General features: G+C 71.3%; 47 protein-coding genes, 1 tRNA gene and 1 pseudogene (2 of these 49 cut by a window edge). 24 read left to right on the top strand and 25 right to left on the bottom strand.

The features are described 5' to 3' along the window. Together GA0070609_RS16885 and GA0070609_RS16890 are read right to left on the bottom strand one after the other, a co-directional pair. Window positions 1-565, bottom strand: partial view of a TRM11 family SAM-dependent methyltransferase gene (locus tag GA0070609_RS16885; RefSeq protein WP_088994667.1) — the 5' portion only. Its footprint begins 278 nt before the window's first position; the window shows 565 of its 843 coding nt (coding positions 1-565); it begins with the start codon at window positions 563-565; the stop codon falls past the left edge of the window. Next, complete coding sequence (locus tag GA0070609_RS16890; protein ID WP_088997787.1) at window positions 558-1,085, bottom strand: hypothetical protein; 528 nt, start codon at window positions 1,083-1,085, stop codon at window positions 558-560. The genes GA0070609_RS16885 and GA0070609_RS16890 overlap by 8 nt, the downstream gene beginning before the upstream one ends. Window positions 1,086-1,415: 330 nt before the next feature. On the opposite strand from GA0070609_RS16890, the gene GA0070609_RS16895 reads away from it, so the two are divergent. Then, a complete protein-coding gene (locus GA0070609_RS16895; protein ID WP_088994668.1) occupies window positions 1,416-2,186 on the top strand; it encodes a hypothetical protein in 771 nt (256 codons plus the stop codon). Window positions 2,187-2,381: 195 nt separating this feature from the next. On the opposite strand, the gene GA0070609_RS16900 is transcribed toward GA0070609_RS16895, so the two are convergent. Further along, window positions 2,382-2,795 carry a hypothetical protein gene (locus GA0070609_RS16900; RefSeq protein ID WP_088997788.1) on the bottom strand — a complete coding sequence of 138 codons (414 nt, stop codon included), beginning with the start codon at window positions 2,793-2,795 and terminating at the stop codon, window positions 2,382-2,384. 575 nt (window positions 2,796-3,370) lie between these two features. On the opposite strand from GA0070609_RS16900, the gene GA0070609_RS16905 reads away from it, so the two are divergent. From GA0070609_RS16905 to GA0070609_RS16970, 14 genes are all read left to right on the top strand, one after another. Then, entirely contained in the window at window positions 3,371-3,643 is a 273-nt protein-coding gene (locus GA0070609_RS16905; RefSeq protein WP_231928313.1) for a pilin, read from the top strand. Window positions 3,644-3,669: 26 nt separating this feature from the next. Further along, on the top strand, window positions 3,670-4,572 hold the full coding sequence (locus GA0070609_RS16910) for a conjugal transfer protein TrbL family protein (RefSeq protein ID WP_231928314.1): 903 nt from the start codon (window positions 3,670-3,672) through the stop codon (window positions 4,570-4,572). Beyond that, window positions 4,569-5,459, top strand: a complete 891-nt coding sequence (locus tag GA0070609_RS16915; protein WP_088994671.1) for a PrgI family protein — start codon at window positions 4,569-4,571, stop codon at window positions 5,457-5,459. The genes GA0070609_RS16910 and GA0070609_RS16915 overlap by 4 nt, the downstream gene beginning before the upstream one ends. A gap of 44 nt (window positions 5,460-5,503) precedes the next feature. Further along, window positions 5,504-7,207 (top strand): VirB4 family type IV secretion system protein, encoded by a 1,704-nt coding sequence (locus GA0070609_RS16920; protein WP_088994672.1) that lies wholly within the window; start codon window positions 5,504-5,506, stop codon window positions 7,205-7,207. Continuing rightward, window positions 7,204-9,675 carry a type IV secretory system conjugative DNA transfer family protein gene (locus GA0070609_RS16925; protein WP_088994673.1) on the top strand — a complete coding sequence of 824 codons (2,472 nt, stop codon included), beginning with the start codon at window positions 7,204-7,206 and terminating at the stop codon, window positions 9,673-9,675. Before GA0070609_RS16920 ends, GA0070609_RS16925 begins: the two co-directional genes overlap by 4 nt. A 205-nt stretch (window positions 9,676-9,880) precedes the next feature. Then, on the top strand, window positions 9,881-10,798 hold the full coding sequence (locus GA0070609_RS16930; RefSeq protein WP_088994674.1) for a replication-relaxation family protein: 918 nt from the start codon (window positions 9,881-9,883) through the stop codon (window positions 10,796-10,798). Window positions 10,799-11,040: 242 nt separating this feature from the next. Continuing rightward, on the top strand, window positions 11,041-11,730 hold the full coding sequence (locus GA0070609_RS16935) for a hypothetical protein (RefSeq protein ID WP_088994675.1): 690 nt from the start codon (window positions 11,041-11,043) through the stop codon (window positions 11,728-11,730). 98 nt (window positions 11,731-11,828) lie between these two features. After that, window positions 11,829-12,560 carry a hypothetical protein gene (locus GA0070609_RS16940; protein WP_088994676.1) on the top strand — a complete coding sequence of 244 codons (732 nt, stop codon included), beginning with the start codon at window positions 11,829-11,831 and terminating at the stop codon, window positions 12,558-12,560. Window positions 12,561-12,993: 433 nt separating this feature from the next. Then, on the top strand, window positions 12,994-14,238 hold the full coding sequence (locus GA0070609_RS16945; protein ID WP_088994677.1) for a helix-turn-helix domain-containing protein: 1,245 nt from the start codon (window positions 12,994-12,996) through the stop codon (window positions 14,236-14,238). A 74-nt stretch (window positions 14,239-14,312) separates the two neighbouring features. Further along, the gene (locus GA0070609_RS16950; protein WP_088994678.1) at window positions 14,313-15,302 is read left to right on the top strand and encodes a DUF932 domain-containing protein; all 990 of its coding nucleotides are present in this window, start codon (window positions 14,313-14,315) and stop codon (window positions 15,300-15,302) included. A 122-nt stretch (window positions 15,303-15,424) separates the two neighbouring features. Further along, on the top strand, window positions 15,425-15,826 hold the full coding sequence (locus tag GA0070609_RS16955; protein ID WP_088994679.1) for a hypothetical protein: 402 nt from the start codon (window positions 15,425-15,427) through the stop codon (window positions 15,824-15,826). A gap of 105 nt (window positions 15,827-15,931) precedes the next feature. Beyond that, window positions 15,932-16,252, top strand: coding sequence for a hypothetical protein (locus GA0070609_RS16960; protein ID WP_088994680.1), 321 nt, complete (start codon window positions 15,932-15,934; stop codon window positions 16,250-16,252). 100 nt (window positions 16,253-16,352) lie between these two features. Further along, window positions 16,353-16,682 (top strand): hypothetical protein, encoded by a 330-nt coding sequence (locus GA0070609_RS16965; RefSeq protein WP_088994681.1) that lies wholly within the window; start codon window positions 16,353-16,355, stop codon window positions 16,680-16,682. A gap of 484 nt (window positions 16,683-17,166) precedes the next feature. Next, on the top strand, window positions 17,167-18,189 hold the full coding sequence (locus GA0070609_RS16970; protein ID WP_088994682.1) for a C40 family peptidase: 1,023 nt from the start codon (window positions 17,167-17,169) through the stop codon (window positions 18,187-18,189). Window positions 18,190-18,621: 432 nt separating this feature from the next. Here the strand turns inward: GA0070609_RS16970 and GA0070609_RS33340 are convergent, their stop codons facing one another. Next, window positions 18,622-18,789, bottom strand: a complete 168-nt coding sequence (locus tag GA0070609_RS33340) for a hypothetical protein (RefSeq protein WP_157748227.1) — start codon at window positions 18,787-18,789, stop codon at window positions 18,622-18,624. Between the two features lie 320 nt (window positions 18,790-19,109). On the opposite strand from GA0070609_RS33340, the gene GA0070609_RS16975 reads away from it, so the two are divergent. From GA0070609_RS16975 to GA0070609_RS16985, 3 genes are all read left to right on the top strand, one after another. Beyond that, on the top strand, window positions 19,110-20,705 hold the full coding sequence (locus GA0070609_RS16975) for a carbamoyltransferase C-terminal domain-containing protein (protein WP_231928315.1): 1,596 nt from the start codon (window positions 19,110-19,112) through the stop codon (window positions 20,703-20,705). A gap of 233 nt (window positions 20,706-20,938) precedes the next feature. Further along, the gene (locus GA0070609_RS16980) at window positions 20,939-21,625 is read left to right on the top strand and encodes a glycosyltransferase family 32 protein (protein WP_231928316.1); all 687 of its coding nucleotides are present in this window, start codon (window positions 20,939-20,941) and stop codon (window positions 21,623-21,625) included. 11 nt (window positions 21,626-21,636) lie between these two features. Further along, the gene (locus GA0070609_RS16985; protein ID WP_088994685.1) at window positions 21,637-23,751 is read left to right on the top strand and encodes a family 16 glycosylhydrolase; all 2,115 of its coding nucleotides are present in this window, start codon (window positions 21,637-21,639) and stop codon (window positions 23,749-23,751) included. A gap of 403 nt (window positions 23,752-24,154) precedes the next feature. On the opposite strand, the gene GA0070609_RS16990 is transcribed toward GA0070609_RS16985, so the two are convergent. Continuing rightward, window positions 24,155-24,742: a hypothetical protein gene (locus GA0070609_RS16990; RefSeq protein ID WP_197700163.1), complete on the bottom strand. Its 588-nt coding sequence runs from the start codon at window positions 24,740-24,742 to the stop codon at window positions 24,155-24,157. Window positions 24,743-24,842: 100 nt separating this feature from the next. Next, the gene (locus GA0070609_RS16995; protein WP_172899353.1) at window positions 24,843-26,042 is read right to left on the bottom strand and encodes an IS110 family RNA-guided transposase; all 1,200 of its coding nucleotides are present in this window, start codon (window positions 26,040-26,042) and stop codon (window positions 24,843-24,845) included. 593 nt (window positions 26,043-26,635) lie between these two features. Here GA0070609_RS16995 and GA0070609_RS33925 point away from each other — a divergent pair. Both GA0070609_RS33925 and GA0070609_RS33930 read left to right on the top strand, forming a co-directional pair. Further along, window positions 26,636-27,163: an IS110 family transposase gene (locus tag GA0070609_RS33925; protein ID WP_231928317.1), complete on the top strand. Its 528-nt coding sequence runs from the start codon at window positions 26,636-26,638 to the stop codon at window positions 27,161-27,163. Window positions 27,164-27,249: 86 nt separating this feature from the next. Further along, window positions 27,250-27,429: pseudogene (locus GA0070609_RS33930) on the top strand (transposase); the annotation flags it as partial. A 501-nt stretch (window positions 27,430-27,930) separates the two neighbouring features. Here the strand turns inward: GA0070609_RS33930 and GA0070609_RS17005 are convergent. Further along, window positions 27,931-30,675 (bottom strand): LysM peptidoglycan-binding domain-containing protein, encoded by a 2,745-nt coding sequence (locus GA0070609_RS17005; protein ID WP_231928318.1) that lies wholly within the window; start codon window positions 30,673-30,675, stop codon window positions 27,931-27,933. A 169-nt stretch (window positions 30,676-30,844) separates the two neighbouring features. Here GA0070609_RS17005 and GA0070609_RS17010 point away from each other — a divergent pair, with 169 nt between their 5' ends. The 3 genes from GA0070609_RS17010 to GA0070609_RS17020 all read left to right on the top strand — a co-directional run bounded on the left by GA0070609_RS17010 (window position 30,845) and on the right by GA0070609_RS17020 (window position 35,145). After that, window positions 30,845-32,761 (top strand): Hsp70 family protein, encoded by a 1,917-nt coding sequence (locus GA0070609_RS17010; RefSeq protein WP_157748228.1) that lies wholly within the window; start codon window positions 30,845-30,847, stop codon window positions 32,759-32,761. A gap of 959 nt (window positions 32,762-33,720) precedes the next feature. Continuing rightward, complete coding sequence (locus tag GA0070609_RS17015) at window positions 33,721-33,930, top strand: helix-turn-helix transcriptional regulator (RefSeq protein ID WP_088994688.1); 210 nt, start codon at window positions 33,721-33,723, stop codon at window positions 33,928-33,930. Between the two features lie 3 nt (window positions 33,931-33,933). Continuing rightward, window positions 33,934-35,145: a tyrosine-type recombinase/integrase gene (locus GA0070609_RS17020; RefSeq protein WP_088994689.1), complete on the top strand. Its 1,212-nt coding sequence runs from the start codon at window positions 33,934-33,936 to the stop codon at window positions 35,143-35,145. A 113-nt stretch (window positions 35,146-35,258) separates the two neighbouring features. On the opposite strand, the gene GA0070609_RS17025 is transcribed toward GA0070609_RS17020, so the two are convergent. From GA0070609_RS17025 to ald, 9 genes are all read right to left on the bottom strand, one after another. Further along, window positions 35,259-35,332 (bottom strand) — tRNA-Pro (locus tag GA0070609_RS17025). Window positions 35,333-35,857: 525 nt separating this feature from the next. Further along, window positions 35,858-37,261, bottom strand: coding sequence for a ribosome biogenesis GTPase Der (der, locus tag GA0070609_RS17030; RefSeq protein WP_088994690.1), 1,404 nt, complete (start codon window positions 37,259-37,261; stop codon window positions 35,858-35,860). Then, complete coding sequence (gene cmk, locus GA0070609_RS17035; protein ID WP_088994691.1) at window positions 37,258-37,938, bottom strand: (d)CMP kinase; 681 nt, start codon at window positions 37,936-37,938, stop codon at window positions 37,258-37,260. Before cmk ends, der begins: the two co-directional genes overlap by 4 nt. Before the next feature lie 191 nt (window positions 37,939-38,129). Further along, window positions 38,130-38,900 (bottom strand): pseudouridine synthase, encoded by a 771-nt coding sequence (locus tag GA0070609_RS17040; protein WP_088994692.1) that lies wholly within the window; start codon window positions 38,898-38,900, stop codon window positions 38,130-38,132. Beyond that, the gene (gene scpB, locus GA0070609_RS17045; protein WP_408630671.1) at window positions 38,887-39,687 is read right to left on the bottom strand and encodes an SMC-Scp complex subunit ScpB; all 801 of its coding nucleotides are present in this window, start codon (window positions 39,685-39,687) and stop codon (window positions 38,887-38,889) included. The genes GA0070609_RS17040 and scpB overlap by 14 nt, the downstream gene beginning before the upstream one ends. 254 nt (window positions 39,688-39,941) lie before the next feature. Next, window positions 39,942-41,171, bottom strand: coding sequence for a segregation and condensation protein A (locus tag GA0070609_RS17050; RefSeq protein ID WP_231928319.1), 1,230 nt, complete (start codon window positions 41,169-41,171; stop codon window positions 39,942-39,944). 56 nt (window positions 41,172-41,227) lie between these two features. Further along, complete coding sequence (locus tag GA0070609_RS17055; RefSeq protein ID WP_088994694.1) at window positions 41,228-42,151, bottom strand: ParA family protein; 924 nt, start codon at window positions 42,149-42,151, stop codon at window positions 41,228-41,230. A 308-nt stretch (window positions 42,152-42,459) separates the two neighbouring features. Further along, a complete protein-coding gene (locus GA0070609_RS17060; protein WP_088997790.1) occupies window positions 42,460-43,452 on the bottom strand; it encodes a site-specific tyrosine recombinase XerD in 993 nt (330 codons plus the stop codon). A gap of 11 nt (window positions 43,453-43,463) precedes the next feature. Next, complete coding sequence (gene ald / locus GA0070609_RS17065) at window positions 43,464-44,579, bottom strand: alanine dehydrogenase (protein ID WP_088994695.1); 1,116 nt, start codon at window positions 44,577-44,579, stop codon at window positions 43,464-43,466. 291 nt (window positions 44,580-44,870) lie between these two features. On the opposite strand from ald, the gene GA0070609_RS17070 reads away from it, so the two are divergent. Beyond that, window positions 44,871-45,128 (top strand): TM2 domain-containing protein, encoded by a 258-nt coding sequence (locus GA0070609_RS17070; protein ID WP_088994696.1) that lies wholly within the window; start codon window positions 44,871-44,873, stop codon window positions 45,126-45,128. A gap of 91 nt (window positions 45,129-45,219) precedes the next feature. Here the strand turns inward: GA0070609_RS17070 and GA0070609_RS17075 are convergent, their stop codons facing one another. The 9 genes from GA0070609_RS17075 to recN form a co-directional block, all read right to left on the bottom strand. Beyond that, window positions 45,220-45,825: an NUDIX domain-containing protein gene (locus GA0070609_RS17075; protein ID WP_088994697.1), complete on the bottom strand. Its 606-nt coding sequence runs from the start codon at window positions 45,823-45,825 to the stop codon at window positions 45,220-45,222. A 114-nt stretch (window positions 45,826-45,939) separates the two neighbouring features. After that, a complete protein-coding gene (locus GA0070609_RS17080) occupies window positions 45,940-47,682 on the bottom strand; it encodes a CTP synthase (RefSeq protein WP_088994698.1) in 1,743 nt (580 codons plus the stop codon). A gap of 158 nt (window positions 47,683-47,840) precedes the next feature. Beyond that, window positions 47,841-50,168, bottom strand: coding sequence for a hypothetical protein (locus GA0070609_RS17085; RefSeq protein WP_088997791.1), 2,328 nt, complete (start codon window positions 50,166-50,168; stop codon window positions 47,841-47,843). Next, window positions 50,168-51,334 (bottom strand): glycosyltransferase family 4 protein, encoded by a 1,167-nt coding sequence (locus tag GA0070609_RS17090; RefSeq protein ID WP_088997792.1) that lies wholly within the window; start codon window positions 51,332-51,334, stop codon window positions 50,168-50,170. The genes GA0070609_RS17085 and GA0070609_RS17090 overlap by 1 nt, the downstream gene beginning before the upstream one ends. 117 nt (window positions 51,335-51,451) lie before the next feature. Further along, a complete protein-coding gene (murJ, locus tag GA0070609_RS17095) occupies window positions 51,452-53,137 on the bottom strand; it encodes a murein biosynthesis integral membrane protein MurJ (protein WP_088994699.1) in 1,686 nt (561 codons plus the stop codon). A 1-nt stretch (window position 53,138) separates the two neighbouring features. After that, window positions 53,139-54,005 (bottom strand): hypothetical protein, encoded by an 867-nt coding sequence (locus tag GA0070609_RS17100; protein ID WP_088994700.1) that lies wholly within the window; start codon window positions 54,003-54,005, stop codon window positions 53,139-53,141. A 94-nt stretch (window positions 54,006-54,099) separates the two neighbouring features. Continuing rightward, window positions 54,100-55,041, bottom strand: coding sequence for a copper transporter (locus GA0070609_RS17105; RefSeq protein ID WP_088994701.1), 942 nt, complete (start codon window positions 55,039-55,041; stop codon window positions 54,100-54,102). A gap of 27 nt (window positions 55,042-55,068) precedes the next feature. Beyond that, window positions 55,069-56,247 carry a putative cytokinetic ring protein SteA gene (gene steA / locus GA0070609_RS17110; RefSeq protein ID WP_088994702.1) on the bottom strand — a complete coding sequence of 393 codons (1,179 nt, stop codon included), beginning with the start codon at window positions 56,245-56,247 and terminating at the stop codon, window positions 55,069-55,071. A 119-nt stretch (window positions 56,248-56,366) separates the two neighbouring features. Then, on the bottom strand, window positions 56,367-57,671 hold the 3' portion of the coding sequence (gene recN, locus GA0070609_RS17115; protein WP_088994703.1) for a DNA repair protein RecN. It continues 453 nt past the right edge of the window; only the last 1,305 of its 1,758 coding nucleotides appear in the window; its start codon lies beyond the right edge, outside the window — the gene reads right to left on this strand; the stop codon is at window positions 56,367-56,369.

The raw sequence follows: 57,671 nt of genomic DNA on the forward strand, positions 1-57,671 counted from the left end.
GTTGGTAGCTGGCGGCCAGGATGACGGCGAACCCCTCGAGCAAGCGAGACCATCCCGCATAGGCGAGGTTGCCGCTCTCCCGATCCCCATAGTGATGGGCACGTTTGCGGACCCCGGTACTCGTCGTGTGCACGAGGCCGTGAGTCCCGCGTCCATACGGCGGGGAGGTGAGCACGAGGCTCACCCGACCGACCGCGGACGCGGGCACCATGTCGAGCAGCCCCCGAGAATCGCCGGTGTGCACCTGCGCCGTGCCGGCAGCACCCTGCGACGCCGCGAGGGCAACGTTGGCGGCAGCCAGCTGCGTGAACCGGGGCTCGACGTCAATCCCGATCGCCTGCCGGCCAAGGTGCATCGCCTCGACCAGCGTGGTGCCGGACCCGCACATCGGGTCGAACACCAGATCCCCCGGCGCGGTGTACGAGCTGATCGCGTGCACGGCCAGGTGCGGCAGCATCTTCCCGGGATGACTGGAGGTCTGCGGGACGTAGCGGCCTCGCCGCTGGTCCCGGGCGGGCTGCTGGCAGGTCAGCCACACCGAGGTGACCGGCAGGGAGTCAACCATCGGCTGCGCCGGTCTTCGTCACGCTGCGGGTCAGGATCAGGACGTCGGTGTGGATGTCCAGCTGCGCCCGCCGGCCACGCCGAGGCAGTCGGTCGGCGGCCACGATGTGCTGCAGGTACGCCAGCCTGGCCCGTTTCGCGGCGATGACGACGTCGACCGGTGCGATGACGTCGCCGTGCGGCAGCAGCACTGCGATGCAGCCGCCCGGCGTGAGGTTGGTGCGGCATCGGGCGAAGAAGTCGACGGGTGAAGCAGCGTCGTCGACCGGCCATCCGGTGACGATCAGGGCGGCTGCCTCCCGACCCCAGCCGACCTGCCGGGGCGCGTGCAGGTGGGTGCGGCGGTGCGCGGCGATGACCGCGCGGGCCAGTTGCGGCCCCACGGCCAGGTCGATGATCAGATCGGACGGGTGGGTGAGGTTGTGGACCAGCCGCACGCCCATCGCGTTGGACATGGTCTCGCCCTGCTGCGGGGCGGGGACCGGCCAGACGGTGATCGGCACGGGCGGGTCGCCGGGCACCACGTCTCCCACGGGGATCGGCGCGCGGCGTGGATGTCTATCGGTCATGGGCACGGTGGCCCCCGGACCGGCAGGGCGTACTGACGATCCCTAGTGCGCCGCTGACAGGCCGATCGAACCCGCCCCGACCTGACAGAACCCGTCACCCTGACCGCCCAACAGCCCGACCAGCGGGCGCGCGGGCCGCCCTGACGGCGGTGAACCCGACAGAGTCGGACACGGCCTGTCCTCGTCTGGCAACGGCCTCCAGTGTCAGGTTGGGCTGTCCCAATCGAGGGCCTCGAGGCCGTCGCATCAAGCGACGCGCTCCACGCCGAGGGGGACATCACCATGGCAACGACAACCCATGTCAGGACGGCCGAGACGGCGCTGACCACCGCCGAGACGGCGTTCATGTTGCTGACCTGCGAACCCGCGCCGCTGGTGTTCGACGCCCGCCCGATACCGGGCCTGCCGGATGCGACGATGCCGCTGGACGAGCTGCGCACGCTGCTTCTGTTGCAGCGATACGACAGCGACACCGCCGACGAGCTGTGGCGGCAACTGGCCCACCACGCCCGCGAGTGGGGACCGGCCTGGGTCGTCGGCGCGATCGGCGTAGCGCTGCCCGCCCTGACCCACCTTGCGGCGAAGATCACCCGCGGGCGGGCCAGGCACGCCGACGACGTCGACTCCGAAGTCCTCGCCGGGTTCCTCCACGCGCTGCGCACCGCGGACCTGGCTCCGCCCCGGCTGTGGCTGCGGCTGTGCTGGGCCGCCTGGCGCTCAGGCATGGCAGTCGTCAAGGCCGACGACGGCGAGGAACTCCCCCTGGACCTGCCCAGCGGGTCACGGTCACCGCGGATGCCCTACGGACATCCGGACCTGCTGCTCGGCCGGGCAGCCGCCGCCGGCCTGATCACCGCCGACGCCGCCGAGCTGATCAGCGCGACCCGCTTCGGCGACGCGCTGATCGAACACCTGGCCGCCGAGCAGGGCGTCACCGCATCGGCCCTACGGATGCGTCGCCGCCGCGCCGAGCGTGTCGTGGCTGCCGCCGTGGTGCGCGGCGACCTGTCCGGCCCGATCCCCGGTCACCGCGCGACCACCACCGCGGCCTGACAGTCTGTCGGCATACCCATGGCAGCACGCGGATCGCGGCAGATCGGGATGCTGGTAGCCCATGGCTGTGACGGCGGCGACGACGTCTGCCAACCTCAGGAGCTCGCCGCCATCCGCGCAGGCTGACGGCGGACTACAGTGGCCGGGCTCGCCGGGTCGTGCAGGGCTTCCCCGACGGGCATCGGGTTTCACAGGTCAGGCGCTGCGGCGGTCAGGCGCATAGAAGGCGTATAGGGCGTTGAGCTGCCGGATCCAGAATTCCTGCTTCGCTGAGGCTGATGGGCGACGCGGCAGCATGCCAAGCTCGACCGCCAACGCATAGAACCCCGGACCGGCGTCATTGGCGTTCAAGTACTGCACTAACGCGGAGATCATGAGCTTGGTCGTCGGACGGTTACGATCCACGATCAACCCCAGGAGGTGCCCCATGGCGGCACGCTCGCTGTCCTGCTCGAAGTCGAATCCGCGCAAGCCGGTCCGTCGGCAGAGCGTGGCATTGAGCTCGGTGTACGTCGTCGTCTTCTCCAGTCGTGCCCGCTCGATGAGAAATGCCAGGCCGGCTTCGATCAGCTGGTCCCACTCGTCGTCGTCGCGCCCGTATCCCGTCATCGCGGCCACCTCGACTGGAGCGCCGAGCAACCCGCGGCGGCGGGCTGCCTGCACGCACCCCGCGCCGTGTCGCCGTCAGCTTGATCACGCTTCACGCTCCATGCCTACCGTCGGCGGGCGTCGTCGCGCCACCATCCGACTGGCCACAATGGCCATCCGCAACGAGCACGCCGTGTCTACACGCCAGTTTTCGGGGCCCTGGCATTCGGCCCCCGGCTTGGCGCCGTCTCGGACGAACGCCCAGACGGCCTCCTCGCGGTCCACTCCGTGCCTTGCCGGCGGCAATGCCAGGCGCTGACCGGTCTCGTCAGGACGTGACAGGTAGATGGAGGGTTCGATCGGCCTGACAGTCGAGATCTGAGCGGTGCATGTCATCCACGGCATGCCCGCCCGGTGGGGACCACCCGGCGGGGCCATTGGTCCGGCATGGCTGGCGCGGCGTCCTGACACCGCGATCCCTTCGCCCCACGCAAGGGAGGAGCGCCCCCGACCGGACCACACCGGTCAATCGCCCTGGTCCCCACCGCGGCGGCCCCAGATCCTTGTGGAGCGCCGCCATGCACACGACTCTTTCCGTGCTGTCCGACCTCGCCGCCGCGCCGCAGCCGATAGCGGCCAACAGCATCAACCAGGTCATCGCCAACATCACCGGCTGGATCATGGGCATCATCGCGCTCGTCGCGACGATGTTCCTGGTCATCGGCGGCCTGCGCTACATGGCAGCCGGGGGTGACCCGGCCCAGGTGGAGCAGGCGAAGGGCAACTTGAAGTCCGCGCTGATCGGCTATGCCCTCACGGTGCTGTCCCCGGTCATCCTGCAGGTGTTGCAGGGCATCCTCGGCGGCTGAGGCGGCCGGTCATGGTTATCTGGCTGATGAACGGCCTGGTCAGCTGGCTCGCCGAGAGGGTCGTCGACCTTCTCGGCGGGCTGCTGGCCTTCCTGACGTCCTCCATCTTTCTGTCACCGGACGTCACGGTCCTGCCGCAGGTCCAGTCGATCGCCAGCAAGAGCGCGCTGGTCGTCAACGCCTGCTTCATCCTCGCGATCATCACCGCAGGCATCGCCACGATGGTCGGCGACTCGGTGGAGACCCGCTACACCGTCAAACACCTCATCCCCCGGCTTGTCGTCGGGTTCGTCCTGTCGGCGTTCGCGGTGCCGCTGACGGCCGCCGTCATCGACATCGCCAACGCGCTGACCGTGGCGCTCGCCGGCGAATCCGCGCCGACCACCGAGGCCGTCACCTTCGCCCGGGTGCGCATCCGATCGGCGATGGCCGATGAGAGCGCCGCCCTACTGACGGTGGTCATCGGGCTGCTCATCGTCGTGTTGATATTCATGCTCGTCGGCAGCTGGCTCGTGCGGATCGGGGTGCTGGTCGTCCTGGCCGGGATCGCGCCGGTGGCGCTGGCGTGCTATGCGACCCCGTGGACGCAGGGTGCCGCGGAGGTGTGGTGGCGCACCCTGCTGGGCTGTCTGGCCACACCCACGCTGCAGGCGGTCACCTTCTCGGCGGGCATCAACCTGGTGATCGACCCGGAGTCGAACCTGCCGATCCTGCTCGGCCTGCCCGGCTCGGACACCCTCAACCTGCTGCTGGTGATCGTTGTCCTCTGGGTCACGGTCAAGATCCCCGCGATGATGCGCCGGTACACGACCGGCAAGGGGTCGCCGAACACCGGCGGGATTCTGCTACGCACGGTGGTCATCCAGGGAGTCACCCGCCGCCTGCCGCTTGGCCGATTCGCGCGTAACGCGATGCGAGGTGGGCGATGACCCACGACGACACCACCCCGCGCGCCGTGGTACCGGCTGACGTCAACGAGCCGGACCGCATCGCGTTCGGGCTGACGTTCCGGCAGCTCGGCATCATCGGCGGTGTCGGCCTGGCCGGCACCGGCATCTACCGCACCGTCGGGCACCTGCTCCCACCGATCGCGTGGATCGTCGCCGGGGTCATCGTGTTCGCCGTCGCGATCGTGGTGGCGCTCGGCCGCCGTGACGGCCTGCCGCTGGATGTGTGGTTGCGGCACGGATTCGCCCTGTCCCGCAGCCCTCGCCAGCTCGCGCCGGGCACGCCCCGAGCGAGCACGGTCGCGGCGGTGGCCGGCACGCCGAGCGTCCCGGCGCCGCTGCGCTCCCCGGTCACGGCGATCAGCCCGACCGGCGTCCTCACCTGCGAGGGCCACAACCGCGTCCTGATCGCCTGCGGCACCACGAACATCCACCTGCGCACCGGCAGCGAGCAAGAGGCGCTGCTGGACGGGTTCGGCCGGTTCCTCAACAGCCTGACCGGCCCGGCGCAGATCGTCGTCGCCACCCAGCGGCACGACCTGACCGCGTACGCGCACGCGACCGCCGACCACGCACCACGCCTGCCGCACCCGGCGTTGCAGGCCGCCGCCGGCGACTACGCCGAGTTCCTGCTCGACCTGGACAGTCAGCGCGATCCGCTGCGCCGGCAGGTCCTCGCGGTCGTCACCGGCGAGCACGCCGGCGACACCGCCGTACGGGCCTTGTCCGGCCTCGGTGTCGAAGCCACCGCGCTGGACGGACCGGCCGTCGCCGCCGCCCTGGCGATGGCGGTGGACCCCTTCTCCCCACCGGTGCCTGGCCCCCGAGCGGTGCCCGGCGCCCCGATCACTTTGCGGAGCACATCGTGAACCTGTTGACGCCGAGGAAGAAGAGGGTCGCGGCGGGGGAGGGCATGCCCTCCCCCGCCGCCCTGTCGGTCACCCCCTGGCACGTGCAGGTTGGCAACGGCTATGCCGCCACCTACGCCGTGTGCGGATACCCGGCCCAGGTCGGCCCCGCGTGGCTCACCCCGCTGCTGTCCTACCCCGCACGGGTCGACGTCGCGGTCCACCTGAACCCCGTCGCACCGCAGGTGGCCGCGCCGATGCTCAAGCGCCAACGCTCCCGCCTGGAATCCTCCCGCCGGTTGGACGCCGACCAGGGCCGCCTGGGTGACCCGATGGTCGAGGCGGCAGCAGCCGACGCCGCGAACCTCGCCGAACGCGTCGCCCGCGGCGCGGCGAAGCTGTTCGAGGTCGGCATCTACGTCACCATCCACGCCCGGACCCTCGACGAACTCGCCACCGTCACCGCGGGCGTGCGCTCCGCCGCCGCCAGCGTGCTGCTGGACCTGCAGCCGGCGACGTTCCGCCACCAGCAGGGCTGGATCTGCACCCTGCCGGTCGGCGTGGACCCGCTGGGGATGCGCCGCATCCTCGACACCACCGCCCTCGCGGCAGCGTTCCCCCTCGCCTCGGCCGACCTCGCCGCCCCCGCTCCCGGCACCGTCTGCCCACCCGATGGGGTGCTCTACGGGCTCAACACCACCAGCAACGGCGTGCTGCTGTGGAACCGGTGGGCGCAGGACAACCACAACAGCGTGGTCTTGGCGCGCAGCGGCGCCGGGAAGTCGTACTTCGTCAAACTGGAGGTGCTGCGCAACCTGTACCAGGGTACGACCGTCAGCGTGATCGACCCGGAGGACGAGTACACCGCCCTGGCCGAGCACGTCGGCGGCAGCGTCGTGCAACTCGGCCAGCCAGACGTCCGGATCAACCCGCTCGATCTGCCCGCTGACAACCGGCCTGACACGCTGACCCGCCGCGGCCTGTACCTGCACACCCTGATTTCGGTCATGCTCGGCGCACCACCACCGCCGACCGAGCGGGCGGCGCTGGATCGGGCCATCACCGCCACCTACGCCCAGGCAGGGATCAACGGCGACCCCGCCACCTGGACCAAACCCGCGCCGTTGCTGCGGGACCTGGCCGAGGTGCTCGCCGCTGACGGCGACCCAGCCGCCAGGCAGCTCGCCGCCCGGCTCGCCCCCTGGACGGTCGGGAACTTCGCCAGCCTGTTCGACGGCCCGACCACCACCACCCCGCGCGGTCACCTGATGGTCTGGTCGCTGCGGCACCTCCCCGACGAGCTGCGCACCGTCGGCACGCTGCTGGCGTTGGACTCGATCTGGTCGGGCATCGACGCTCCCACCGGAGGCGCCCACCGGCGGCGGCAGCTCGTCGTGGTCGACGAAGCCTGGCTGCTGATGCGCGACGGCGAGGGCAGCCGGTTCCTGTTTCGGATGGCCAAGGCCGCCCGCAAGCGGTCCGCCGGGCTGTGCGTCATCACCCAGGACGCCGCCGACGTGCTCTCGACCGACCTCGGCCTCGCCGTGGTGTCCAACGCCGCAACACAGGTGCTTATGCGCCAGTCCACGCAGTCGATTGACGCGGTGAGCGAGGCGTTCAGCCTGACCGCCGGGGAGTCGAGGCTGCTGCTGTCGGCGCCCCGGGGCGAGGGCCTACTCGTCGCCGGTCGATCGCGAATCCCCTTCCGCAGCGTCGGGTCGGCCGCCGAGCATCGGATCGCCGTGACGGGTATCGGGGAGGCCGAATGACAGCCACCCCGACGACCTGGCCAGCCGAGGTCGGGCAGTGGATCATCGCGCGGCCGTGGCTGGCCGTCGTCGCCGCCACCGCGATCGTCGGCGTGGTGGTCGCCCGCGACCAGGTGCTCGCCTGGCGGCATCGGCGGTTCGCCGCCGGCGCGCGGTGGCTGACCATCGCCGCCCCGCCGGAGGTCACCGCCGGGACCGCCGCCGCGTTTTGGACCACCGTCATGGGTGTGCTGACGCCATCTCTGTGGCGGCGCAGGGTGTTCGGCTACCCGCACGTCGGGTGGGAGTACACGTGGACGGGCCGCACCATGGCGATCCGGGTGTGGGTGCCCGCGACGGTGCCGCCTGGTGCGGTCGAGGCCGCCGTCCGCGCAGCGTGGCCCGCCGCCACCCTCACCACCGAGCAAGCCCGCGCGCCGGTCCCGGCCGAGGTCGGTCAGGAGGTGGGCGGGGCATACTGGCCCCAGCACAGCGACGGGCTGCCCCTGCGCGCCGAGCACGACAGCGATCCGCTGCGGGCGCTGCTCGCGGCTGGTGCCGAGGTCCGGCACCGCGAACACGCGTGCGTGCAGATCCTCGCCCGTCCGGCACCCGCCCGCCGCGTCCGTGCGGCGAGGCGGGCGGCGGCGAGTACCAGCGGTCATCCTCACCGGCGACCCGACGCGGCCACCCGCGCCGTCGCGGGCGCGACGAGGCTGGCCATCGAGCCTCTGCTGTGGCTCCTCGATGTCGTCACGCCCGGTTCGTCCCGACCGCGGACCCTGGCGTACCCCACGGCGGGGCGGGCGGCCGAGCGCGATCCGGTGGCCGCCGCCGACGCGCGCACGGTCGTGGACAAGGCCGTACGGGTGCCCCACTTCGAGATCGCGGTCCGGTTCGCCGTGGCGGCCGACACCGGCACAACACCACCGGACGCGCAGCGGGCCACGCACATCCGCAAACGCCTCATCGAGCTCGGGCACACCATCGCCTCGACCGCCGCGACGTACACCGGCCCGAACCGGCTACGGCGCATGAAGATGCCGCAACCGGTGGCCACGATCGCCGGACGGCGGCTGCGGCGAGGGTTCCTGGCCACCGTGCCGGAACTCGCGGCCCTCGCAGCGCTGCCGCAAGACCTCGCGGTGCCGGGCCTAGGTCGGGCGAGGGCCAAGGCCGTGCCGGCGCCGGTGCAGGTACCCGCTGGCGGACGAGGCGTGAAGGTACTCGGCCGGTCGCAGATCGGCCACCACAGTGTCGGCCTGACCGTCACCGACGCCCGCCAACACGTGCACGTGGTCGGCAAGACCGGCGTCGGCAAGAGCACGCTGCTGCTGAACATGATCCTCAGCGACATCAAGTCCGGCCGTGGAACGGTGGTCATCGACCCACGTGGGGACCTCATCACCGACATCCTCGACCGGCTGCCCGCCTCCCACGGCAAGAGGACCGTGATCATCGATCCAGACCAGGAGAACCCGGGCTGCTTCAACCCCCTCGACGACCAGGGCGATCCGCACCTGGCCGTGGACAACCTCGTCGGGATCTTCGCCAAGATTTTTCAAGGCCAGTGGGGCCCGCGCATGGACGACACCATGCGCGTGGCCTGCCTCACGCTGATGCGGCACGCCAAACCGACCTTGAGCCTGGTCCCGTCGCTGTTGCAGGACCGGGAGTTTCGGGCCAGGTTCACCCACGGCCTGGACGACCCGGACGGACTCGGCGGGTTCTGGCTCTGGTACGACGGCATCACCGAGCAGTTCCGCGGCCAGGTCATCGCACCCGTCCTCGCACGGCTGCGGGCCTTCCTCCTGCGGGACTTCGTCAAGAGCGTCATCGGCAACGCCCGCAGCTCGTTCGACATGGGCCGGGTGCTCGACGGCGGAGTCCTGCTGTGCCGGCTGCCCAAGGGCATCCTCGGCGAGGAGACCAGCCGCATCCTCGGCTCGATGATCGTCGCCCGGGTGTGGCAGGCCGCCATCGCACGGGCCACGATCCCTGAAGACCAGCGTAAGGACGCCTGCCTCTACGTCGATGAATGCCAGAACTTCCTCACCTTGCCGGGCAGCGTCGGGGACATGCTGGCCGAGGCCCGCGGTTTCCGGCTCGGGCTCGTGCTCGCCCACCAGGACCTGGCGCAACTACCCAAGGACCTCGCCGCGGCGGTGTCCGCCAACGCGCGCACGAAGCTGTTCTTCACCGTCGACCCGGCCGACGCCAGGGAGCTGTCCCGGCACACCAAACCCGAGCTGGACGAGCACGACCTCGCCCACCTCGACGTCTACACCGCCGCCGCCCGGCTGCTGGTCGGAAACCGGGAGCTGCCCGCGTTCACCTTCACCACCAACCCGCCGGCGCCGGTCGTGGGTGAGGCGACCGCGATCCGGCAGTACTGCGCCGCCGCTCACAGTCGCGCTGATGGTGAGCCGCCGATGCAGCAGCTCGCCCGCACGGCGATGAAGCGGCGCATGAAACACCGCGACCACTGATCCCCCGGCCGCTCCTTCGGGGACTCGGCTGGGTGCGGCACCGCGGGCTCGTTTGGGGGTGTCCGCGACACGAGGCCCCAGACGAGCTCCGCGCGTCCGGCCTGTCAGGTGCCTGGCCTGCCCAAACCTGCCCGTGGGCAGCCCTGAAAGCAAGATCAACCTATACAGACTCCCTACGGGACTCTCTCCACGGGGTGGACCCTCTATGCCGCAATCCCGCGCCGCCAGTCTGCTAGCCATCTATCCGCACATCACCAGCCGTGACCGCCGGCTGCTCCAACTCCTCGACGACCATCAGGTCCTCACCACCGACCAGATCCACCGCATGCTGTTCCATGCCCGCCGCACCTGCCAGATCCGCCTCGGTGAGCTGCACGGGCTGGGCCTGCTGGACCGGTTCCGGTTCGCCCGCGACGGCGGCGGCAGCTACCCGTGGCACTGGACACTCGGCCACAACGGGCACCGGTTCCAAGCCGCTGCCCACCAGCGGCCCGAACCCACCGTCCGGACGAGCCGGCAGAGCGTGCAGCGGCTGTCGGCGAATCCGCACCTAGCGCACCTGCTCACCGCGAACGAGTTCTTCGTCCAGCTCACCGCGTACGCCCGCCAGCACCCCGGAGTCCGGTTGGACCGGTGGTGGTCCGAGTCGCTGACAACCAAGCAGTTCCGAACTATCACCGCCGATGGGCACGGCCTGTGGAGCGTCGGCGACACCACGGTCGGGTTCTTCCTGGAAGCCGACACCGGCACCGAACCACTCGGCCGGGTGGTGGCCAAGCTCGACCGGTACGCCCAACTGATCCGCCGCGGCGGCCCCCGCTACCCGGTGCTGTTCTGGCTCGGCAGCGAACACCGCGAGGAACATCTCCACCGGCTCCTACCCGGCGAGCACGGCGACGTCCCGGTTGCGACCGCCACCCACACCAGCGACCCCGCCGACGCCGCCTGGCTGCCGGTCGGCGCCACTGGCCGGGTTCGGCTCGCCGAGCTGCCCAGCGACCACGGGCAGCCCCTGGCGGACAACCCGAACTACGACGACGGGGGGCTTCGTCTTCTGACAGACCCTGACTGCCGCACGGCGAGTTCTGGCACCGCAGGTCACAGGCATGATCGACATTCCTGACAGGGCTGGAGCTGTCAGGTCACGGGGCTACGGTGCAGCTTCGTCTTTGTTCTCACCACCGCCCGTCGTTTCCCCATCGGATCTGCCCGCGCCAGCGGGATCGCCCTCAGCCCACCCCTCGCGGTCGGCTCGTGATCCACGCCCGCGCCATCTCAGGGCAGCGTCCCGGTCCAGACGCCGCGAACCGGTGGCAGCACCCACCCCCCTCCATGTCCCGCCCTGACGCGAAGGAGCACCCAGCCATGCCCACGCTCACCCCGGTCACCGGCCAGGTTGTCACCGTCTGTTTCGCCACCGGCGACGACGCCGACTGGTTCGCCGCCAGCGAGAAGGTCAATGACCTCCTGCACGCCAACGGCACCCCGGCCCGCCGCTACCGCGTCCGCCACCGCCGCATCATCGGCTGGCTGACCCGGTTCATCGGCTACTACCTGCTCGACGCCGCCCGCCGCTTCGGCGCGGTCACCATGGCCGCCGGAGGCCGCAAGAGCCGCCTCGATCTGACCGGCACCGCCGCCAAGGCCGCCCACGACGCCGCGCTGCGCTGGCGTGCCTGGCACACCCACATCAACGCCACCACCAAGCCCGCCCGGCCCTGGGAGGACTACCTCGCCCAACACCACACCGACCCGGCCAAGGTCAGCCTGGCCGAAGCCCGCCGCCGCTTCGAGCAACAGCCCCGCGCCCTGGCGATGCTCGCCCACGGCGTCGACCCGTACGAGCTGTCCGTCTACCAGGCCGGCGAAGCCACCTACGTCGGTCTGCACTGGCGCATCGCCCTGATCGGCGACGCGCTGATCACCACCGACGGCCGACTCCTCGCCCCGACCAGCGACTCCGTCGCGGACCGGTTCCGCTTCCTGAACGAAGCCTGCGCCTACCTGCACGGCCTGCGCTCCAGCGCACGGCTGTGCGCCGTCGCCATCGCCTAGCCACCCCACCGCCTGAACACATCCGAAGACCGGCCGCAGTTCGCTGCGACCGGTCTTCGCCATGTCCACACACCCTCGTCCCTGAAGGAGATTCCCCCGTGTTTCTGACCGATCCGGCGCTGCGTCGCATCGCCGCCGACACCAACGACGTCCTTCCCGAGCACCTGTGGCGCCACGACACCGCCACCCTCGACCCCATCGGTGACCTCGCCCGCCTCCTACACACGACCGCCCGCGACTTCACTGACAGCACCACCAGCCTCGACCAGGCCCTCGCCCGAGTGAGCGTGCTCGCCGAGAAGGCCCGTCAAGGGCTGGCCGTCCGCGCCGACCTGCACGCGGCCGGCTACCACCAAGTCCTCACCGACGCGCTCACCGCCCGCGAGCGGCACACCGTCCTCGGAGCCGGGCTCATCACCACCTACCGCGCCTGGCGCAACCACCAGACGATCGGCGACGGCGATGAGCGGCACCTGCTCCTGCGACGCTGCGACCCGTCGCAGGGCGTGGCGACGCTGCGGCGCAAAGACCCGAGCACCTGGCAGGTGGTGCCCGACGCCGAGGCCGCCACCGCCTTCGACATCCCCTACCCCGATCGGGTGGTCGGCGAGGTCACCGAAACCGACCATGGGTGGACGCCGACGGCGTACACCGACCCGCAGCATCGCCAGACCACCTCCGTCATGGCGTACCCGCTGCCCGTGTGTGACGACCTCGCCTCGGCCTGCCGGTCACTGCTGCGCTGGTGGCACCTGCGCCACTCCGACGCGTGGCGAAGCCGCACCCCTGCCCAGCTCACCCCGGCCGAACTCGCGCACCTCGCCAGCTAGAAGCAGATCCATGCTGCTGCGGCGGCGCTACGTCGACCCCGGCGACAGCGTCCCTGCCCCACACCGACTCCTGCCACATCGGCAGCTCGCGGCGGACCAGCCGCGTACACGTCGATGAGTCCGACACCGAACTGGATCTGACGGTCGGCCCCAGACAGCTCCGCCTGTCCCACGCTGGCGCCGGAACTTACCACAGCCCTGCCCAGGGCAGGCTCTAAATCTCATCCTGCAGTCCGCGACCGACGAGCCCACCGCTCCCGCCATTGACCCCTCGGTCACACCCCCGAGGCCACCGGGCCGCAGCACCCAACACGGCAGGGCACCGCTTCACGCGCCTGCCGCGCAGACCGCTGCCCGCGACCCGGCACACGACCACCCGGCACCACACCGTGCCGGGCATCCACAACCCCACATTCCCAAGGAGAGGAACCTCATGGAAAACCTGTCCCTGACGCCTGCCACGCAGGCCGTCCTCGATGCCCTGACCGAACTCGGTCAGGGCAACCTCCACGAGCTGGCAGACCGCTCCGGCAAGGCCCGGTCAACCACCGACAAGGCGATCAAGACCCTGGCCAACACCGGACTGATCGTCGCGGTGGACACCGGGGCCGACCCGGCCGACGGCACCCCCACCCGGTGGACCCTGGCGACCCCGGCAGAGCCCACCGACGCCGCGCGCGACATCGGCGACCTCAGCAACGAGCACACGGCAGGCGCGGACGTAACCGACCCCACCGACCCGGACCTCGACAACGCAGCCGACAAGCCGGACACCGACGACACCGAGCAGGCCGACCAGCCCGGAACCGACGGCGACGGCGACGAGGAAACCGACCGAGACGCCGCGGCCAACGGCGCGGAGGAAGCCGCCGACCAGGACGTTAGCGACGAGGGCCCGGACGACGAGGACAACGGCGAGGACGACGAGGGTCGGACGGTCACCGTTTTGCAACCGACGCGCCCGGGTGACCGCAAGGTCATGGCCATCAAGGGCGTCCTGGCCGACTACAGCGACGACGGCGCGACGCTCGACGTGATCGTGGCCGAGAGCGGCATCGGTCACCCGACCGCCACCAGGCTGCTGACTGCCATGGAGCAGGCCGACGCCGCGCGCCGCCTGCCCGGCTCGCCAGAGCGGTGGATCCCGGGTCCGACCAAGGCCAGCGAGGTCGACCCGAACCCGGAGCCGCCCCGCTGCCCGCTGTGCTACCAGGTGATCCGTGGGGTGGCGACCACGCCGAGCGCCGCGGCGACCGTGCTGCCGTTGATCCGTCCGGACGGCACGCTGCATGTCGTCGGCCCGGACGGCGAGACCCACGTCGTCACCCTGCCCACCCGCACGCCTATCCGCGCGGCGGGCGTCGCCAGGAGCGTGGGCCGGCGCAGCGACGGGACCGTCAACGCCGACGGTAGCCAGCCGTTCGGCCGGGGCGAGCTGGAGAAGCTCACCCTCGACGTGCTGGCCGCCAACCCAGGCCGGGCGATGACCCCGCAGGACATCGCTACGGTGCTCGGCGGGCAGCTCGGGCGCATCGTCAGCAGCGGGGCCGTGCGCAACAACTGCACCAAGGCCGCCGCCGCCGGCCGCATCCTCTTGGTCTCAGACACGCCGCTGACCTTCACCTACCCGGCACAGGCCGAGAGCGGCAACGCCGCCCAGGCCGATGCGGTCAGCTGACACTCACGATCCCCAGCCCATCGCGGGGGCCGAGTCGTGCGCTCGGCCCCCGCGGCACATTGAGAGGAGAAACCGTGCCGCACGAACTGGAGACGTTCGCGGACGGAACGACCGCCTTCGCCAGCGCCCGCCTGTCGGCCTGGCACCAGCTGGGCACCGTCACCCAGGACACCATGAAGGCCGAGGAGATCATGGCCAACGCCCGCCTCGGCGACTGGGGCGTGCGCACCATCCGCACTGTCGGCATCGACGTCGTCGACGGGGTCGCGGTGCAGATCCCGGCCGATGACAAGCGGATGACCGTGCGCCGCAACCCGGTCACCGGCCACACCGAGTATCTGGGCATCGTCGGCACCGACTACACCGTGGTCCAGAACGAGCAGTGCGCCGAACTGCTGGATCGCCTCGTCGATCAGGTGGGCGGCGCCCACTTCGAAACCGCCGGCAGCCTGCGCCGCGGCAAGAGCGTGTTCGTAACCATGAAGCTCCCGGAGGCGATGGAGATCGCCGGGGTGGACCGAATGGACCTCTACCTGATCGGCACCACCTCGCACGACGGCACCGCCGCCCTGCGGGTGGACGCCAGCCCGATCCGGGTTGTCTGTGCCAACACCCAACGCGCCGCCTTCCGGCATGCGGTCGGGCACTACACCTTCCGGCACACCTCCAACGTCAACTCTCAGATCAGCCAGGCCCGCGAAGCGCTGGGCCTGATGTGGCGGTACATGGAGACCTTCGAGAAGGCCGCCGAGCGGATGCTGCAGACCGAGCTGACGATGCGCGAGTTCGAGAACGTGGTGGCGCAGGTGTGGCCGGTCAAGGACAACGCCTCCGAGCAGACCAAGAACAACGCCAAACAGCGGCTCGGCACCCTCAAGTACCTGATCCGCGAGGCCGACGCCCTCAAACCCATCACCGGCAGCCGGTGGGCCGGATACCAGGCCATCACCGAATACCTCGACCACTACCAGCCCGCCAAGGACGCCACCGCCCGCGCCACCCGGGTGCTCACCGGCAACGTCGGCGACCTGAAGCTCGCCGCCTTCGACCTGCTCAAGGTTTGACCACCCCCTCGTCCACGCCCCCGGGGCGGCGGTCACCGTGCCGCCGCCCCGGCCCGCACAGGGAAGAGACACGCCCCATGGCACAGCACAGCTTTGTGGGGGTCAGACCAGGCGGGCAGCCGATGAGCGCCCACATCCGCCACCCCCGCGACCTGCAGCAGGCAGTGTGCGGGCTGCCCGCCGCCGACGTTCGACGGTGGGAGACCGAGGAACCACCGCGCAGCACCTACACCTGCGAGGACTGCTACAGCCTGCTCCCGGAAGCTCAACGCCCCGACGACGCGAACCACCCGCCAGGAGACGCCACGCTCATCGCCACGCTGCGGCGCATCGTCGCCGACCGCCAGTACGCCAAGATCGACGGGGTCCTCGTGGACGTATGGTCGGCCGCCGCCACGGTCGTGATCTGGGACCGCCTCGCCGACAACCAGCGGCAGCGGCTGCTGGCCCTACCGTCACACGAGCTGATCCTCCGCTGCGTCGCGATCTACACCCGCCTCACCAGGCACGGGGGTCGCCAGTGACCGGCCTTCGACAACCCAGTGGTTCCACTTCGGCCCGTGGCTGTTCTCGATCGACGCCGCCGAAGCGCTGATCGCCACCACGCCCCGCGACGGTCCCTCGACGTCATGACCTGGGCTACCGCCTACGGCCTGACCGGGCTCGACGAGCCGCACCAGGTCAACCTCATCGGCCCGACCAGCACCGGCCTCAACCGCGCCTACGCGATGACCACCGACTTGACCAAGCCCCTGGTCGTCGCCCACCTCGACGTCACCGGGCACCCACCCAGCCCGCTGCTCATCGACGGCACACACCGGCTCTACCGCGCCTGGCGCGAGCACCTACCGCGGTTACCCGCCTACCTGCTCACCGCCGACGAAACCCGCCAGATCCAGGACATCACGCTCCTCGGACCCGGCCGGACCTCCATCGCACCGCCAGCCTGAACGGCGGCCTTGACACCACCCCCTTACCGCGTACGCCTCGGACGCCGGCCACCGTGCACGGCGGCCGAGGCGTACGCGCATCCACTCTCGGGAGAACCCCGTGGCCTACACGCAACCGTGGCAGAGGGTCTGCGACTGCCGCTGCCTCGTCAACCTCCACCTGCCGCGCACCACCTACACCGAGCCCGACTGCGCCTGCACCATCACCTGCGCCACCCAGCCCCTCACCCTGCTGGCCGACCCGTGGGGCTGCGCACTCTTCCTCGACCACGGCGGCGACCTCTGGCACGTCCCCGCCATGGCCAACGGCACCTGGGACTGGGCAAGCGCCGCAGAAATCGGCAGCCGCCACGACTTGTACGACGCCAGCCGCCTCCTCGAGCACCTGCTACGCCAAGCCGCCCAGGTACTCCACACACCCATCACCTGACCGCGCCGTCCAAAGTGGCCGATCACACGGGCGGCCCACAGCCCTTGTGCGTTTCACGACCCGAGAAGACAGCGATGTCGCACTACCGCAGCGCCCTCGAGCGCGACTGCACTGCCGCTGCCCGCTTCACCGTGGCCAGCCGCGCTCGGCCTACAACGACCCCGGGCCGTCCCTGCCTGGCCACCTACGCCAGCCAGCCCATGCCCCGTTCGCCCCACAGATCAACGGCGCCCTGTTCCTCGCCTACTCCGGGATGCCCTGACACGCCCCGGCCTCGAGACCGACCAATGGGACTGGCGCGACGCCACCCGGACGACGTCGGCCACCCGCTGTTCGAGACCGCCGATCGCCGACTTCCTCCGCGACACCACGCCGGGTTGCTGCCGCTCATCCCCGCCTGTAACCCGAAGGACCGCTGTACCTCCGCCGGCCGCACCGCGCGGACACCGGCCTTTTTCTGTTGTCAACGGAAGGTAATCACCACATGACCAAAGCGATCATCGGTGTCGTCACCGTCGTCATCGTCGCCTGCTTCGGACTGCCCATGCTCCTGCTGTCGGCCGTCATGGGTGGCGGCTCCGGCGGGTGCGGCATCGCCGCCCCGCCCCCCATACGCCCCTCCGGACAGCCACCTGGCGGCAGAACCTGGGACACCGAACAGCTGGAAATGGCCGCCACCATCATCGACGTCGGGGTCGCTAAAGGTGTACCCCGCTGGGGCTGGGTCGTCGCCGTTGCCACCGCCATGCAGGAATCCGGCCTGCGGAACCTGCCACACCTCGGCGACCGCAACGACCACGACTCCATCGGCGTGTTCCAGCAGCGCCCGAGCCAGGGCTGGGGCACCGTTGCGCAACTGTCCGAGCCCGCCTACCAGGCGGGCACGTTCTTCGACAAGCTCCTCACCGTTCCCGGCTGGGAGTCGATGCCGCTCGCCCAGGCTGCCCAAGCGGTCCAGGTCTCGGCCTTTCCCGACGCGTACGCGAAGTGGACCGACGACGCCCTGCACTTGGTGGAGCAGCTAACCAGCACTCTCGCGGACTGCGCCACCGATGCGCTCTCCGCCCTCCCGGATGGGTTCGCGTTACCCGCTAACACCCCGCCAGCCGTGGCAACCGCCATCGTCTGGGCTGTCAACCAGCTCGGCACCCCGTATCACTTCGGCGGATCATGCACCGACCCTCACTCCGGCGACCCCGACAAACAGTGCGACTGCTCGTCCCTCATGCAGTCGGCGTACCGGGCAGCCGGTATCTCCATCCCCCGCGTCACCACCGACCAGGCCAACGCCGGGAAGCCGGTGGCCTACCCAGCGCTCCTGCTGCCCGGCGACCTCATCCTCATCCCCGGCAGCGAAGGCACGATGGCCAACCCGCGCCACGTCGGCATGTACCTCGGTGATGGGCTCATCATCCAAGCCCCGAAGACCGGCGACGTCGTCAAGATCACTCGGCTGAGTCGTTGGATCACCCGGATCGCAGCAATTCGCCGCATCGTTAAAGGTTAATTATTGCATCTGATACAACATTCGGGCCGTTCAAGAACTGAGGCGCAGCAAGGCTTTCCCGCAGTAGAGAGTACCTAGTTCGTGGGACCTTACCTGCGGAGATGCTGTCTGATCTCACATTGTTGCGTTGGATGCAACGAGGTGATGAGCGTGCCTCCACCCCCTCCGCCGCCCGGCGGCGGCTGTCGCTAGTGCTGGCAAGCCGGACGCTGTAGGGCCTTGGTGAGCTGCTGCTGCAGCGCGGTGAGGCGGCCCGCCTTGGGTTTCTTGAACGCTACGGTGATCGTGTTGGACTCACCCTCGTAACCCAGATCGCCCAGCGCGCGCAGGTCATCGCCGGCTTGGACGAGGCTCGGCAGGATCTCGGTGTGGGCAGGTAGCGCGCTGGTGTCGTAGCTCCCAGCGGGACCGCACCTGCGAGGTAAAGATCGACTAGCCGTCCGGGACGGTGATCACCTGGATGTTGCCGTCATGGTTGTCGCGCTTGCCCGACCGCCACAAATCCGTGCCAGGGGTGCGGCAGCGGTCGGTCTCGACCAGTATCCAGTCGTTGTTCGCGTGGCTGTACCCGGCCGCCTTCGCGGCCAGCAGCGTCCGCACAGCCCAGGTGATCGGGCATGTGAGCAAGGTGCGGGGTGATCGGGTCGGCCCAAGCACCTGCAGCCGATCGCTGAGCACGGTTATAAGGGCGGCGGCGGCGCCAGCCTCGCCCCGCCTGAAGACGAATGCACTGCGCGGGCGGAGAACCAGGTACGTTGCATTCGGTCACGAGCACCAGGCTGCTACCGGAGAGAGCCACGGACGGATCGCTTAGCCACCGCCGTGCAGAGAGTTGGGATGCGGCAGTTGGCGAACGGCGGCCCTCGCCGCAGTCGTCGCCTTGCTCACGGAACGAGAAGGGCCCCCAAAGCGTGGATATCGTGTCGTACAACCCGGGTCACGACGGAGCCGTCGTTCACCTTCGCGACGGTTACCTCGTCTCCTCTGTTGAAGCGGAGAAGGACTCCAACTACCGGTACACCCCGGTCTCCAGTCGCGACCTGCTCGACGCCTTCGGACGGCTAGAGCAAGTGCCCGACGTGATGTGCACTGGGGGTTGGTGGCCGCGTGAGGCGCGCCCGACCGGGCCACCGCCCCACGTTGGGTATCGCGGCATCGTTAAAGATGAGATAACTGTGGAACATCGCCGCCTGCTCGGCAAGTCGATTCCGTTTTTCTCCTCTTCTCACGAGAGGTCGCACCTGCTTTGCGGATTTGGTATGTCACCCTTTCCCCAGGGCTCGCCTTGCTACGCGCTGGTGTGGGAGGGGGCGATCGGCGCGTTCTATGAGATCGATTCAGACATGAACATAACATTGATCGCCGACGTGATGAACGAGCCAGGAAACCGCTATGCCTCAATCTACGGATTGGCGGATCCGACCTTTCCCAAGAATGCGCCGTTTTCCCGCTTCTCGGATGCGGGCAAGTTGATGGCGCTCGCCTCCTTCTCAATAAGGGGCACACCCACCGCCGAAGAGGAAGATCTGATGGCCTTCCTTCTATCTTCGGAACACGTTCGGCTCGACCTCTACGACCGACTGGAGTCTTCCGCGTACTACAACGTAGGCACGGATGACACAGAGTTCCGCAACTTCGCGGGCATCTTTAGCGACAGAATATTCGACACCTTCTATCGCTTCGCTAAAACGAATCTGCGCAAGAACCTGCCTTTGGTCATCGCTGGAGGTTGCGGCCTGAACTGTGACTGGAACTCGAAGTGGAGGGAAGCCGGCATATTCTCCGAGGTCTTCGTGCCACCCGTTGCCAACGACTCCGGTTCGGCAATCGGGACGGCGATTGACGCTCAACTTCACTTCACCGGCGACGCGAAGATCAAATGGGACGTCTATTCCGGACTGCCGTTCAGGATGGACTCACCCGTCGCCGCCGGTCGCTACGACGTCCGAGACGCGAGTTACGAGGACGTCGCCCACATGCTAAGTAGCGGCCTAATCCTTGGCTGGGTCAACGGCCGGTACGAGATCGGCCCTCGCGCCTTGGGCAATAGGTCCATCCTCGCCGCGCCTTTCGATGACAGCACGAGGGTGCGCCTGAACGAGATCAAGCAGCGCGAGCAGTTCCGGCCAATCGCGCCTGTCTGCCTAGAAGATGATGCGGCGCGGTGGTTCGGCTGTGATCGCGAAAGCCCGTTCATGCTGTACACCTACCGAGCCAACACGGACGCGCTGGCGGCAGTAACGCACGTAAACGGCACGGCCCGGCTCCAAACCGTAAGCCCGAGTACGAACGTCCAACTCTACGAGCTGCTCCTTGCCTTCAAGGCACGCACCGGATACGGAGTCCTGTGCAACACATCTCTCAACTTCAACGGGAAGGGGTTCATCAACAACCTGTCGGACCTCGATACCTACACGGCAGATCATGAACTGGACGGTTTCGTCGTCGAGGGGCGTGCGTATCTCCGCCGGAGTTCCGAGCGCTACACGGCATATCGGAAAGATGGGGGTCGGTGAGACCGACGAGGCGCGACACGGAGAAACCGTTGATTGCTCCAGCACCGGACGCTCCGGTAACACACGGCCCTCGGCAAGGAACCTCGGCAACTTCGTATCCGCCAGGCTTCGAAGAGGACGACCGTATGCGTTCTGACTTCATTCGAGACTTGACATTGCGGCAGCTACGAAGCCCCCGATCATCTTCAAGATCCAGGTACGGAGATCGTACAGGGTCTATACCCCAAACTCTGGTGCGGTTTTGGCACGACCCGTGCGACGTACCGCCGGACGTCCGTAAGTGCCTGGAGACTTGGGATGCGCTGCGCGACGAAGGTTTCTCGTTCCGGATGTTCGGCGACGCCTCGGCAGCGGTCTACATCGAGGAGCGGTATGGCCCGCGGGAGCTTGCCGCGTTTGCCCGATGCAGGCATCCCGCAATGCGCAGCGACTATCTACGCATGTGCTTCGTGCTCGCCGAGGGCGGCCTGTACGTCGACGCAGACGATGTGCTGCTTGGCGACGGCTGGAACGACGTCTTCCGCGACGGAACGCTAAAGGTCCACCCGCTGTGTTATGACGTGACTGCCGGCGGCATGGTGCCAGGGTCTGAACTGCGGAGAATCGACTTGCCGATTGACGGTCGCATCTTCTACGTCAACAACAACCCGATCGCTGCCCCACCCGGTCATCCAGTCCTGCGGCGGGCGCTCGCGCGTGCGACCGACACCCTGCTTGGGGACGAGCCAGCGCCGGAGATTCAGGCGACCACCGGTCCCGGGAACCTCACCGCCGCCCTAGCAGCGCACGCCCGCGAGTCGCAGATCAGCGGCACCATGCCGGACTTCGAGTTGCTCCTCGACTGGGAGGAAGTCGCGGAGCCGTGCTGGGACCTCGCATATCGCAGCGACGCCCGCAACTGGCGCAACATGGACAACTGACGAGGCCCTCAATGAACATCAACAACTTGATCAGTCCAATGCGAGCGCTCGCGTTCCGAGCCTGGCGCTCCTTGATTGCTTTCATCCCGGGTGGTCGAGTTCGGGCCTTCGGTCAAGGCACAGACCAGATTGGTGCGATCATGGTCGTCAATCTGGACAGGCAGCCGAGGCGATGGCGGCGCGTGACAAAGGAGCTAGGCCGGTTCCGGACATCCGAAGGCATTCCGTTGACGTCGATCACACGGCGACTCGCAGCAGTCGATGCGCGGGACGGACGCGCCGTAGCGGCGACCGTTGACGTGGACGTGATGTATCGAATCGGCGATCAGTTGCACGTGCAACCCGACGCCCGACTGGCAGAGTGTTTCGCCGAGGATGAGCCGGTGCGGATGTCGCGGCAAGAAGTGGCGGTGGCGCGGTCGCACGTGGAGGTCTGGAAGGCTGTCGCGAACGGGACCGAGGACTACGTTCTCGTGCTGGAAGACGACGTCTGGTTCAAGCCTGGCGCCCCAGCTGCCATCGATCGCGGCTGGCGCGCCGCCCTCGACCGGTGCACAGCCGAAGGTGGACCGAAGCTGCTCTACCTTTCGTACTCTGACGCCGGCGGAACCGCGGCGCGCGACGATGCTTGCGACGTCCTCTTTCGACCGTCACGCGGCCTGTGGTTCCTCTCGGGTTACGTACTCTCGCGCAAGGGAGCCGCCGCGCTCCTTCGCGCAATGCCCGTGGTCGGACCCGTCGACCTATGGATGAACTACCGGTTCGCAGAACTCGGTGCGCTGGCACTCACTTCGCCAGCGATCGCGCAGAGGCCCGACGGAGCGTCGGACAATGCCTACTCCATCCTGCCCTACCTGGCCCGCGCTGGGATCGTCGATTCGGAGCACGGAGCCAAGCCTCCTGGCCAATCGCGCACCGGTCTAGTGCTGGCGTGGACCGGGGGCGGGGAGCGAGAAAGCCTTGCCATGGCGCTGTCGATGCTCGGGCTACGCGTCCGCGCGTTCGACGGCGATGAGGAACCGATGCAGGAGCCAGAGCTGAAGGAAGTACTGAAGACCTTCGACGCCCTCGTTGATGCTCCGCTCGTGCCCGCTGCGCTAGCCGCTGCTGTGGCGAACGAGCGCTCGGTTATCCTCCTGGAGGCGGACGCGCCGACACCTGCAGGTTTGGAGCTGGACCGGCTGCCGCCGTCGCGGTCGGTGGTTCTGGCGCCCCGTGATCCCTTAGGTGGATCCTGGGGAGTCCTCTGTGGCGTGTTGGACCTTGTCGAGCCCGTTGAACCCTTCCCGGCTGGAGCTCCGCGAGCTTTCCGCCTATTCCGAGACCAACGCCCGACTGCACGACTCGCGCCCGCTGCGCGGCGACCGCGCGAGAACCTCGCGATGGACGACTCGCCCTGGGTCCTTCCTGCGTCGAGCGGATGGCGGCCGACGCAGAACGTGTGCCCTTCCGTGCGCACGGCGGGCCCCGCCATCGCCGAAGCCTCCATGACAGAGGCGTCCGCATCGTTCCCTGGTCTTATTGAGACTTTTCCGGGCAACCTGGCGTCGTTCGCCCAAGAAGGTCTTCAACACACCGACGAGGGTGCGCAACTAGTGATCGACGCTATGCAAAGCGGACTGCGTCCGTACCGGTCGGGGGCCTTCGCATCCGTACGCTCGTTCCCGCATGGGCGCTTCGAGGCAGAAATAAGGGCAGCACCAGGCCCGGGGCTGATTACCGGATTCTTCCTGCATCGCGACACACCACGGCAGGAGATCGACATCGAGTTCGCGGGTGCCGATCCCCGGCGATTGCTGGTCAACGTGTATTTCAATCCTGGCGACGACGGTACCGCCATGGGCTTCGGATACCGTGGCTCGCCCTGTCGGATCGACCTCGGCTTCGACGCCACCGCAGACTTCCATCGATACGCCATCGACTGGCGCCCAGACCGGGTGACTTGGCTGGTAGACGGCAGGGTCGTCCACGAGCGTGTCGGCTGGGACCCGACACCGATCCCTCACCTGAACATGCGCGTTCATGCCAACCTGTGGGCACCCCGCTCCGAGGAACTCGCCGGACGCATTGACGAGCGCAAGCTACCCGCCGCCGCTGCCTTCAGGAACGTGCTGGTGACCGAGTGAGCCATTCAGCGTAACGGCGGATGGCGCTCTTGGTAGCCGGTGGTGCGGCGACACGTTCAGTATCCGGGCTGTGATTGGTGGTGGCCTCAACGCTGCTTTCGCCACTCTGGCGGTGGTGGCCGGTCATCACGCGTTCTGCCCGCCCCCGACGTCGTGGCATGGCTGACGCTGCACACTGCCAACGTCCGAGAACTCGCTTGGTGACCCCCGGTGCGCTGAAGGGGTCGAGCACCTCGCCTCCGCTGGGTTTCGAGGCAGGGTGGAATACGGCCTAGTTCGCATTCAGGTACTCCGCCAGTTGCCCAGTAATCGGCGTACGTTCTCGGCCTCGACTCCGCTTGGCGCTCAGTCGCAATGCCAGAATCGCGGCGAGTGGATCGCGGCTAGATGAGTGGGTTCACCCTCACGCGAGGACAGTCAGCCCCATGTACGCCGGGTTCGGATGGGGGAAATGGATGGAGCCCGAGGCCACGGTCATCGTCTCGGCCCGGGTCAGCACCGTGCCGTCGGCGGGGTCGAGGATCAGCCATTCCTCCTCGACGTCGCGCCCCGCCCGATTACGGATGTGGGCCCACAGGAGCTTGCCGTCCGAGGAGAAGGCCACCGAGCCGCTGTCCGCGTGACCGTGGTGGTAGTCATCGGCATACTCGGAGAACGAGGCATGGGCCTCGGTGCACACGGCGGCGGACCAGCAACCGTGCCGGATCTCCCACCGTACGGCGCCGGTCGAATCCACGGCTCGTAACGCGTGGACGCCAGCGAACACGGCGAGATCACCCGTGGGAGAGACCGTTACCGAGCCGTACCGGCGTGGCCAGGGCGCGGGGAAGCGGACCCCTGTCCCCTCCCCGTCCAGGTCGCGGACGGCCAGCTCGGTGTCCCCACGCTGCGCCAGCAGCCTGCGTCCGGGCCAGTGCAGCATCTGCGGGGCGTCCGCCGACGCAGAGTCGAGCGGAGCGGCCACCGTAGCGACAAGACGAGCAAAGGTCACGGAATCCTCCGACGCGCGTGGGACGCAAAACAGGGAACCTGGAAGCGTCCACCATATGGGGAAAGACCGGCGGCATCGGGGGGTGTCCCTATGGGTTTCGTCAAGTGGGGACGGGGGTTGTCGGGCGTGGTTGGTAGGGGATCTTGTCGCGGAGCATGGCGAACAGGACGTCGCAGCGGCGTCGGGCGAGGCAGATGAGGGCGGCGTTGTGGCGTTTGCCTTCGGCTCGTTTGCGGTCGTAGTAGGCGCGGCTGACTGGGTCGGCCAGGGCGGCGAACGCGGCGAGGAAGAAGGCGCGTTTGAGCTGCTTGTTGCCGCCTCGGGGTGGGTGTTCGCCGCGGATGCTGCTGCCGGAACGGCGGGTGACGGGGGCCAGCCCGGCGTAGGCGGCAAGGTGTCCGGGGGTGGGGAAGGCTGTGGCGTCGCCGACTTCGAGGAGGATCCGGGCGGCGGTCCTGACGCCGATGCCGGGCATCGACGTCAGGACCTCGGCAAGAGGGTGCGCATCAAGCATCCTGTCGACTTCGACGGCGACCTGGTCACGTTGACGCAGCACCTCGCGGAGGCTGTCGGCCAGCCGGGGCAGGATCGTCTCCGCCGCTTGGGTGCCGGGAACGGTGACGGTTTGCTCGTCGAGTGCGGTCATGATCTGCTCGACGAGCCGTTGGCCCATGCGGGGCGCGTGCACCGCGGCGATCGAGGCCAGTTTGCGCCGGCCGGCCTTGCGCAGCCCGGCCGGGCCGCCGCAGCGCGACAGCAGTTCCAGCACGGCCTTGTGCTGCACCTTCGGGCCGAGGACGCGTTCCAGGCCGGGGTGGATCTGGGTCAGCAGGCCCCGGATCCGGTTCGCGATGCGGGTTGCCTCGCCGGCGAGGTCGTCGTCAAAGCCGGCCAGGACTTCCAGCTCGGCCAGGGTCTCGTCGCCGGTGTCGACCCGCCTCAGGGTGTGCGGCAGGGTGCGAGCCGCGTCGGCGATGACGTAGGCGTCGCGGGCGTCGGTCTTCGCGGCACCGGGATGCAGGTCAGCGATCCGCCGCATGGCCAGTCCCGGCAGGTAGGCCACCTGATGACCACACGCCCGGGCAACCGCGATCGGCAGGGCGCCGATCGAGGCCGGCTGGTCGACCACCACCAGGACCCGGCCGTGACGGCCGAGTTTGTCGAACAGCTGCCGCAGCCGGGCCTCGGTGTTCGGCAGCGGCCCGTCGTGCAGCCGCTTGCCATCCGGAGCCAACCCCACCGCGTGGTGATCACCCTTGCCGACGTCCAACCCGAGGAACACGCCGTAGTCGCCGTGCACCCCACGCCCTCCTCACCCACGCCACCTACCTCGGCCGCTGGTCCAGGCGTCGGACTGCCGGCAGCCACGTTACGAAGAGACCTACCCGCAGGGTGGCCGTGTCCCTATCAGCGGTCCGCCGACGCCACCCGACCCGGCGACAACACCCCCCGGATCATCCGCACGACAGGGGCAGTAAGTCATACCGGGCCGGGCGACCAAGGGCCCCGGCCGGGGACGATCAAAAAGGTAACGGGGGCGACAAGGCGACCGGGGGGTCGACGGGCTCCGACCGGCTCCAGACGCGCTCACATCGGTTACTTGTTTCATTGACCTGCGACCGTCACCCGGCCAGGCTTCGGTCGAGGCGCCCGGGCTGTCGCTCTCATTTCGGCTGCCCACGTTGGTCGTGCGGCTCTCATTTGGCCTGCGCGGCCCGGGCGTTGCCCCAGGGCGGGGAGAGGCTCAAGAGGGGTTTGCTCGGCTCGAAGTAGCGTTGCCCTCCCGGCTCGACAACCCAGGTGGATCGAGCATCGGAGGACCTGTTGAGCGTCGCACCGGATCGCGTGGTCATCGGGATGGACCCGCATAAGCGTTCCGCCACGATCGAGGTCATGGCCGGCGACGAGACCGTCGTCGGGGCGGGCCGGTTCGACACCGGCCGGGACGGCTACGCGGCGATGAGGAAGTACGCCAGGCAATGGCCGCACCGGGTCTGGGCGATCGAGGGCTGCCAGGACATCGGCCGGCACATCGCCAACCGACTGCTCGCCGATGGCGAACAGGTCGTCGACGTGCCACCGAAGCTGTCCGCCCGGGCGCGGGTGTTCGCCACCGGGCAGGGCCGCAAGACCGACGCCACGGACGCGCACTCCGTGGCGCTGGTCGGCACCCGGATGGCCGGACTGCGCCCGGTCGTCAACGACGAACAGCTCGCCCTGCTGCGGATTCTGGTCGACCGGCGCCGCTCCCTCGGTGAGGACCACACCAGGATGGTCTCCCAGCTGCACCAGCTGCTGCTGGAACTGATCCCCGGCGGAGCGACGAAGAGCCTGTCCGCCGCCCAGGCCAAGCACTGCTGGCCACAGTCAGACCCCGTGACGCGGTCGGCAAAACCCGACGCCGGGTGGCCGCGGAGCTGATCAGCGACCTCGAACGGGTCTACCAACGCTCCAAAGACGCCGACAAGGAACTCAAGGAACTGGTGGCCTCCACCGGCACCACACTGATGGACCTGCACGGCATCGGACCATCCGGCGCCGCCCGGCTGCTGGTCGAGGCCGGCGACATCACCCGCTTCCCCAACCGGGCCCACTTCGCCTCCTGGAACGGCACCGCCCCCATCGACGCCTCCTCTGGCGATCAGGTTCGACACCGGCTCTCCCGCGCCGGCAACCGGCAAATCAACCGCGTGCTGCACACCATGGCCACCGTCCAGCTGCGCAACCCCACCAAAGGACGCGCCTACTTTGACCGGAAGAAGACCTCCGGCAAGACATCCATGGAAGTCATGCGCGCGCTCAAACGACGCCTGTCCGACATCGTCTACCGGCGCATGATCAACGACGCCGCAGCCGCCATGGCGGCGGGCCCGGGAGGACACCGGGGAACGACTACAGACTCCAGCGTGACCAGCTCGCATCCCCAAGCCGGCTCTTCGGAGAAGTCACTTCCCGGACCCGCCGACACCAGCTTAAAACCCCACTCCTGGCGGTGTCTTGACACCGAGGGGAGCCAGATCCGGATACCGAGCTGTGGCAGGCCGTCGATGCGCCGCGCGCCCGCCCTAAGGAGTGGCGGCCCCGCGGGCCGCCCACCGCGGTCATGGCTGTCCGCCGCTGTTGGTCTCTGCCCGTCCCTCCGAGATCGTGTCAGCCTGTGGCTGGCTCCGCGCCGGAGGCAGTGGTGCTCACTTCTTGGCAGGGTTGCTCCGAAGCCGGCTGGCGAGTGTGATGGTTGCTTCCTGGGGTTCGGCGTCGAGGTCGGCCAGGGCTTTGGTCAGGGCACGCAGGAGGGTGCGGATGCCGTCGGCGTCGCCGAGGGCGTGGCGGACGTGCATGGCGCGTGTGTAGAGGGCTTCGTTGTAGCGGTCCAGCCCGATGGCCTTGTCGAGTAAGTCGGATGCGCCCTGTGGGTCAGTGTCGACGAGGTCGTCTGCCAGCAGCAGGTGGGCTTCGATGCCCCACCGGCGCACGGTTTCCCGGTGCGGCTGGAGCCATTCGTAGTCTTGGCCGTCTGCCAGTGGTGCTGTGTAGAGGTCGCAGGCGGCGGTGAGCAGTTCGCGGCGGCGAGGGCCGGTGGCGATGGTGGCCGTACGCAGCAGGTCGCGGAGGGTCCAGACGTCGACGTCGACGGTGGTTGGGTCGAGGCGGTAGCGTCCGGCGCTCTTGACGACGTAGGCGTTTTTCGCGTCGAAGGTGCTGGCTCGGCCGAGTACGTGTCGTAGGTTGCTGGCGTTGGTGTGCACGCGTTGGTCGGCTTGGCTGATGCGGGCGTCGGGTTCGAGGTATTCGCCGATCTCGCGGGTGGTGACTCCGTCGGGGTGGCAGGCCAGGAACACGGCGAGTTCGAGGGCTTTGGCGCGCAGTGGCCGGCCGGGCTGGCTGATGTCTTCGATCCGTGGAGGCCCGAGCACCCGCAGTCGTGCCTTGCCGATGGCGGTGGTCTGAGCAGGTGAGGCGAGCGGTATGTGCTGTCCGGAAGGCTCGGTGCCGTTCCGACTCTGCTGTAGTGGCACGGCCGCGCGGGATTCCTGGGATGACGCGAGAGCGCTTCGTTCGCCGGTCTGCGCCTCTCGCAGGGTGTTGAGGATCTGGAGCGCGGTGATGGCGTCGAGCACGGGCAGGCGTGATGGGATGGGCTCCGTCGCCGTCCCGGATGCGAGTGTGGTGTGGCCGTGCGGGGTGACGTCAACGGTGGCGCCATGGTGCCACTCGCCGAGCAGGAGGGCGGACACGCCGAGGTCGGCGCCGAGGGTAAGAGCGGTCTTCGCGCGCATCTGCGCACCGGGGGGTGGGGTCTGGGTGATGAGCATGACCGGTGGCAGCCTTTCCTCGTCGAGGGCTTGCCGGCGCAGGTCGTCCAGGTCGGTCACGGTGTGCTCGTCGAGGATGCGGCTGCGGTGCAGTAGCCGGGCCTCGATCGCCGTGAGCGCGTCATCGACACCGTCGGCGACATGCAGCCGCGGCCATGGTTGGAGAGCTGTCGCGTCGGGGCCGAGGAGTGCGATGAGGGTGGTGTCGTCGATCACGACTACCCCGCGCGTGTCGGGGTGGTGCGGGCCGCCGGTGGCCAGGACTGCGACGAGGGCAGCGCGGGCGACGGCGTGGCTGCCGTCGCCGGTGATGCCGGTTGCGCCGGGCGGCAACGACCCGAGCTCGGGTACATAGGCGGGTGACTCGCTGCCGTCGTCGCCTAGGTTCGGTTCGGTGCGTTGTTGGGCGGCTAGGGCGCGGCGGATCTGGACCACCGGTGTAGGTAGCTCGGTTGGCGGGTCCTCGTCGGGGTCGCCGGTGTAGCGACGGCGGCGTTGGAGCCAGACCATTGCCGCGGCAGCGCTGATGGCGGCAGCGAGTGACCACGGCAGCCAGGTGGAGGGTGACAGCTGCAGACCGTGTCCATCCGTCCTCGGCATGGGATGGGGTGTGTCGGTGGCGGTCGGTGAGACTGGCAGTGGGGCTTGGCTGGTGGTCGTTGGCGAGGAGGCCGGCGACACTGCCGAGGTGCTCGGGGCTGCCGAAGGCTGCGTGGCCGCCGGTGGCGGCACAGCGGGATCGGTCGGCTCCGGGGCGACGCTCGGCGATGAGGGCGGTGTCATCGGCTGGTCGGACGGTGGCTTGGGTGGTCGCGGGGGTTCGGCGGCGTTCGGAGGGCGGGCGTCGATGGGTAGGCGAAGTTCCCAGCCGGGGTAGATGAGATCGCAGTCGCGCAGGGTGCCGCCGACGCCGGGGAAGTGGCGGTGCTTGTTCAGGCGGCAGATCTCCGGCCATCGGTTCGCGTCGCCAAGCCATTCGTTGGCGATTTTGGACAGGGTGTCGTGTCGCTCAACGGTGTAGTGGTAGCGCTGGTTGGCGACCTGGATGATGGCGGCCCCGCGGGCGGTGGCTTGCCGGGGAATGTCGGCGTGGTCGGTGGCGGCGGCGGGCGTGGTCGGCTGATCGCGGTTCGCCGTGTGGTCGACGGAGCCGGCGGAGGTGACAGCGATCGCGGCGGTACCGGCCAGGCCGAAGACGAGCCGGTGAAGGGGGGCCGGGAGCCTGAGGACGGGGATGCGCCACCGGGTCACCGCGGCGAGGATCTCGGCGAGCAGGAGCAGCGCGAACACGCCCCACAGCAGCCACAGGGCCCACAATGCGACGCCGGTGAGGACAGCGGGGGTGAATCGGCCGCTGGAGCGGGCGAACCAGTCAGGGATCTCCGAGGAGTGTGGCAGCCGCCGCAGGGGGTTCCCGCCGGCCATCCACAGCAGTGCCGGTGCCGCGGCCAGGAGGATGCCGGCACTGAGGACAGCCCGCGCGGCGCTGGCCAGGGAACGCGACAGCGGCACAGCGCGCCGGTGCGGGTCTTGCGGAGGGTGGATGGTGGCTCGCGCGCCGTACTCGGCGAGTTTGTCGCCTCTGTCCGGTGGCGTATGCGGCACCTGTCCCTCCTCCACGATTGGGTCCTCGTCCCGCATACACGATCTTCGGTATGTCCAGCTATCCCGGCGAGAAGGATTCTCACCATCCGCACACATACGATCACGCAGAGGGGGTCGGAATTGAAGCTGCTCGCCCCGGCGGGCGAGACTGCGCCTCATGCCAAGCGGGGGCGTCAGGTTGTCCGTGGATCTCAGTTCGTCGGCCATCGCCGCGACGGTCAGTTGGCAGAGCGTACGGGTTCCCGTTCTCATCGACGGTCGACTCGTCATGCCACCCGGCGTCGTCATAGGCCCTGCAGGTCAGGTGTACGTCGGCCTCGAAACGGCGGCCGTAAGGCCCCTGCCGGCGGACCACCGTGTCGTCGACAACCCGACCGACCTACTCGGCAAGCCCACGCAGCCCGCCGATGCGGCCGATCCCCTCGACGCCGTGGGGCTGCTCGCCACCATGCTGCGGCACATCGCCCACTACGCTGCTCACCACGTCAGCGAGCCAATCACCGAGCTCACCGTGACCATTCCAGCGAGCTGGGGGCCACGTCGTCGGGGACAGCTAGCCGAAGCGGCCACCCGATCCGGGCTACCGTCTCCCACCCTGGTCACCGCGCCCGCCGCCCTGGCCTCCTACGCCCAGACGCTCGGTCTCACGGCGCCCGAAGCCTCGTGCCTTCTCGTCTGCCAGGCCGACCGCCATCCCCCGGCCCTCACCGTCCTCCAGACGGTCGCCGATGGCTACCGCGAACTGGCGACGCAGCAGATCGAGCTTGCCCACGACCTCGACGACCTCATGACCCGCCGCGTCGTTCAGACGGCAACCGCTGACAACGACCCGCTGCGAGCGGCGATCAGCCAGCCCGGCGACGCCGAAGCAGACGGACGTGACGCCCTCTTGGAGGCCGTCCGCACCGCACGGCATCTGCTTGCCACACAGGATCGGGCACCGGTCCTGCTGCCCGCGCCCCGCCAGCCCGCGGTCATCACCCGCGACGACGTCTCGATCGCCGCGCAGCCCCTCCTCGATCAGGTACCCAAGGCAGTCGGCGAACTCCTCGACACGGCTGACGTGGACAAGCAGCACCTCGCCGGCGTCGTGTTGAGGTCAGCTCACGGTCTGCCGGGGCTGGCGGACCGCCTCGCCGCAGCTACCGGCACCGTGCCGACTCTCATCGACCAGTCCCATGCCCTCGCCGACGGGGCCCTGCACCTCACCGCCACCCACCGGCCGGCGCCCCGTGCCGCGTCCGCACGACTACCCCGCGTCCGGCTCCGCATCAGCGACCTCACCAGCGCCCTCATCATCGGCGCCTGCTCTCTCACGCTCCTGCTTCAAGCGGTCCTCACCGCGTACATCACCACCGTCCAGCTCCGGGTCGTCGGTGTGCGCACCTCACTGCCGCAACTGGGCACCGCCGGCGCGCTCGCGATGCTGACCGCTTTCGCCGTAGCGCATCTCGCCCCCACCACCTGGCTCGCTGGACCGCCCACGCCCTCGGCGCCCGAACCGGCAACAGGCAGCCTCATCCGCCGCGGATACTTCACCGCCGCCGTCGGCGGCGCGGTCGCCGCAGCCCTCTACGGCCTCGCCACCGGCACCGCGGTCCATTACGACTACACCCCGTACCTGAAGTGGACCCTCGGTGGCGCCCTACCACTGGCCGCCTGCGCCGCTGTCATCGCCACCATCGCGCCCCGGATCCCCACCGACGCCCTGCCGGCCTGGCTGGCGCTGACCCGCCCAGCGATCACCCACGTGGCCATCGCCACCGCCGGAATCTTCCTCATGCGGGCAGCACTGACCCTCACCACCCCCGTCGACCTGACCGGCATGCCCGGCCTCGCCGGCAGCGCCGGAGCGGCACTCGTCGGCGTGGCCACGGCCCTGACCGCCAGCCGAAGCCGCACCATCCGCACCATCACCGCACCCGGCCTGGCCATCGGCTACGCCCTCGTCTTCACCCACGACACCACCACCGCCCTGACCATCGGCTACCTCATCGCACTCACCTGGTGGGGCATCCGACTCACCGCACAAACCCTGCGACTCGCCTTCCCCACCACGGCAACGGCACTGCACCGCCTCCTCGATCGCGCCAACGGCTAGAGCCAAGGGACGCAGGCGAAGGCGGCGTCGGCTCCACCCCCTTCCGTGATCGGCAGGACAGGCCGCGGCGTAGTTTCGCGGCGCCGGCCCGAGCTTTCGGCAGGTCGCCGGCTAACCCGTCCAACCCGCGGACAACTGCCCGGCCTCCACCTCCGCCGGCGGGATCCGAAGCCAGGCGTCCTCGTGCCCGCGTGGTCGGTTCACCTCATCCAGCGGCCACTCATCGCCACTGCCGTCAACGTTGGTGCGCCATCTTGTGCCGCAACTCAGGAATCCGAAGTACGGCGTCAAATGCCTTCGCCCTGGTCAGACCGACCCCGGCTCGACGCCTGTCAGTACGGGCAGCACATCGGTTTCGAACTCCCCAACCGGCCCGCGCTGGAGACACCCGCGCTCCTGCCGATCGTGCATTGCAGCCAGCGTCACCCGAGCACCCTCACCTTCACCTCTACCGAAAGGCCACTCGCCATGGGAACGCTTCCGAAACTCCGGATCTACACCGATCTTGATCAGACCGGGCGAACGAGCGCTACGGCCAGGTCAACGCGCTCCTACGCGCCCGAGCCCTCTACAAAGTCACGCCATATCTCACCATCCGGCGGAGGCTTCGCAACCGCCCCTCATCCACGCGCAGCTCTGAAGGGTCAGCGCAAGGATGCCCGCCCGCACGGGTCACAGAGTCTCACCACCACAGAGATCAACGGCAGGCTTGACACCGTGGGGCCGCAACGGGTGGATGGACGTCCACAGCAGACATTCCGCGCGGCCGTGCATCGCGGCGGCAGCGCCATCCACCCGTGGTCCCGGCCAGGCTGGGGCCCCGAAAGGACACCTGATCCATGCCCGCCTCACCCCCCACCCGCCCACGGATTCAGGCCGTCAGATGCCACCGGTCGCCGGCAGTCCGCCGGCCGCGCCGGGCCGCGCCGGCGACCCGGTACCGCCAAGGTAGGCCGGCGATGACCGGCCCGACCGCCTCCGAATGGCGGCCAGATCCGCTCCTGACCATCGATGACCTTGCCGCCTGGCTGGGCAAGCCCAAGAACACCCTCTACGCCTGGCACAGCCGAGGCAAAGGACCGCGCGCCATCCGCGTGGGCAACACGCTGCGCTACCGGCGCAGCGAGGTCGAACGCTGGCTCGACGAACACACCGATTCGGAGCGATAAGCCATGGCCCGTCCTGAACTGCCCATCGGCACGTCCGGCAAGATCCGCACCGAGAAGCTCGGTCCTAGCCGGTTCCGCGCCAGAGTCCGGTTCCGTGACTACGACGGCGTAACCCGCGACATCGAGGTCACCGACACTACCGGCCCGGCCGCCGTCCGGGCGTTGAAGGTCAAGCTCCGCGACCGCAGCACCCCAAATGACGACGAGATCACCCGGGAGACCCGCGTCAGCGCACTGGCCGAACTCTGGATCGAGGAAATCACCGCCGAGGAACGGATCGCACCGCAAACGATCCACCGGTACCAGGCCAGCCTGCGCACCACCATCCTGCCCGCCCTGGGCAACCTCCGCATCCGCGAGGCCAGCGTCGGACGACTGGATCGGTTCCTGCGAGACATCGCCAAGGACCGCCCCTCGACCGCCAAAGGCGTCAAGGTCGCCCTCGGCCAGATGTTCGCACTGGCCGTCCGGCACGGCGCAATCCCGAGCAACCCCGTACGCGACACCGGCCGGCTACGCAAACCCCGCCGCACGGTTGTCGCCCTCACCGACGAACACCTTCAGGCCGTCCGCACGGCGATCCGCGACTGGCAGCAACCCGTCCCCGGCAAACCCGGACCACGGCACACCGGCGACCTGGCCGACATCGTCGACCTCATGCTCGCCACTGGTGCCCGCATCGGTGAGGTCCTCGCCCTGCGCTGGGAGGACCTGAACCTCGCCGCCGAACGCCCCACCCTGACGATCTGCGGCACGCTGGTCTACGTCAAAGGTCACGGCATCTTCCGGCAACCCTGGACCAAGAGCAACGCCGGCTACCGAATGCTCGTCCTGCCCCGATTCGCGGTCGGCATGCTCATGGCTCGCAAACTCGCCGCCGCCGACAATCCACACGACGCCATCTTTGTCTCCCGATGCGGCACTTGGCTCTCCCCCAACAACGTCCGCCGCCAGTGGCGCCAGGCCCGCGCCGACACCGACCTCGACTGGGTCACCCCACACACCTTTCGCAAAACCGTCGCCACCCTCATCAAGGAGGAGACCGACACCCAAAGCGCCGCAGCACAGCTTGGACACTCCAGCGAAGAGATCACCACGACCTACTACATCGCCAAGCCCGTCCGAGCCCCGGACGTCTCCGACGTCCTCGAACGCCTCGCCGCCAACGCGGACGGAGCACCCACATCCCCAGCACACAACGATGCACAGCGATGACAAACGTGGTTGCCGTATCCGGTAAACGGGGGGTTTTCGGGGGGCGGTTCAAAACCTCATAGAAGAAAGTCAAAGCCCTGACCGCGTTTCCGCTGGTCAGGGCTTTCCTTTTGTCGGGACGGCCGGATTCGAACCGACGACCCCTTGACCCCCAGTCAAGTGCGCTACCAAGCTGCGCCACGTCCCGATGCCACCGCGCGATTTCCCCCGCGACAGCCGGTACAGCTTAGCGCAGATCTTCCCGCGGCCCGCACACGCCCCTCCCGGCCCACGAACGTGCCGCCCGCCTCACCTCGCGTAGAGCTTCCTAGGAGGATAGGGGGCCGCTTCCCTGACGCCGGGCTTCGATGAGCTTGATCTCTTGCGGAGCCACCGGTACGCGAGTTTCGGGTTCTCTGCTCGGGCCATCCGGGCAGGCGGCGAAAGAGTGGCGGCGGTCGCACCGGGTCGGCTCGCCGGACCGGCCCCGCAGCTTCTCGATGTCGAAGTCGTCGTGGATGCCGATCTCCCGAGCCGCGGGTGGGTTCCCGGAAGCAGCGATACCGCAGAGTCATCAAAATGACTCTGCGGTATCACGCTCGCGGGGCAAGCCGGCGGTCCGGCAGGACACGCCCGGGGCCGCGCGGGCGGCCCCGGCCCGAAGAGATGTCATGGGCCGCACTCACGGACGAGCGTCCGCCCCGGATGGAAGCCCCACCCGGGAACGGACGCGTCAGCCGTGCGCCTTGCCGCGGCCGCCGGGGCCGAGCTTCTTGCGCGGGCGTACGGAAATCTCGATCGGACTGCCCTCGAAGCCGAACTCCTCGCGGAGCTTGCGCTCGACGAAGCGCTGGTAACCGGCGTCCAGCGGACCCGTGGTGAAGAGCACGAACCGCGGCGGTGCCACCCCCGCCTGGGTGGCGAAGAGGATCTTCGGCGCCCGCCCACCTCGCACCGGGTGCGGGGTGGCCTGCACCAAGGCGGTCAGCCACGCGTTGAGCTGCGCGGTCGGCACCCGGGTCTCCCAGCTGGCCAACGCCTTGCGCAACGCCGGGGCGAGCTTGTCGACCGCCCGGCCGGTCCTGGCCGACAGGTTGAGCCGGATCGCCCACGGGATGCGGCGCAGCTCGCGCTCGATCTCCTTGTCCAGGTAGTACCGGCGGTCGGCGCCGACCAGGTCCCACTTGTTGAAGGCGATCACCAGCGCCCGGCCGGCGTCGGTGACCATGGACAGGATCCGCTGGTCCTGCTCGCTGATCACCTCACTGGCGTCGAGCAGCACCACCGCCACCTCAGCGGCCTCGATCGCCGACGCGGTACGCAGGCTGGCGTAGTACTCGGTGCCGCTGGCCTTGCCGACCCGCTTGCGCAGCCCGGCGGTGTCCACCAGCTGCCAGGTCTCCCCGCCGATCTCGACCAGGCTGTCCACCGGGTCCACCGTGGTCCCGGCGACCGCGTCGACCACCGCCCGCTCCTCCCCCGAGAAGCGGTTGAGCAGGCTCGACTTGCCCACGTTCGGCCGACCGACCAGCGCCACCCGGCGCGGGCCGCGGGGCCGGTGCTCCACGATCTTCGGAGCCTCCGGCAGCGCGTCCATGATCGCGTCCAGCAGTTCACCGGAGCCGCGGCCGTGCAGCGCCGACACCGCGTGCGGCTCACCGAGGCCGAGCGACCACAGCGAGGTGGCCTCCATCTCGATCGCCGTGTTGTCCGCCTTGTTCGCCACCAGGATCACCGGCTTGGCGCTGCGCCGCAGCATCCGCACCGCCGCCTCGTCCACGTCGGTGGAGCCCACCACCGCGTCGACCACGAAGAGCACCACGTCCGCGGTGGCCACCGCCGCCTCGGCCTGCGCCGCGATCGCCGCCGCCCGGTCCCGGGCGTCCGGCTCCCAACCGCCGGTGTCCACCACGGTGAACTGCCGGCCGGCCCACTGCGCGTCGTACGGGACCCGGTCGCGGGTCACCCCGGGCACGTCCTCGACGACCGCCTGCCGGCGGCCGATGATCCGGTTCACCAGGGTCGACTTGCCCACGTTGGGGCGGCCGACCACGGCCACCACCGGCTGCGGACCGGGCTGCTCCTCGGTGTCGAGGTCCGGTTCCCGCAGCTCTACCCAGCCTTCGCTCTCGGTCACGCCACTCCCCGCTCGGTGAGCAGCGCGCGCAGCCGCGCCACGACCTCGTCGATGCCCAGCTCGGTGGTGTCCAGCACGACCGCGTCCGGGGCCTGCTGCAACGGGTTCACCTTGCGGGTGGAGTCCAGCCGGTCCCGGCGAGCCAGGTCGGCGGCGGTGGCGGCCACGTCGGTGGCGTCCTCGGCGCTGCGCCGGGCGGCCCGGGCCGCCTCGGACGCGGTCAGGTACACCTTCAGGTCGGCGTCCGGCGCCACCACCGAGCCGATGTCCCGACCCTCGACCACGATCCGGCCGTGGTTGAGGATCATCTCCCGCTGCCGGGCGACGAGCAGCGCCCGCACCGCCGGCACGGCGGCGACGGCGGACACCGCCGCGGTCACCTCGGGGCCACGGATCTCGGCGTCCACGTTCACCCCGTCGGCGGTCACGCCGTACCCCTGGGGGTCGGTGCCGATGCGCAGGTCGACCTCGCCGGCGACCTTGGCCACCGATTCGGCGTCGGCCAGGTCGACCCCGGAGCGCAGCACCGCCCACGTGATCGCCCGGTACATCGCCCCGGTGTCCAGGTAGCGGGCACCGAGGCCGGCGGCGAGCCGGCGCGAGACGGTGGACTTACCCGAACCGGACGGCCCGTCCACAGCGACCACGCAGCGCCCGGTCCGTACGTTTTCCTCCACCGTCGTCCTCCTCAGCCCGTACCTCACGGGTCGCCGGTCGCGGCGCCGTGAGCGGTCGTTCCATCGTCAATCATGCCCGCGGCCCGGCATCGGGCCACCTGCCCTGCCGCCGCGCGCCATCCGCGCCCACGCGCCCAGCGCGCCGGCGGCCGTCACGGAGCCTACCGGCTGCCGTACCCCGAACGACGGGGTCAGTCACCCACCGCCTTGAACAGCGCGGCCACCTCGGCGTTGGTGAGCCGGCGGGTACGCCCGGCGCGCAGGTCACCCAGCCGGATCGGCCCGATCGAGGTACGCACCAGCCGGGACACCGGGTGCCCGACCTCGGCCAGCAGCCGCCGGACGATGTGCTTGCGCCCTTCGTGCAGGGTCAGCTCCACCTGGGCGGTCCGTCCCAGGGTGTCCACCACCCGGAACGCGTCGACCCGGGCCGGGCCGTCCTCCAGCTCCACCCCGGCCATCAGCCGCTTGCCCAGGTTGCGCGGGATCGGCCCGGCGACCTCACACAGGTACGTCTTCTGCACCCCGTAGGAGGGGTGCATCAGCCGGTGCGCGAGGGTGCCGTCGTTGGTGAGCAGCAGCAGCCCCTCGCTGTCCGCGTCGAGCCGCCCGACGTGGTAGACGCGCTGCTCCACCCGGTTGCCGAGGAAGTCGGCCAGCGCGGTCCGGCCCTTCTCGTCGGCCATCGTGGAGACCACCCCGCGCGGCTTGTTCATCGCCAGGTAGACCAGGCGGGTGTCGGCGACCAGCCGCTCGCCGTCCACCTCGATCACCGCGGTCGTCGGGTCGACCTTGTCGCCCAGTTGCGCGACCCTGCCGTTCACCGTCACCCGGCGCCGGAAGATCAGGTCCTCGCAGGCGCGGCGGGACCCGACACCGGCGGCGGCCAGCACCTTCTGCAGGCGCTCGGCACCGGTGTACACCGGCGCGTCGGGTCGGGGGGCACGGTCATCGCGTGGCATCGGCAAGCTCTTCTACGTCGTCGGGCAGGAACGGGGCGAGCGGCGGCAGGTCGTCGAGGCTGTTCAAGCCGAGCTTCTCCAGGAACATCGTGGTCGTCCGGTACAGGAACGCCCCGCTGTCCGGTTCGGTGCCGCACTCCTCGACCAGCCCGCGGGAGACCAGGGTACGGATCACCCCGTCGCAGTTCACACCGCGGATCGCGGAGATCCGCGAGCGGGTGACCGGCTGCTTGTAGGCGACCACGGCCAGGGTCTCCAGCGCGGCCTGGGTCAGCCGGACGGACTGCCCGTCCAGCACGAACCGCTCGACGTAGGCCGCGTATTCCGGGCGGGTGTAGAGCCGCCACCCGCCGGCGGCCCGGCGCAGCTCGAAGCCGTGCCCGGCCGCGGTGTAGCCGGCGGCGATCTCGTCCAGCATCGGGCCGATCCGCTCGACCGGCTGCTCCAGCACGTCGGCCAGGGTCAGCTCGCTGACCGGCTCGTCGACCACCAGCAGGATGGCCTCCAACGCTCCGCGCAGCTCGGCGTCGTCCAGCTCGGGCGCCGGCTCCGGCGCCGCCCGCCGCCGCCCGCGCCTCTCCGGTACGCCGGCAGCGCCGCTCTCCCCCGCGACCGGCCCGACTTCCGGCTCCGGAAGCGGCACCCCCGCCACCGCCTCGCCACCCTCAGCAGACGTGGCCTCCGCGACGGTCGACGCGGTCCCTCCGGACGCCGACCCGGCCTCCGCGGACACCGACGCGGCCCCTTCGGACGCCGACGCGGCCTCCCCGGAGATCGTGGACGTGATCGGCCCCTCCGGGGGCCCTTCGTGTCCAAGATCTGCGACGGGCGCGGGCGACGGGGTCGGCTCGTCGGCCGGCGAGGGCCGCTCGGCGGCGGTCGGCGCGGCGGACTCGGCCGGCGGCGGGGACGGCTCCTCGGCGGCGGGTGGGGTGGAGTCCTCGGCCGGCGGCGAGGTCGGCCGGGCGGCCGGCGGGCGCTGCCAGGGCGGCACCCAGGCGGCGGCCTGGTCGGCCAGGGAGTCGGGGCGCTCCTCGTTGCTCATCGCGGTCCCTCCTCGCTCCGTGCCGGCGCGTCCACACCGGCGGCGCCGACGTCTGCACCGGCGGCGCCGGTGTCCCCAGCATCGGCGCCCGCGTCTCTGGCGGGGGCGCCGGCGTCCTCGGCCGGGGTGCCGGCGTACTCGTCGATGTGCAGGTCCGGGCCGCCCTCGGCGGGACCCGTCCAGCGTACGGTCAGCTCCTCCAGGGCCTGCTCCTGGACGAACGCGACCAGGCCCTCCCGGTAGAGCTCCAACAACGCCAGGAACCGGGCCACCACCTCGAGGGTGGCGTCGCAGTCGGCGCAGAGCAGGGAGAAGCTGGCCGTGCCGGCGCGGCGCAGCCGCTCGGTGATGATCGCCGCGTGCTCCCGGACGCTGACCCGGACCATGTGCACGTGGGCGATGGAGACCTCCGGCACCGGCTTCGGGGTCATCGCCCGGATCGCCAGCTTGAGCAGCCGCTGCGGACCGATGCCGAGCACCAGCTCGGGCAGCGCCTCGGCGTAGCGGGGCTCCAGGGTGACCGCCCGTGGGTAGCGGCGGCCGCCGACCTCCTCCAGCGCGGCGATGTGCGCCGCCGCCTCCTTGTACGCCTTGTACTGCAACAGCCGGGCGAAGAGCAGGTCCCGGGCCTCCAGCAGGGCCAGGTCCTCCTCGTCCTCGACCTCGGCGGCGGGCAGCAGCCGGGCCGCCTTCAGGTCGAGCAGGGTGGCGGCGATGAGCAGGAACTCGCTGGCCTCGTCCAGGTCCCACTGGTCGCCCATGGCCCGGATGTACGCGATGAACTCGTCGGTGACCCGGTGCAGCGCCACCTCGGTGACGTCCAGCTTGTGCTTGCCGATCAGCTGCAGGAGCAGGTCGAACGGGCCGGTGAAGTTCGCCAGCCGGACGGTGAACCCGCCGCCCTCGGGCGCGTCCTCCGCCGCCGCACCATCGCCGCCCGCCGGGCCGCCGTCGCCGGCCGCCGAAACGCCACCGCTGTCCGCCGGGCTGCCGTCGCCGGTCGCCGCCGCGCCGCCGACCGCCGCGGTGTCGTCGGTCGCCGCCGCGCCGCCGACCGCCGCGGTGTCGTCGGTGGCCGCCGCAGCGCCGCCGCCGGCCACGAACGCGCCGTCACTCCCTGCTGGGGCATCGCTGGCGGGGTCCCCGGCCACGGCGGCGCCAGGGCTGGCGGCAGCGGCTGGCCGCTGCTCCGGCGCGGAGGGCGGGTCGAGGGGCGGCGCGGTCACCGGACGACCGTAGTCCACGGCCGGCACGGCCCGGCGCTCTGGTGGTGCACTCCGGGCTACCGCTCCGCCTGGGCGGCGATCACCTCACGGGCCAGCTGCCGGTAGTTGCGGGCACCGGACGAGGCCGGGTCGAGCGTGGTGATCGGGGCGCCGGCGACGGTCGACTCGGGGAACTTGACGGTCTTGGTGATGACGGTCTGGTAGACCTTGTCGCCGAACGCCTCCACCACCCGCTGCAGCACCTGGCGGCAGTGGGTGGTGCGGCTGTCGTACATGGTGGCCAGGATGCCCTCGAGCTCCAGGTCGAAGTTGAGCCGCTCGCGGACCTTGTCGATGGTGTCCAGCAGCAGCGCGACGCCGCGCAGGCTGAAGAACTCGCACTCCAGCGGGATGAGCACGCCGTGCGCGACGGTCAGCGCGTTGATCGCCAGCAGGCCCAGCGAGGGCTGGCAGTCGATCAGGATGAAGTCGTACTCCTTGCGGACCGACTTGAGCACCCGGGCCAGGGCCATCTCCCGGGCGACCTCGTTGACCAGCTGGATCTCGGCGGCGGAGAGGTCGATGTTGGCGGGCAGCAGGTGCAGCCCGGCCACGTCGGTCTTGATCAGTACGTCGTCGGCCGTGACGTCGTCCTGCATGAGCAGGTTGTAGACGGACAGGTCGAGGTTGTGCGGGTTGACCCCCAGCCCGACCGAGAGCGCGCCCTGCGGGTCGAAGTCGACCAGCAGCACCTTGCGGCCGTACTCGGCCAGCGCCGCGCCCAGGTTGATGGTCGTGGTGGTCTTGCCGACCCCGCCCTTCTGGTTGGCCATCGCGATGATCCGGGCCGGCCCGTGCCGATCGGTCGGCATCGGCTCGGGGATCGGCTTGCGCATCGTGTAGGCGGCCGGATCCGCCGGGCCCAGGTCGTTGCCGAGCGCGGCCTGCTGCTCGCGGAGCTCCGACGTCCACGTCTCGGCACGGTCACCGTTGCCAGCCATGTCCTCGTTGCCCCCTCCCGACGACCACCCGGCGTCGGAGCCGACCGACGTCCTTCGCGGCGCCGCTGCGCACCCCGGTCGCATCGCCCCGCCAGGTCCGCGCCGATGCCGACTGTACGCCACCGGCCAGCAGGGCGTTCGGCACCCGCTCGGCGTGTCGGCCGCCGCCCTTGCCGCCACCCCGGGCGGACCGGCGGCCGCCCGTTCACCGAAGGAGTGGCCAACCCGGTCGGAGTGGCCACTCCTTCTCGGTAAGTGCGCGGCTCTCAGGGCGGGGTGACGGGCGCGGGTCGTGATCGGGGGCGGGGTCAGCCGCGGGCGCGGGGGTGGGCGGTGGCGTACACCTCGCGCAGCCGCTCGACAGTGACCAGCGTGTAGACCTGGGTGGTGGTGACCGAGGCGTGGCCGAGCAGTTCCTGCACCACCCGCACGTCCGCGCCGCCGTCGAGCAGGTGGGTGGCGTACGAGTGGCGCAGAGTGTGCGGGGAGACCGCCTGCGGGCCGTCGACCGGCAGGCCGGCCCGCTGCGCCGCGCGGCGCAGGATGGTCCAGGCGCCCTGCCGGGACAGTGCCCCACCGCGGGCGTTGAGGAAGACCGCCGGGGTGCCCCGGCCGGCGGCGGCCAGCGCGGGCCGGGCCCGCACCAGGTAGGCGCGCAGCGCCTCGACCGCGTACCCGCCGATCGGCACCAGCCGGGTGCGCCCGCCCTTGCCGCGCAGCAGGGCGGTCCCCTCGGCCGGGTCGAGGTCGTCCACCGCGGCGCCGACCGCCTCGGAGATCCGCGCCCCGGTGCCGTACAGGAACTCCAGCAGCGCCCGGTCGCGCAGCGCGAGCGGCGCGCCGTCGCCGGTGGCGGCCACCGGGCCGGCCGTCTCCAGCAGCCGCACCACGTCGTCGACGGGCAGCGCCCGGGGCAGCCGGCGCGGCGGGGTGGGCGGGCGCACGTCGCGGCTCGGGTCGGCCCCGGCCAGCCCCTCGCGCACCGCGAAGCGGTGCAGGCCGCGCACCGCGCTGGCGGCCCGGGCCGCGGAGGAGACCGCCAGCGGCGGATGGCCGTCCTCGCCGGCGCGCAGCCGCGCCAGGTGCGACTCGACCAGGCCGGGGTCGACGGCGGCGAGGTCAGCGACGCCCGCCGCGGCCAGCGTGGCGAGGTAGCGGTCGAGATCCCGGCGGTACGACGCCAGGGTGTTCGCGGACAGTCCACGCTCGACCGTGAGGTGGTCGAGGTAGCCGCGCACGGCGCGGCACAGGGCCGGCGCGGGCTGCGTGCCCGCGCCGGCCCCGTCCGGTGTTCCGGTCAGCCCGCCGCCTCTCAGACCAGCACGTCGTCCAGCGGGAGGACGTCCATGCCGTGCGCCTCGGCGACCGGGCCGTAGGTGACCTGGCCGGCGTGGGTGTTCAGGCCGAGCGCCAGCGCCGGGTCGCGGCGCAGCGCCTCGCGCCAGCCGTGGTTGGCCAGCTCCAGGGCGTACGGAAGGGTGACGTTGGTCAGCGCGTAGGTACTGGTGTTCGGCACCGCGCCGGGCATGTTCGCCACGCAGTAGAAGATCGACTCGTGCACCCGGTAGACCGGGTCGGCGTGCGTGGTGGGGCGCGAGTCCTCGAAGCAACCGCCCTGGTCGATGGCGATGTCGACGAGCACGCTGCCCGGCTTCATCCGGGAGACCAGCTCGTTGGAGATGAGCTTGGGCGCCTTCGCGCCGGGCACCAGCACCGCGCCGATGACCAGGTCCGCGTCCAGCACAGCCCGCTCGATCTCGTACGCGTTGGAGGCGACCGTCTGCAGGTGGCCCCGGTAGATGGCGTCGGCCTGGCGCAGCCGGGCGACGTTCTTGTCCAGCAGCAGCACCTCGGACTGCAGGCCGAGGGCGATGGCGGCGGCGTTCATGCCGGAGACGCCGGCGCCGATGACCACGGTCTTGGCCGCGTACACGCCGGAGACGCCGCCGGGCAGCACCCCGCGGCCACCCCCGGTACGCATCATGTAGAAGGCGCCGACCTGCGGGGCGAGCCGGCCGGCCACCTCGGACATCGGGGCGAGCAGCGGCAGCGACCGGTCGGGCAGCTCGACCGTCTCGTACGCGATGCCGGTGACCTTGCGGTCGAGCAGCGCGTCGGTGCACTCCTTCGACGCGGCCAGGTGCAGGTAGGTGAAGAGCACCTGCCCCTCGCGCATCCGGTGGTACTCCTCGGCGATCGGCTCCTTGACCTTGAGCACCAGGTCGGCGGCGTCCCAGACCTCGTCGGCGCTGGCCAGGATCTTCGCGCCGGCGGCGGCGAACTCGTCGTCGGTGATGGTGGAGCCGACGCCCGCGCCCGACTCGACGAAGACCTCGTGGCCGTGGCGGGTGAACTCGTTGACGCCCGCGGGCGTGATCGCCACCCGGTACTCGTGGTTCTTGACCTCGCGGGGGATTCCGACCTTCACGATGCAGACACCTTCCTTCGGGGCCGCTCTCCCCCGACTGCTCGGTGCCACGGCGGCCCCATTGCCACCGCGGTCCACCGGTCCCGCCGGCGGCAGTCTAGGCGCGTCAGCAGCCGTCGGGGGCCAGCACAGTGACATCCGGTGACCACCGACGCTGACGAAGTGTCAGGCGTCGCCTCGGCCGGCGGGGGTACGCCGCCTCAGCCGTCAGGACAGTGTTCGTCCATTATCGTCCCACTCGTTGGGTACCGCTGCGGACAGGACGAGAGTCGATCACTAAGGTGTCGCCTCATGACCACTCCTCCTTACCAGCCCGGCTACCCCGCGGGCGTTTCCGACAAGAGCAAGGTGATCGCCGGTGTCCTGCAGATCCTGCTGGGCGGCTTCGGCGTCGGCCGCTTCTACATGGGCGACACCAAGACCGGCGTGATCCAGCTGGTCGTCACCCTGGTGACCTGCGGCCTCGGCAGCATCTGGGGCCTCATCGACGGCATCCTGATCCTGGTCAACGGTGGCGTCGACGGGCAGGGTCGCCCACTGCGCGACTGACCCGACCTCCGGGACAACGAAAGGGGCCGTGCGGCGTACCGCACGGCCCCTTTCCCCGTCCCCGCCGGTGGACCGGCCCGACGTCCCGGGCTCAGCCTGGCACCGGTGCGTCCGCCCGGCGCAGCACCGACCAGCCGGCGTCCCGGGCCCGGGCCGCGGCGAGCAGACCGGCGACGCAGGACGCGTTGGTGATCTCGCCGGCCAGCACCATGCCGACCGCCTCGTCCAGGTCCAGCCGGACCACCTGCAGGTCGGCCTCCTCGTCGCGGCGCTCGTGCCGCGACTCCGCCGGCACGTCGGTCAGCTCGCGGGCCAGGAAGACCCGGACCAGCTCGTTGGTGAAGCCCGGCGAGCTGTGCAGGTCGACCAGCACGTCCAGCTGCCCGGCGACGAGGTCGACCTCCTCGGCCAGCTCCCGGGCCGCCGCGGCGGCCAGGTCCTCGCCGGTGACGTCGGTCAGCCCGGCGGGCAGCTCCCACAGGTGCCGCCCGACCGGGTGCCGGTACTGCCGGATCAGCACCACCTGGCCGGCGGCGTCGAGCGCCACCACGGCCACCGCCCCGACGTGCCGGACGTAGTCGCGCACCGCGGTGCCACCGCCCGGCATGGTCACCTCCTCGCTGACCACGTCGAAGATCCGCCCCCGGTAGCGCTCCTCGCGGGAGCGCACCTGGTAGCGGTGCTCGACCGCGCTCACGGCGTCACCTCGATTCGCGACCGCGGGGCTCGCAGACCCGGCTCACTCCTCGCGCTCACGGCGTCACCTCGGTTCGCGACTGCGGGGCTCGCAGACCCGGCTCACTTCTCGCGCTCACGAGGCGGACGCCGCCTTGGCGGCGGCCGAGCCGCCGTTCTGGGCGGCCGCGTTCGCCGCCGCCTCCAGGTCGACCGGGAGCTGGTCGGCCTCGGAGTAGGTCACCGCCGCCTTCACGAACGCGGCGAAGAGCGGGTGCGGCCGGGTGGGCCGGCTCTTCAGCTCCGGATGCGCCTGGGTGGCCACGAAGAACGGGTGCATGCTCCGGTCCAGCTCGACGAACTCGACCAGCCGCCCGTCCGGGGAGGTGCCCGAGATATGCAGGCCGGCCTTGGTCAGCGCGTCCCGGTAGGCGTTGTTCACCTCGTACCGGTGCCGGTGCCGCTCGCTGACCTCGGTGCTGCCGTACGCCTCGGCGACCACCGACCCCTCGGCGAGCCGCGCCGGGTACGCCCCGAGCCGCATGGTGCCGCCCAGGTCGCCCTTGCCGGCGACGATGTCCTCCTGGTCGGCCATGGTGGCGATGACGGGGTGCTTGGCCTCCTCGTCGAACTCCAGCGAGTTGGCGCCGTCCAGCCCGGCCAGGTGCCGGGCCACCTCGATGGTCATGCACTGCAGGCCGAGGCAGAGCCCGAGCAGCGGGACGCCGTTCTCCCGGGCGAAACGGGCCGCGCCGATCTTGCCCTCGATGCCGCGCACGCCGAACCCGCCGGGAATGACGACGCCGTCGACGCCGGCCAGGGCGGCCGCCGCGCCGGACGGGGTGACGCAGTCGTCGCTGGGCACCCAGCGCAGCTGCACCCGGGCCCGGTGGCCGAAGCCGGCCGCCCGGATCGCCTCGCTGACCGACAGGTACGCGTCGGGCAGGTCGACGTACTTGCCGACCAGCGCGACGGTGACCGTGTGCCGGGGCTGGTGCACCCGGTCCAGCAGGTCGTCCCAGCTGCTCCAGTCCACGTCCCGGAAGGAGAGGCCGAGCCGGCGCACCACGTACGCGTCCAGCCCTTCCCGGTGCAGCACCTTCGGGATGTCGTAGATGCTCGGCGCGTCCGGGGCGGCGGTGACCGCCTCCCGGTCGACGTCGCAGTAGAGCGAGAGCTTCTGCTTGACCTTGTCCGGGATGTCCCGGTCGCAGCGCAGCACCAACGCGTCCGGCTGGATGCCGATGCTGCGCAGCTGGGCCACCGAGTGCTGGGTCGGCTTGGTCTTCAGCTCGCCGGAGGGCGCCAGGTAGGGCACCAGCGAGACGTGCAGGTAGAAGCAGTTGTCCCGGCCCAGGTCGTGGCGGACCTGCCGGATCGCCTCGAGGAACGGCAGCGACTCGATGTCGCCGACCGTGCCGCCGACCTCGGTGATCACGACGTCCGGCACCTGGCCGTCGTCGTCCGGGTCGGCCATGGCCAGGATCCGCGCCTTGATCTCGTTGGTGATGTGCGGGATGACCTGGACGGTGTCGCCCAGGTACTCGCCGCGCCGCTCCTTGGCGATCACCGCGGAGTAGATCTGGCCGGTGGTGACGTTCGCCTTGCCGGAGAGCGCCCGGTCCAGGAACCGCTCGTAGTGGCCGACGTCGAGGTCGGTCTCGGCGCCGTCCTCGGTGACGAAGACCTCACCGTGCTGGAACGGGTTCATGGTGCCCGGGTCGACGTTGAGGTAGGGGTCGAGCTTCTGCATCACCACGCGCAGCCCGCGCGCGGTGAGCAGGTTGCCGAGGCTGGAGGCGGTGAGGCCCTTACCCAGCGAGGAGGCGACGCCCCCGGTGACGAAAATGTGCCTGGTCGTCCGTGCTGAAGGGGCCAAGGCCTGCTCCCGTGTCGTCCGTCGCGGTCGTGCAGACCGCCGTGCCGATCAGCCAAGTGATCACGCGATCCACGGGATTCCACGGTAACACCTCACCGGCGGTGTGCCGGTGCCGCACCCGAGGTACGCGCCGGTCGGGGTCGGCCCGGCGCCGCCGGTCAGGAGGTCGCGACCTCGGTGGACGCCCGGGCGGCGCGGCCCCGCTCCCCCGGCCGCGGCTGGTCGGCCGCCGCCCCGGACGACGGCCCGCCCGCCTCCGCGGACGATGGTCCGTCCGGGTCGGCAGGCGGCGCGGACGGGGAACCGGACGGGTCCGGGACGGCGTCGGTCGACGAGCGCTCCGCGCCCGGAGCGCCCGCCGGGCCCTCGTCGCGCTGCCCGCCGGCGTCCGGCCGGGTCCGGTCGGTGGAGTGGTCCAGCACCCGCAGCGCGGACAGCGCCGCCATCGGCACCACCAGCGCCCCGGCCGCCCCGGCCACGTCCAGCGCCGACCCGCCCAGCACCCCGCCGATCACCGCGGCGACGGCGGTGCCCGCCATCGCCGCCCGGACCGCCGGGTAGATGCCGAACAGCCGCATCAGCCCACCCCAGGGCTGGAGCAGGGCGAACCACACCAGCAACGCGCCGGCCAGCGCCAGCACGGTCAGCGGGCTGTTGACCAGCGTCTCCACGTTTGCCGTACTGGCCCGGTGCACGGTCAACCCGCCGGTACCGTCGCCCAACGCGGCCAGGAACCGGCCCAGGCTGCCCCGCTCCGGCGCGGGCCGGCGCAGGTCGAGCAGCGCCAGGCCGACGGTCACCGCCAGCCCGGCCATCGCCGCCCAGGCCAGCCGGCTCACCGTCAGCCACCCGCCGGCGCTGATCACCGCGGCCACGCACACCCCGGCGGTCAGCGCGATGGCGCCGATCGGGTCGGCGCCGAGGTAGGGGCTGCCGACGACCACCACGGCGGCGCTGCCGACGGTGGCCACCACGGCCGGGCGCCAGGAGCGGCGTACCCGCTGGGCCAGCCAGCCCGCGCTGAGCAGCGCGCCGGCCACGAACGCGCCGAGCCCGACGGTGCCCAGCCCGGCGTACCGGCCACCCTCCAGGGCCGAGTAGCCGACCACGCCGTTGAGCTGCAACCGGGCGCCGGTGACCACGTCCAGCCCGACGGTCAGCGTGGTCAGCCCGGCCACCGCGCCGAGCGGGCCGAGCGTCGCCGGGTAGCCGGGGGTGAGCCGGACGGCGGCGGTCGCCCCGACCACCAGCAGGACGGTCACCCCGGCGAACCAGGCGCCCGCGTGCTCGCCGCGCCACCAGGGCACCACGTCGGCGAGCAGGGCCGCCGGCACGGCCAGCGCGGCGGCGATCAGCAGCACCTCGACCACCGCCACCACCCGCCGGGACACCGGTTCCGGGCCGTACGGGCCGGCGTGCCGGCGGGCCCGGCGCAGCATCGGCAGCACGGCCAGGCCGAGCAGCACCTGGGCGGCGGCGAGCAGGGTGAAGAACCAGCCGGCGACCCGCCGCTGGGCGGCGGCCTCCCGGTCGGCGCCGGCCGGTTGGGCGATCGCGGTCGCCAGGTCGGCCGGCCGCCCGCCCACCGACTCGGCGGGCCGGCCCAGGAAGGGCCGCTCGGGCATCGGCCGGCCCAGCGCGGCGAGCGCGGTCGGCGCGAGGTCGACCAGTTGCAGGTAGCCCTCCCGGCCGGTGCTCGCCGAGGTGAGCCAGCCGCCCTCCCAGCCCGGCCCGTCGGCGACCGCCACGTGCAGCCGGGACGGCAGGTCGGTGTCGGAGACCCCGGCGACCAGCACCAGCGAGCGCGGCGGGCGGGCGGCGAGCACCCGGGCCAGCTGGGCGTCGGCCGCCCGGGCCGCCTCCTGCCGGGCGGCCGGATCCTCGCCGGCCACGGTGCCGAGGTCGACGATGCTCAGCACGCAGGAGCCGAGCAGCACGGCCGGGTCCGGCGGCAGCGCCGGGGCGTACCGGTCGACCCGGCCGAACGGCCGGGCGGCGGCCACCGCCGCCCCCGGCCCGACCGCCACCGAGCAGCGCACCGACTCGGACAGCGAGCCCGGGACGGTGCCCCACGGCAGCCGCTCCTGGTTGTGCAGCACGACGCTCTCCTGGTCGGGCAGGTTCGCGCCGATGCCGTCCGGCTGCTCCACGGTGACCGCCGCCGGCGGGCATCCGCCGGCCTGCCGGCTGCCGTTCCACGCCGCGTAGCTGCCCGCGCCGAGGGTCAGCCAGCCGTCGACCGGGCAGGTCGGCCGGTGCGCGGAGCGCACCGACAGCGAGCCGATGGAGCCCCGCTGGGCCATCCGCCACAGCGTCGGGGTGGTCTGCGGGTCGACGTCCTCCCAGCGGAGCCCGGCCACCCCGGCCAGCACCACGTAGTCGGCGCTGCGACCGGGGGCCTCCGCCGTCGGCCGGGCCGCCAGCGCGGTGACGCCGAGCGCCACCACGACCAGGGTGAGCAGGGCGGGGGCGAGTCTGCGCAGCATCACCGGCGTCCCGTCGAGGGGGTGTCGGCGCCGGGGGTGGCCGGGCCGGCGGCGTCCGGGGCCAGCTCGCGGTAGAGGGCGGCGAGCTGGGCCAGGGTGTCCGCCTCGGTGGGCCAGTCGGCGGCCCGGGCGGCCCCCCGGCGGGCCAGGTCGGCGCGACGGGCCGGGTCGTCGAGCAGTCCACGCACGGCCGCGTCGACCTCGTCCACGTCGCCCGGCGGCACCAGCACCGCGGCGTCGCCGACCAGCTCGGGCAGGCCGCCGACGGCGGTGGCCACCAGCGGTACGCCGGCCCGCAGCGCCTCCTGCGCGAAGAGCTGGCGGGCCTCCCAGTCGCTGGTCACCACCGCCAGGTCGGCGCCGGCCAGCAGGTCGGCCACGTCGGTGCGGTGGCCCAGCAGGGTGACCGGGGCGCGGGCGGCGGAGACCCGGGCGGCCAGCGGCAGGTACGCCGGGCCGCTGCCGGCGATCACCACCACCGGCGGCGGGGTCCGGGCGCGCCACCGGGCGGCCGCGTCGACCAGCAGGTCGTACCGCTTCTGCGGGTGCAGCCGACCGACGGAGACCACCAGCGGCTGGTCCGCGGCGACGCCGAACTCGGCCCGGACGGCGGCCCGGCGGCGGCGCGGCGCGGGCAGCGTCGGCGCGGCTACCGGGGCGAGCCGGGCGTCCGCGGCGCCCAGCTCGGCGGCCCGCGCCACCAGGTCGGCGGAGGCGCCGAGGGTGACCCGGGCGCCGCGGGCGACGATCCGCTCGACCAGCCGGGACAGGCCGCCGCGCAGGCCGCCGGCGAGCACCGCGTTGTGCCAGGTGACCACCACCGGAGCGGCGGGCCGGGCGAGCACCGCGACCAGCCCGGCCCGCAGGCCGTGGGCGTGCAGCACGTCGACCGGCTCGGCGCCGAGCGCCCGGCGCAGCGCGGCCACCGCCCGCGCGTCGGCCGGGGTGGGGCTGGCCGGGATCTCCACCGGGTGGAAGCGGGCCCCGGCGCCGGTGAAGTCGAACTGTTCCTGGGTCGCGGCCGGGCCGCAGACCAGCACCCGGACGCCGGCGGCGGCCAGCCCGGCGGCCAGCGAGCGGACGTGCTGGCCGACCCCGCCGGTGCTGGAGGCGAGCAGCAGACCGACCGTGCCGTGCCAGCCGGGAACCGGTGCCGGTTGTGTCACCACGACCCCCTCCGCCCGGCGACCGCCGACCGCCGGTCACCCGTCCCCCGCCGTACCGGATTCATCGGGCACGACTCCCGTCGCCGGCCGTGCGGCCCGCGGGCGCACGCCACGCGCTCACCGGGACACCGTCTCCTTCCCGTCTCCCCGCTCCGGGGGCACGCCGTCGGGCCGCGCCCCGCCGGCCCGGCGCCCCCGACCGAGCCGCCGCAGCACCCCCGCGAGCAGCGGCTGCACGTCCCGCCGGTCCACCAGCCGGGCCACGGCGAGGAACACCACGCCGACCAGGACTCCGGACAGCATGCCCTGCACGAGTGCCGCGAGTGTCGTCGGGGTCCCGTCACCGGCCGCCGCCAGCCAGTGTGCCGCCGCGGCGCCGGCCACCGCGGCCAGCACGCCGGCGAGCAGTCCGGCACCACCCGCCCGGGCCGCCCCGGCGAGCGCGGCGGCCCCGGCCGAGCGGCGCACCGCGACCAGCAGCAGCCCACCGAGCACCAGCATCCCGACCGAGTTGGCCAGGGCGACGGCGGGCACCCGGTCGCGCAGCGGCAGCAGCGCGCCGAGGGCCAGCGCCGCCGCCGGCACCACCAGGAAGCCGGCGGCGATCGCGCCGGTCGCCGCCCGGGTCTCGCCCCGGGCGTAGAGCGCGCGGCTCAGCAGGGCGAACAGTCCGTAGCCGAGCAGTCCGGGGGCGAAGCCGGCGACCGCCCCGGCGGCGGTGGACGCCGCCGCGCCGTCGAAGAAGAAGTGCCCGACCGGACCGGCCGCGCCGACCAGCGCCGCGGCGCCGAGGAAGCTGAACAGCAGCACCCCGCGCACCGCCGGGGCGAGCGTGGCGCGGTAGCCGTCCTCGTCGCCGGCCGCCCGGGCTGCCACCAGGGTGGGGTACGCGGCGACCGCCAGCGGCACCGCCAGCACCGCCCACGGCAGCAGGTAGACGGCCTGCGCCAGGTTGTAGACACCGGGGTTGGCCGCGGCGCCGTAGGTGACCTGGTTGAGGCTGACGATCAGCGCGACCTGCTGCGCCGTGACCGTCACCGCCCCGGCCACCGCCAGCCCACCCACCCGGGCGCGGGCCTCGGCGGGAAAGCCGAACCCGAACCGCGGCGCGAGTCGCAGCCGGCGGACCGGGATCAGCAGGGACAGCGAGAGCACCACCACGCCGGCCGTGGTACCGGCCGCCAGGAACAGCTCCCCGCTCCGGCTCACGTCGGTGACCGTGGCCAGCCGGCCCTCGGCCGCGGTGAACCCGAGGTAGACCACGATCACGGTGAGGCTGGACAGCAGCGGCGCGATCACCGGCCAGGCGAACCGGCGGTGCGCCTGGAGCACGCCGGTGAGCACGATGCCCACCCCGTAGAGCGGCAGCTGCGGGGCGAAGACCCGCAGCATCCGCTCGCCGCTGTGCTGCTGGGCCGCGCTCAGGCCCTCGCCGAGCGCCCCGACCAGCGGCCCGGCGAACAGCACCACCAGCAGGGCCAGCGGCACCAGCAGGGCCAGCGTCCAGCAGAGCAGGGCGCCGGTGGTACGGGCCACGCTCGCCCGGTCCCCCGCCGCCACCGGGCCGGCCAGCAGCGGCACGACCAGACTGGCCAGCGCCCCACCGGCGACGATCTCGAAGATGAAGTTCGGCACCTGGTTGGCGACGACGTACGTGCCGCCGAGGTCGGTGGGGGCCAGCGTCCAGGTGAACACGGCGGTACGGCCGAAGCCGGCGAGCCGGCTGAGCACGGTGAGGACGGCGATGAGCGCGGCCGCTCCGGCGACACGGCCGGTGCCGGCGAGGGGTGCCGGTGTGGTCACGTCAGTCGGCGCGACGGCCCAGCGCGTCGAGTTCGCGCAGCCCGGGGGTGCGCTGGATGACCTGGGTGAAGCTCACCTTCTCGCTGGCCGCGGTGAGGCCGGCGAGCACGGCGAGCACGCCGGCCCGGCCGACCGGGCCGGTCCGGGCGGCCAGCGCGACGCCGAGCAGCGCGCCGAGAGCGTTCGCGCCGCTGTCGCCGACCATCACCCGCTCGCCGAGGTCGTCGGGGAGCAGGCCGGCGGCGGCGCCCACCGCGCCCGCGGCGATCCCGCCGTGCGGGCCGCCGGCCAGCGGCGCGCCGAGCAGCATTCCGGACTTCAGCGCCCGCCCGGGGCGCAGGTCGAGCAGGTTGAGCAGGTTGGCGGTGCCGGCCACCACCCCCGCGCCGAGCAGCACGTCCACGCCGCGGCCGAACGCGCGCTGACCCTGCCGGCGGGGGTGCGCGGCGACCCGGGGGTCGGTGGCGAGCAGGGCGGCGGCGCCGAGACCGGCCGCGCCCACCCCGATGATCTTGATCAGGCCGGCGGTGACCCGCCCCTCGCGCAGCGCGGCGAGGTGCCCGGCGAAGCCCTTGGCGGTCTTCTGCTCCGGCCGCCCCCCGACCACGTCGTCGTAGAGCCCGACCGCGCCCGCCCCGACGCCGGCGACCAGCGCGGCGGCACCCGAGGCGGCGCTGGTCGCGCCGAACGCGCCCGCCCCGGCCGCGCCCACGGCCAGGGCCGGCCCGGCGGCCAGGCTGACCGCGCGGCCGCGGAAGTTCGTCCGGTCCAGCGCCGGCCCGACCGGGGCGGTACGCACCTCGCGCAGCGCGTACCGGGCGGCGGCCGCACCGGCCCCGGCGATCAGCAGTCGACCCAGCAGGCTCAAGCCGTTCCCCCGCTCCGCTCGGCGGCGGCCGTCGCGCCACCGCGGCCCGGCCCGTCCACGGCCGGCAGGCCGGACACCCGGGTACGTCCTTCGCTCACTGGGACAGTCTAGGCAGCAGCGAGGCGGCATTGTCGCCGACGCCGTACTGTCCGGCCTTCTTCTCGTTGAGCTGCTGCACCAGCGCCAGGGTGGTGACCAACTGGCCCTGGATGGTGTTGGCGTTGTCAATGGTGGAGATGGTCTGGGTCAGCACCGGGTCGCCGCGCACGATGGCCACCAGGTTGCCGCCGGCCGAGCCGGTGCCGCCGACCACGATCGCGCCGGTGCGGTCGAACTGCTCGGCGACCTTGACCACCGACTCGTCCTTCTTGGCCGAGTCCTTGTCGACGTACGGCTGCCCGCTGACCACCACCACGGCCTCCGCCGCCCCGGTCACCCGGTCCTCGGTGGTGAGGTAGCCGGCGTTGCTGTACGCGGCCAGCACCGCCCGCCGGTCGGCCTCGCTGACCGGGGCCGCCCCCGGCGACCGGTCGAGCAGCACGCTGGCCAGCAGGGCGCTGGAGGTCTCCACGCCGTGCCCGTTGCCCGGCAGGCCGGAGGTCGGCGCGCTGGTCGGGCGGGCGGCGGTCACCGCCAGCTCCAGCAGGTTGTTGTTGTTGTCCGGGTTGATGAACTTGTCCTGCAGGTCGACCCGGCCGGTGACGTCGGCGCCGGCCAGCTGGAGCATCTTCACCACGCCCTCGGTGTGGTCGCGACCGGTGGGCAGGCTGAGCACCAGCACCCGCTTGCCGGCGAGCCGGCCGGGCAGGACGACCTGGGCGATCTCGGCCGCGAAGTCCTCCTCCATCTCCAGCTCCCGCTCCAGGTTGTTGACCGTCTGGCGCATCTGCTGGTTGTCCTTGCGCAGGGCGTTGACGTTCTCCTTGAGCGAGTCGGCCACCGGGCCGTTGAGGGCGGCCGTGCCGACCACCAGGCCGATCGCCAACGCCAGGAACACCGCGGTCAGGGACACCACGTGGTAGCGGAAATTGATCACGCTTGCAGCCTCTTGATCGTCGGGGAGCTAGAAGAGCTGGCCGAGCTGGAACACGAAATTGTCCCACCACTCGGAGACCACGCCCAAATACGCCTTGCCGACGGTGGAGACCGCCACGGCGGAGGCCATCGCGGCGACCGCCGAGAGGACCAGCAGCAGCAGCGACGAGCCGGAGATGCTCTGCCGGTAGAGCCGGCTGACGCCCTTGGCGTCGACCAGCTTCCCGCCGACCTTGAGCCGGGTGAGGAACGTCGAGGCCATCCCGCCGCGCCCCTTGTCGAGGAACTCCACCAGGGTGGCGTGGGTGCCGACCGCGACCAGCAGCGAGGCGCCCTTCTCGTCGGCCAGCAGCATGGCGAGGTCCTCGCTGGTCGCGGCGGCCGGGAAGGTCACCGCCGGGACGCCCAGCCCGGTGACCCGGGCCAGTCCGGGCGCCCGGCCGTCGGGGTAGGCGTGCACGATCACCTCGGCGCCGCAGCGCAGCACGTCGTCGGTGACCGAGTCCATGTCGCCGATGATCATGTCGGGCGTGTAGCCGGCCTCGACGAGGGCGTCCGCGCCGCCGTCCACGCCGATCAGCACCGGCTTGAACTCCCGGATGTAGGGGCGCAGCACGTCCAGGTCGGCCTTGTAGTCGTAGCCGCGGACCACGATCAGGCAGTGCCGGCCCTGGATCTGGGTCTGGATCTCCGGTACGCCGACGCCGTCGAGGAGCAGGTCGCGCTCCTGCTTGAGGTAGTCCATGGTGTTGGCGGCGAACGCCTCCAACTGCACCGAGAGCCCCTCCCGGGCGTCGGCCATCGCCTTGGCCACCGTCTCGGCGTCCTGCAGGCTGCCGTGCGCCACCGGCTCGTCGCCGACGTACACGGTGTTGCCCTCGATCCGGACGACGTCGCCCTCGCGGATCTGCTCGAAGATGCTCTCGCCCAGGTCGTCCAGGAGCGGGATGCCCGCGCCGATCAGCACCTCCGGGCCGAGGTTCGGGTAGCGACCGGAGACCGACGGCTTGGCGTTGAGCACCGCGGCGACACCGACGGCGACCAGTGAGTCAGCGGCGACCCGGTCCAGGTCGACATGGTCGATGACCGCGATGTCGCCGGGACGCAGCCGCCCGACCAGCCGCTTCGTACGGCGATCGAGCCGGGCGGTGCCGACGATCCGGCCCGGTTCCGTGATCCGGGTCCGGCGCAACGTGGGTAGACGCATCGTGACCATCCTGGCATGTGAGGCAGGGTTTGCTGTCGCGACATGCCTGAGCAGGGCCGCCTACCCAGGGAAGCACACCGGGACGCGCCCCGGTGTGCCTGTGGTCACAATCGGCGGGGTCACGGCCGCCTTTCCCGGGCCGCCACCGCCAACAACTCCTCGGCGTGGGCGATACCCAGGTCCGAGTCCGGCAAACCGGCGAGCATCCGAGCCAGCTCCCGGGCGCGTTCGGTGTCCTCCACGACGCGCACCCCGCTGGTGGTGACCGCGCCCCCGGTGTCCTTCGCCACCACCAGGTGCCGGTCGGCGAACGCGGCCACCTGCGGCAGGTGGGTGACCACCAGCACCTGGTGACTGCGGGCCAGCCGGGCCAGCCGGCGGCCGATCTCCACCGCGGCCTGGCCGCCGACCCCGGCGTCGACCTCGTCGAAGACCAGCGTGGGTGGGCCGCCGGAGCCGGCGAAGACCACCTCGATGGCGAGCATCACCCGGGACAGCTCACCGCCGGAGGCGCCGCGCTGCAGCGGCAGCGCCGGCGCGCCGGGGTGGGCGAGCAGGCGCAGCTCGACCTCGTCGCCGCCGTCCGGGCCCACGCCGACCTCGACCCCGTTGACCGGCAACGCCGGCTCGGCCCGCCCGGCCGGGCGGGGCAGCACCGCCACCTCGATCCGGGCGTGCGGCATGGCCAACCCGGCCAGCTCGACGGTGACCTGCTCGGCGAACCGGGCGGCCGCCTCGCGGCGCGAGGTCGACACCCGGCCGGCCAGGTCGGCCACCTCGCCGGCCAACCGCTGGGCCTCCCGGTCCAGCTCGTCGAGGAGCTCGTCGGAGGTGTCCAGGTCGGACAGCCGGGTGCGGGCCCGCTCGGCCCAGGCGATCACCCCGTCCACGTCGTCGGCGTACTTACGGGTCAGCGCGCGCAGCGCCGCCCGGCGCTCGTAGACGGCCTGCAACCGGGCCGGGTCGGCGTCGAGCGTGGCCAGGTAGGCCGACAGCTCGGCGGAGACGTCGGCGACCAGGGTGGCCGCCTCCTCCAGCCGCGCCGCCAGCTCGCCCAGCGCCGGGTCGGTGCCGGCCTGCGCCTCCAGGGTGCGCCGCGCAGTGCCGAGCAGGGCTGTCGCGTCCGGCGTGTCGTCGGCGGCCTCCACCCCGCCGGCGACGCACTGCTGGGCCAGCCCGGCCGCGGTGCGCAGCCCCTCGGCGTGCTCCAGCCGCTGCGCCTCGGCCTTCAGCTCGTCGTCCTCGCCGGGCTGCGGGTCGACCCGGGTGATCTCGTCCAGGCCCAGCCGCAACAGGTCGGCCTCCTGGTTGCGCTCGCGGGCGTTGCGCCGCCGGTCGGCCAGGTCGTCGACCACCCGCCGCCAGCCGGTGTACGCCTCGCGCAGCGCGTCGAGCAGCTTCTCGTGCTCCGGGCCGGCGAACCG

It is taken from the genome of Micromonospora echinaurantiaca (assembly GCF_900090235.1).
In the GTDB taxonomy this organism is placed as follows: domain Bacteria; phylum Actinomycetota; class Actinomycetes; order Mycobacteriales; family Micromonosporaceae; genus Micromonospora; species Micromonospora echinaurantiaca.

What these genes read in the sequence shown, in the direction of transcription:
- GA0070609_RS16895 (WP_088994668.1), top strand. Translation starts at nt 1,416, where the DNA reads ATGGCAACGACAACCCATGTCAGGACGGCCGAGACGGCGCTGACCACC.
- GA0070609_RS16900 (WP_088997788.1), bottom strand. Translation starts at nt 2,795, where the DNA reads ATGACGGGATACGGGCGCGACGACGACGAGTGGGACCAGCTGATCGAA.
- GA0070609_RS16910 (WP_231928314.1), top strand. Translation starts at nt 3,670, where the DNA reads ATGAACGGCCTGGTCAGCTGGCTCGCCGAGAGGGTCGTCGACCTTCTC.
- GA0070609_RS16915 (WP_088994671.1), top strand. Translation starts at nt 4,569, where the DNA reads ATGACCCACGACGACACCACCCCGCGCGCCGTGGTACCGGCTGACGTC.
- GA0070609_RS16920 (WP_088994672.1), top strand. Translation starts at nt 5,504, where the DNA reads ATGCCCTCCCCCGCCGCCCTGTCGGTCACCCCCTGGCACGTGCAGGTT.
- GA0070609_RS16925 (WP_088994673.1), top strand. Translation starts at nt 7,204, where the DNA reads ATGACAGCCACCCCGACGACCTGGCCAGCCGAGGTCGGGCAGTGGATC.
- GA0070609_RS16930 (WP_088994674.1), top strand. Translation starts at nt 9,881, where the DNA reads ATGCCGCAATCCCGCGCCGCCAGTCTGCTAGCCATCTATCCGCACATC.
- GA0070609_RS16935 (WP_088994675.1), top strand. Translation starts at nt 11,041, where the DNA reads ATGCCCACGCTCACCCCGGTCACCGGCCAGGTTGTCACCGTCTGTTTC.
- GA0070609_RS16945 (WP_088994677.1), top strand. Translation starts at nt 12,994, where the DNA reads ATGGAAAACCTGTCCCTGACGCCTGCCACGCAGGCCGTCCTCGATGCC.
- GA0070609_RS16955 (WP_088994679.1), top strand. Translation starts at nt 15,425, where the DNA reads ATGAGCGCCCACATCCGCCACCCCCGCGACCTGCAGCAGGCAGTGTGC.
- GA0070609_RS16960 (WP_088994680.1), top strand. Translation starts at nt 15,932, where the DNA reads ATGACCTGGGCTACCGCCTACGGCCTGACCGGGCTCGACGAGCCGCAC.
- GA0070609_RS16970 (WP_088994682.1), top strand. Translation starts at nt 17,167, where the DNA reads ATGACCAAAGCGATCATCGGTGTCGTCACCGTCGTCATCGTCGCCTGC.
- GA0070609_RS16985 (WP_088994685.1), top strand. Translation starts at nt 21,637, where the DNA reads ATGAACATCAACAACTTGATCAGTCCAATGCGAGCGCTCGCGTTCCGA.
- GA0070609_RS33925 (WP_231928317.1), top strand. Translation starts at nt 26,636, where the DNA reads ATGGCCGGCGACGAGACCGTCGTCGGGGCGGGCCGGTTCGACACCGGC.
- GA0070609_RS17015 (WP_088994688.1), top strand. Translation starts at nt 33,721, where the DNA reads ATGACCGGCCCGACCGCCTCCGAATGGCGGCCAGATCCGCTCCTGACC.
- GA0070609_RS17020 (WP_088994689.1), top strand. Translation starts at nt 33,934, where the DNA reads ATGGCCCGTCCTGAACTGCCCATCGGCACGTCCGGCAAGATCCGCACC.
- GA0070609_RS17040 (WP_088994692.1), bottom strand. Translation starts at nt 38,900, where the DNA reads ATGCCACGCGATGACCGTGCCCCCCGACCCGACGCGCCGGTGTACACC.
- GA0070609_RS17055 (WP_088994694.1), bottom strand. Translation starts at nt 42,151, where the DNA reads ATGGCTGGCAACGGTGACCGTGCCGAGACGTGGACGTCGGAGCTCCGC.
- GA0070609_RS17070 (WP_088994696.1), top strand. Translation starts at nt 44,871, where the DNA reads ATGACCACTCCTCCTTACCAGCCCGGCTACCCCGCGGGCGTTTCCGAC.
- GA0070609_RS17085 (WP_088997791.1), bottom strand. Translation starts at nt 50,168, where the DNA reads ATGCTGCGCAGACTCGCCCCCGCCCTGCTCACCCTGGTCGTGGTGGCG.
- steA (WP_088994702.1), bottom strand. Translation starts at nt 56,247, where the DNA reads ATGCGTCTACCCACGTTGCGCCGGACCCGGATCACGGAACCGGGCCGG.